Source organism: Stenotrophomonas maltophilia, from assembly GCF_004920835.1.
In the GTDB taxonomy this organism is placed as follows: Bacteria; Pseudomonadota; Gammaproteobacteria; order Xanthomonadales; family Xanthomonadaceae; genus Stenotrophomonas; species Stenotrophomonas maltophilia_AQ.
In genome coordinates this window covers 1-56009 of the sequence record NZ_QFHO01000015.1, presented here as the reverse complement: position 1 = coordinate 56009, position 56009 = coordinate 1, and the positions used below count along the sequence as shown (strand labels likewise).

The following is a 56009-nucleotide window of genomic DNA, read 5'->3' as shown; positions in this document are numbered from 1 at the left end:
ACCGATTCGCCGGCGGTGCTGGCCATCGGCGAACAGGACCTGGGCCTGCAGATGCGCCAGATCCTGGAAGCCAGCGGGCAGAAGGTGCCGGACAGCAAGCCGGTACTGGAGATCAATCCAGGTCATCCGCTGATCGCCAAGCTGGATGCGGAAGCCGATGGCGCACGCTTCGACGACCTGGGCCGGGTGCTGTTCGACCAGGCTGCGCTGGCCGCCGGCGACAGCCTGAAGGACCCGGGCGCCTACGTGGCACGCCTGAACAAGCTGCTGCTGGAGTTGTCGGCCTGATCGAGGCGGTGGTCGCCGGGCATGGCCCGGCGCTGCTCTGGTAGATGCCAACCTTGGTTGACGCTCGAAAAGCGTGCCAACCAAGGTTGGCACCTACCGGGGCGAGTCGAGCGTGCCAACCAAGGTTGGCACCTACCGGGGCGGGTCGAGCGTGCCAACCAAGGTTGGCACCTACCAAGGGCGGCGGTTGGCGCCGACCGAGGGGGTTCAGGCTTCGCGATCCAGCAGCGAGCCCAGCATCTGGTCCTGGCGGCGGATCACCGTGGCATTGGCGGCGAAGGCCACCACTTCGGCTTTCGCTGCCAGCAGATCTCCCAGCGGTGCGGCGGCATCGACGCCGGCAGGGGTCACCGAGGCCTGCACCCCGCCCTGCTCCACCGCACTACGCTTCAGCTGCAGGCGCTGGGCATCGGGAGTCGCCAGGTTGGCCACGTTGTGCGCGGCCACCTGCACGCCCTGCTGGGCCACGCGCATTCCGCTGAGGGCGATTCCCATCACATTGTTCATGGCGGCCTCCGGGCCGCCCTGCGCAGCCCTCCGGACCGGTTAACGGCCGATGGGCCGCGACCTTGAGTCCACATCGGCCCGACAGGCCCGAGTGGTAGCATATCCCTCTGATTTCAGCGCCTTTTGCCAATGCTCAGTTTTTTCCGCCGCAAGAAGCCCCAGGACGCCCCCGCAACGGAGGCACCCAAGACCCAGCACTACTCGGCTGAAGAGCTGGCCGCGGCGTTCCCGTCGACCGCGCCCGTCGAGGACAAGGAACCGGCGCCGGCAGCTGCGCCAGTTGCACCTGCCCCCGTCGAGCCGCCCCCGGCAGCGGTTGCACCGGCAACCGTCGAGCCCTCCCCGGTGGCTCCAGCGCCGGTGGTCCCGGCAGTCCCGGCTCCCACCGCTCCGAGCCCGACTGCGCAGATCGACGTCGCCCCTGTTGCGACCCCGGCCATCGAGCCGGTGCCTGCGCCGCTGCCGGAGCCCACGCCTGCGCCGACCCCGGCACCGATCGCCGACGATCTGCCTGCCGCAGCCTCTGTCGACGCCGTGCCGGCCACGGCCGGCAAGCCCGGCTGGCGCGAACGCCTGCGCAACAGTGTCATCGCGCGCAGCTTCGGCGGCCTGTTCTCGCGCAATCCCAAGCTCGACGACGACCTGCTGGACGAGCTGGAAACCGCACTGATCACTGCCGACGTCGGCGTCGGCGCCACCACCGATCTGGTGGAGGGCCTGCGCAAGCGCATGAAGGCGCGTGAATTCGTCGATGCCAACGCTTTGCTGGCCGCGCTGCGTGCCGAACTGATCGCGATCCTGCAGCCGGTGGCCAAGCCGCTGGTGATCGACCGCACTGCCAAGCCCTTCGTGGTGCTGACCGTCGGCGTCAACGGCGTCGGCAAGACCACCACCATTGGCAAGCTGGCCAAGCGCTTCAAGGACGAAGGCCACAGCCTGATGCTTGCTGCCGGTGACACCTTCCGCGCGGCTGCAGTGGCCCAGCTGCAGGCCTGGGGCGAGCGCAACGGCGTGGCCGTGGTCGCGCAGGGTCAGAACGCCGACGCCGCTTCGGTGGCATTCGACGCGCTGCAGGCCGGCAAGGCCCGCGGCACTTCGGTGCTGATCGCCGACACCGCCGGCCGCCTGCATACCCAGTCCGGCCTGATGAATGAGCTGGGCAAGATCCGCCGCGTGCTCGGCAAGATTGATCCCACTGCACCGCACGAAGTGCTGATGGTGATCGACGGTACCACCGGCCAGAACGCGCTGTCGCAGCTGCGCCAGTTCAACGCCGCCGTGAACGTTACCGGCCTGGTGGTGACCAAGCTGGACGGCACCGCCAAGGGCGGTGTGGTGTTCGCGCTGGCCCGCGAGTTCGGCATTCCGATCCGTTTTGCCGGCATCGGCGAGCGCCCGGAAGACCTGCGCGTGTTCGATCCGGAAGCCTTCGTCGACGCCCTGCTGCCTGAGGCGCTGGGCGCCTGATACACCGTGCAGCCACGCATCGCGTGGCTCTACTGAAACCGGTAGAGCCACCCCATGCGTGGCTGCCCACCTCCGGAACGCCGATGCCACGCCAGCCGCACGCCAGCGCCGAGATGGTCAAAAGAGACAGCTTCGTTGCCCGCCTGCTGCACTGGTTCGACGACCACGGCCGCCACGACCTTCCCTGGCAGCACCCGCGCAGCCCCTATCGGGTCTGGCTGTCGGAAATCATGCTGCAGCAGACCCAGGTGACCACGGTCATCCCGTACTTCCACCGGTTCCTGCAACACTTCCCGACCCTGCCTGACCTCGCCGCGGCCAGCAACGATGCGGTCATGGCGCAGTGGGCTGGGCTGGGTTACTACGCCCGCGCGCGCAACCTGCATGCCGCGGCCAAGCGCTGCGTGGAACTACACGACGGTGATCTGCCGCGTGATTTCGACGCGCTGCACGCGCTGCCCGGCATAGGCCGCAGTACCGCCGGCGCGATCCTCAGCCAGGCCTGGAACGATCCGTTCGCGATCCTCGACGGCAACGTCAAGCGCGTGCTCTGCCGCTACCACGGCATCGACGGCTTCCCGGGCCTGCCTGCGATCGAGAAGCAGCTGTGGGCCATTGCCGAGGCGCATGTGGCACAGGTGCCGGATGGGCGCATGGCCGACTACACACAGGCGCAGATGGACCTGGGTGCAACGGTCTGCAGCCGCGCCAAGCCGGCCTGCGTGATCTGCCCGCTGCAGGATGACTGCGTGGCACGCCGCGAAGGCCGCACCGCTGAACTACCCACGCCCAAGCCCAGCAAGACCCTGCCCGAGCGCGAGGCCGTTGCGCTGCTGCTGCGCGACGCCCAGCAGCGCGTGCTGCTGCAGAAGCGGCCGGATACCGGCATCTGGGCGCAGCTGTGGACGCTGCCACAGGCCGAAGCCGGCAGCGTGCTGCAGGACTGGTTCGACCTGCACGTCGACGGCTCGCTGGAAGAGGCCGAAGAGCTGCCAGTGCTGCAGCACACCTTCAGTCACTACAAGCTGCATCTGCAGGTACTGTCGCGGCAGGTGCACGGCCTGCGCGTGGAAGAACCGACGCTGCGCTGGGTGGCCGCCGACGAGCTGCCCGCGCTGGGCCTGCCGGCACCGATCCGCAAACTACTCGACGGTGCCACGACCAAGGCACCGAAACGAAAATCCACGAAACCCCGCAACCACGAGTGAGTGCCATGCCCCGAACCGTCTTCTGCCAGTACGAACAACGCGATGCCGAGGGCCTGGACTTCGTGCCCTACCCCGGTGAGCTGGGCCAGCGCATCTTCAACAACATCGGCAAGCAGGCCTGGGCCGCATGGCTGGCGCACCAGACCATGCTGATCAACGAAAACCGCCTGTCGCCGCGGACGCCGGAGCATCGCGCTTTCCTCGAAGGCGAACTGGTCAAGTTCCTGTTCGAGAAAGACGCGGAAAAGCCGGCAGGCTTCACCCCGGAAGCCTGACACACAGGTAGTGCCGGCCGCTGGCCGGCAACCTGGCATCTTCGCGATGCCGGCCAGCGGCCGGCACTACCACGCTATTTCGTGCTTTCCTCGCGCTCCTGCACCTGCGCCTGGCGCAGCTCCTGCTCGGAGGCACGCAGCGCCTTTACGTCCAGCTTGCGGATGCTGTCGATGAAGCACGGCATGCGCGGGCCGCCGGTAGGGTCGCGCACCAGCACTTTGTCGAAACGCGCCGAAACACGGTTCATCTGGCTGGTCAGGCCGATGGCGGTGGCATACGGCAGGTCCTGGCAGGGACCTCTCAGTTCCAGCAGGTAGGCTTCGCTGGGACGCGTCCACACCGCCAGCGCGCTGTCACCCAGTTCGGTCCAGCCATTGAGGCTGCCGAAGAACTGCATGTCGTTCTGCGGCGCGCCGGCATGGGCACGGTACAGGTCGAGCTTTTCGGCAGTGCTGAGCCGGCCGGTGGTCGCGCAGGCGGCCAGCGCCAGGCAGAGGCCGGCCAGCAGAAGCGGGGTCTTCATGGCGATCTCCTCGGGGAACTGTCGCCATCATGCGCCTGCGCAGACAACGCCGGCGCGAAAGCCAGTACCCCATTCAGCAGCCGGTCGGCGGTCGACCAAAGCAGGCCCAAGGCTCCGGATTCTGGCAGTCGCCAACCTTGGTTGGCGCTTGCCCTGCAGGAGCAGCCGACCAAGGTCGGCTTCTACCAAAGCGGGCCCAACGCCTCAGACGTCGGCGTGGGCCAGCGCGTGCAGGCGCCCTTCGCGCAGCTCCAGCACCCGGTCCAGGCGGCGCGCCAGGCTGCGGTCGTGGGTCACCAGCACCAGGCTGGTATGCCGCGCCCGGTTGAGCTCCAGCATCAGCTCGAACACGGTGGCGGCGGTACGGTCATCGAGATTGCCAGTCGGCTCGTCGCCGAGCACGCAGGCCGGGTGGTTGACCAGCGCTCGCGCCACCGCCGCGCGCTGGCGCTCACCGCCGGACAGTTCGCCCGGCTTGTGGTCCAGACGATGGCCAAGGCCGACCGCCTCCAGCAGGGTCGTTGCACGGCTGCTCGCTTCGGCCACCGCGGTGCCGGCCAGCAGCACCGGCATCATCACGTTTTCCAACGCGGTGAATTCCGGCAGCAGGTGGTGGAACTGGTAGACGAAGCCCAGTGCCTGGTTGCGCAGCAGGCCACGCGCGGTATCAGACAGCGCCGACATGCGCTGGCCGGTCACGTACACCTCACCGGCGGTCGGAGTATCCAGCCCGCCAAGCAGGTGCAGCAGCGTGCTCTTGCCGGCGCCGGAGGCACCGATGATCGCCACCGTCTCGCCAGCGGTCACGGTCAGGCCCAGGCCATCGAACACCGGGGTCTGCATGCGTCCCTCGGCATAGGTTTTGCCCAATGCCTCGGCGCGGATCACTTCATCGCCGCGGTTGAAGACCTTATTCATAACGCAGGGCCTCCGCCGGCTGGGTGCGTGCTGCCCGCCAGGCGGGATACAGGGTGGCCAGGAAGCTCATCAGCAGCGCGACCACGGTGATCGCCACCACGTCGCCGGTCTGCATGTCGGTCGGCAGGCCGGTGATGTAGTAGACATCCTCCGGCATCAGCTTGACGTTGAACACGCTCTCGATGGCGCCGAGGATGCGTTCCAGATTGAGGGTCAGGGTGATGCCGCCGATCAGGCCGGCCAGGGTGCCGAAGATGCCGATCAGCGAACCCTGAACCATGAACACCTGCATCACCCCGCCCGGGGTCAGGCCGAGCGTGCGCAGGATGGCGATGTCGGCCTGCTTGTCGGTGACCAGCATCACCTGCGAGGACACCAGGTTGAACGCGCCCATGGCGATGATCAACGACAGCAGGATGCCCATCACCACCTTCTCCATGCGCAGCGAGTGGTAGAGGTTGGCGTTCTGCTGGGTCCAGTCGCTCACGCGGTAGGCGCCGCCAAGGTTCTGTGCCAGGTCCACGCCCACTTCCAGCGAGCGGTCCATGTCGTGCAGTTTCAGCCGCACGCCGGTAGCACCATCGGAACGCAGCACGCGCTCCAGGTCCTTCATGTTGGCGAAGCCGACGCCGCGGTCGACCTCGTTGTAGCCGGCCTCGAAAATGCCGCTCACGGTAAAGCGTTTCATCCGTGGCACAGCACCGGCAGGCGTGCCCTGCACTTCGGCGAAGGTCACCAGTACCTGGTCGCCGACGTCCACGCCCAGCCAGATCGCCAGTTCCTTGCCCAGCAGCAGGTTGAAGCTACCTGGCTTGAGGCTGTCGTAGCTGCCCTTGGTGACCTTCTTGTCGATCACCGACACCTTCGGCTCCAGCGCCGGGTCGATGCCCTGGATGATCGCGCCCTGCACGCGCGGGCCGCTGATCATCGACTGGATCTCGATGTAAGGCGCGGCACCGGCCACGCGCGGGTCCTTGCGGGCCACGTCGACCACACGCATCCAGTCCGGCATCGGCTCGCCGTCGCGGCTGATGGTGGTGTGCGCGGTCATCTGCAGCAGGCGGCTGCGGATTTCCTTCTGGAAACCGCTCATCACCGCCAGGGTGGTGATCAGCACGGTGACGCCGAGCGCAATGCCCAGGATCGATGCCATCGAGATGAAGGAGATGAAGCCGTTGCGGCGCTTGGCGCGCAGGTAGCGCAGGCCGATCGCCACGGGAATGGGTTTGAACATGCAGGCACGCCAGTCAATTCAGCTTATGGTGCCATCGTACGGGGCCTACGGGAAACGGCACGTGCGGCCACGGCCAGTCGCAGTTCACGTCGCTGCCCGGGATCGAGCACATCGGGCCAGAACAACAGGCGCCGGCGGCGCCGATCCTCACGCCACAGCAACAGCAGCCAAGGCCCACGCACGACCAGCCGTGGTGCATCGACGCCCTGCCCTGCCACCTGCAGCGGGTCGGGCGGTACTGGCAGAAGCACCTGCACGCGTGGCCTGCGCTGGCGCCAGGCCAGCTCCGCCAGCCCCATCAGCCAAGCCAGCAGCACGGCCGGCATCAGCAGGCGCGGCGGCAACTCCGTCGCGCGCAGGAGCCAGGGCGCGGCCAGCAGCACCGCCAACTGGGCAGCGGCCTGCAGCCGCGATGGCCGCCACTCAAGGCTTGAGGGCGAGGATCTTCTGCATGAGGGGGATCGCGTGCGCATGCGGGCAGGCCTCATATCCCATGAACCAGCGCCACAACTTATCGTCCTCGCAGTCGAGCAGGAACAGGAAAACCTCGCGCTCTTCGGTCGGCGCAGTGCTCCACTCGTGGTCCAGGTAACGGCCGAACAGCTGGTCCAGCTCACGCATGCCGCGGCGGCAGCGCCAGCGCAGCTTCTTCAGCAGAACATCTTCTTCCATCGTGTTTCTCCAGATACAGCAAAGCCACGCATGGCGTGGCTCTACTGGGGTGGCACAGCCACGCGTGGCGTGGCTCTACCGGGTACGGCCAGGCCCGATCAGGCGCGGCGTTCCATCATCAGCTTCTTGATCTCGGCGATCGCCAGCGCCGGGTTCAGGCCCTTCGGACAGGTGCGGGCGCAGTTCATGATGGTGTGGCAGCGGTACAGCTTGAACGGATCTTCCAGATCGTCCAGGCGGGCACCGGTGTCCTCATCGCGCGAGTCGATGATCCAGCGGTAGGCCTGCAGCAGGATCGCCGGGCCCAGGTAACGCTCGCCGTTCCACCAGTAACTCGGGCAGCTGGTCGAGCAGCAGGCGCACAGGATGCATTCGTACAGACCATCGAGCTTCTTGCGGTCTTCCGGCGACTGCAGGCGCTCACGGTCCGGCGGTGCCGGGGTCTGGGTGCGGATCCACGGCTTGATCGACGCGTACTGCGCGTAGAAGTGGGTCAGGTCCGGAACCAGATCCTTGACCACGTTCATGTGCGGCAGCGGGTAGATCGGCACTTCCTTCTTGCCGCAGTCCGAGATGGCTCGGGTGCAGGCCAGGGTGTTGGTGCCGTCGATGTTCATCGCGCACGAACCACAGATACCTTCGCGGCAGGAGCGGCGGAAGGTCAGGGTCGGGTCGATCTCGTTCTTGATCTTGATCAGGGCGTCCAGGACCATCGGGCCACAGGCGTCCAGATCGACTTCATAGGTATCGGTGCGCGGGTTGCTGTCGTCGTCCGGACTCCAGCGGTAGATCTTGAAGGTGCGCACGTTCTTGCCGCCGTTCTTGACGGGGAAGTGCTTGCCCTTCGTGATCTTGGAATTCTTGGGGAGTGAAAACTCGGCCATGGCTGCTCTCGTTGGCTCAGGCGGCCCGCGCCCTTGGGCGCGGATTGCATGGTAGGCGGGGTCGGATCAGTACACGCGCGGCTTCGGCGGCACTACGGACACGTCGTCGGTCAACGTGTACATGTGCACCGGACGGTAGTCGAAGCTGCACTTGCCCTTCTCGTCGACGCTGACCAGGGTGTGCTTCTGCCAGTTGACGTCGTCGCGGTCCGGGAAGTCCTCGTGCGCATGCGCGCCGCGGCTTTCCTTGCGCTGTTCGGCCGAGTTGATCGTCGCCACCGCGTTGAGCAGCAGGTTGTTCAGCTCGTAGGTCTCGATCAGGTCCGAGTTCCATACCAGCGAACGGTCGGAGACCTTCACGTCCTGGAACGAGTCGAAGATCTTGTCCATCTTCTCGCAGCCTTCCTTCAGCGTCTGGCTGGTGCGGAAGACGGCCGCGTCGGCCTGCATGGTGCGCTGCATGCGATCGCGGATGACCGAGGTCGGGGTATCGCCGTTGGCGTGGCGCAGCTTGTCCAGCAGGCCCAGTGCCTTGTCGCAGGCATCAGACGCCAGCGGCTTGTGCGACGCGCCCGGCTTGATGGTCTCGGCGCAGCGGTTGGCCACCGCACGACCGAACACCACCAGATCCAGCAGCGAGTTCGAGCCCAGGCGGTTGGCACCATGCACCGACACGCAGGCGGCTTCGCCGATCGCGTACAGGCCAGGGATCACCGCATCGGGGTTGTCGCCATCCTTGCGCACCACTTCGCCGTGGTAGTTGGTCGGAATACCGCCCATGTTGTAGTGCACGGTCGGGATCACCGGGATCGGCTGCTTGTGCACGTCGACGCCGGCGAAGATGCGGGCGCTCTCGGCGATGCCCGGCAGCTTCTCGTCGATCACGCCCGGGCCGAGGTGGGTCAGGTCGAGCAGGATGTGGTCCTTGTGCTCGCCAACGCCGCGGCCTTCGCGGATCTCGATGGTCATCGAACGACTGACCACGTCGCGCGAGGCCAGATCCTTGTAGTGCGGTGCGTAACGCTCCATGAAGCGCTCGCCACTGCTGTTGCGCAGGATGCCACCTTCACCGCGGACACCCTCGGTGATCAGGCAGCCGGCGCCATAGATGCCGGTCGGGTGGAACTGCACGAACTCCATGTCCTGCATGGCGATGCCGGCACGCATGGCCAGGCCGCCACCGTCGCCGGTGCAGGTGTGCGCCGAGGTGGCGCTGAAGTAGGCACGGCCGTAACCGCCGGTGGCCAGCACCACGCCCTGGGCGCGGAACAGGTGCAGGGTGCCGTCGGACATGTCCAGGGCCAGCACGCCGCGGCAGGCACCTTCGTCATCGAAGATCAGGTCGAGCGCGAAGTACTCGATCATGAAGCGCGCGTCGTGCTTCAGCGACTGCTGGTACAGGGTGTGCAGCATCGCGTGGCCGGTACGGTCGGCCGCCGCGCAGGTACGCTGCGCCGCCGGGCCTTCGCCGTACTTGGTGGTCATGCCACCGAACGGACGCTGGTAGATCTTGCCCTCGGCGGTACGCGAGAACGGCACGCCGTAGTGTTCGAGCTCGATGATGGCCGGGATGGCCTCACGGCACATGTACTCGATGGCGTCCTGGTCGCCCAGCCAGTCCGAGCCCTTGATGGTGTCGAAGAAGTGGTAACGCCAGTCGTCCTCGCCCATGTTGGCGAGTGCGGCCGAGATACCGCCCTGGGCGGCAACGGTGTGCGAGCGGGTCGGGAAGACCTTGGTCAGGCACACGGTCTGCAGGCCCTTGGCGGCCAGGCCGAACGTGGCGCGCAGGCCGGCGCCGCCGGCGCCCACCACGACCATGTCGTACTTGTGTTCGGTGATCTTGTAAGCGGACATCTAATCTGGATTCCTGTGTAGGTGCCTGGGCTCAGGCAACGCCGAGGGCGATGCGGCCCACCGCAAACACACTGACGATCATGCCGAGCACGGCGACGAACTTCACCGCGGTCTGCAGCACCAGGGCCAGCAGCGATTCGTGGATGTAGTCTTCCAGCACGACCTGCATGCCGAGCTGCGCGTGCCAGAACATGGCGATCAGCAGGCCGATCAGCGGCACTGCGTTCCACGGCTTGGCCACGGCGGCGGCGGCGGTCGCGTAGTCCGAGCCAAGCAGGCCCAGCACGAAGACCAGGAACCAGATGCCCAGCGCCACCAGGGCGGCGGCGGTCAGGCGCTGGTGCACGAAGTGCTCGGTGCCGGTCTTGGCCGAACCAAGGCCGCGCACACCCTTCAGCGGAGTACGGAACTTGCTCACGCGGCACCTCCGAACATCACATAGGCCCACACCAGCAGGGTGATCACCAGGCTGCCGGTGACCGACAGCCAGCTGCTGCGGATGAAGGCGGGGATGCTGAAGCCGATGGCGAAGTCCTGCACCACATGGCGGATGCCATTGCACAGGTGATAGGCGAACGACCATGTCCACGCGAACAGGAACACGCGGCCATACCAGGCCCCGGCATGGCCGGTGAAGCAGTTCCAGGAATCGGGCCCCATCATCAGGGCCAGCAGGCCGGCGGCGATGATGAGGGCACCAACAGACAGAAAGACGCCAGTGGCTCGATGCAGGATCGAGGTGGCCATCTGAATCTGCCAGCGATACACCTGAAGGTGCGGGGAAAGTGGGCGTTGTCTGGTCGCCATTCGCTGGGCTCGTTGTCTCGGCTGGGCGGCACACGGCCGCGTTGGCTCAATGCTGATCAGAAATCGATGCAGCGTCCGTTTTTCTCCCAATCGCCATACCGCACCGGATCAAGTCCGCCGCGGCCGCCGAATTCCTCTGCTTTTTCCTGTTCCACGGGCACGGGTGCCGCGGGGACCAGCGGGGCTTCAGATTCGTCGTCGGGAGTGGGGGTTGTTTGGCCTATCATTGTTGGTCTCGCAACGCACAAATTTTAGACCTCGTTCACGTGCCTGACAACCTGCCCCCTGCTTTCGTCGGATATCCGCGCCTGCCCGGCCACCAGTTGCTGAGCCTGCAGGGCCCGGATGCGGCCGTATTCGCCCATGCCCAGTTCAGTGGTGATGTCACTGCCCTGCCCCTGCTGCACTGGCAGTGGAGCGCCTGGCTGAGCGCCAAGGGCCGCACCCTGGCGGTGTTCCAGCTGCTTAGGCTGACCGAAGACCATGTGTTGCTGGTGTTGGCCGACGGCGACGCCGATGCGATTGCGTCGCAACTGCAGCGCTTCGTGTTCCGCCGCAAGGTGAAGGTGCTGGTGCGCAGCGATCTGGCCGTGGCCGGTGCGTTCACTGCTCCCGAGGCCGCCAGCGGCGCCGCCATTGCGCAGATCACAGGTGACGGCTGGGAGCTGGACCTCGGCAGCGACGCGCTGCCGCGCACCCTGCGCATTGGCGCGACCGAGGCCTTCGACGCCGGCAGCGAGGCCGATGAGGCCGCTTTCGCTCTTGCCTGGCGCCAGGCCGACCTGCGCTATGGCCTGCCGCGGCTGGAAGAAAGCCAGCGCGAGGTGTGGACGCCGCAGCAGCTGGGGCTGGACCGCCTGAATGGTTACAGCGTGAAGAAAGGCTGCTATCCGGGCCAGGAGATCGTTGCCCGCACCCACTTCCTCGGCAAGGCCAAGCGCGCGGTGCAGCTGCTGCATACCGCAGCACCGGCCCAGGCCGGTGATGGCGTGCAGCAGGACGGCGCGGTGCTGGGCACCATTGCCAGCGTGGCCGGCGAACTGGCGCTGGCGGTACTGCCACTGGAAACCAGTGACGCTGAGCTGCAGGCGGGGGATGCCATCGCGCAGCGCGTGCCTTTGCTGGACGGATTGGCGCGCTGAACCCGGTGGATGAAGGAAGGTAGTGCCGGCCGCTGGCCGGCAACCACGCATGGTTGAGGTTGCCGGCCAGCGGCCGGCACTACCCCTTACAGGCGTTCGCCGCTTTCCGGGTTGAAGAAATGCAGGCCCTGCGGGTGGATCGCCACGCGAATGTCCTCACCCACGCGCGGCAGCGACTGCGGCGCCACGCGCATGGTCAGCGCATGCTGGCCGCTGCTCATGTTGACGAAGATCTCGTTGCCGACCGGTTCGATGCCCTCGATACGCGCGGTGAATGCATGCGCATCATCAGCACTGGCCGGCTGCAGGTGCTCCGGACGCACACCCACTGCGATCGGCTTCTGCAGCCAGGCCGGATCAATCGTGGCCTGGCCCAGCGGAGCACGCCATTCGCCATCGACCACGGTCACGCCACCAGCATCTCCCTCAAGGGTGCCACGCAGCACGTTCATCGCCGGGCTGCCGAGGAAACCGGCCACGAACAGGTTGGCCGGGCGGTCATACAGCGCCATCGGTGTATCGATCTGCTGGATGATGCCGTCCTTCAGCACCACGATGCGCTGGCCCAGGGTCATCGCTTCGACCTGGTCGTGCGTCACGTAGATCATGGTGGTGCCCAGCTTGCGGTGCAGCTGGGCGATCTCGGTGCGCACGCTGTGACGCAGCTTGGCATCGAGATTGGACAGCGGCTCGTCGAGCAGGAACACCGCCGGTTCGCGCACCAGCGCACGGCCCAGCGCGACACGCTGGCGCTGGCCACCGGACATCGCCTTGGGCAGCTTGTCCATCATCTCGGTCAGGCCCAGCGTCTGCGCCGCCTCGCTGATGCGCTTGTCGATCGTGGCTTTGTCATGGCCACGCAGCTTCAGGCCGAAGGCCAGGTTCTCGGCCACGGTCATGTGCGGATACAGCGCGTAGCTCTGGAACACCATCGCGATGTCGCGATCCTTCGGCGCCACGTCGTTGACCACGCGATCGCCGATGGTCAGCGTGCCGCCGCTGATCTCCTCCAGGCCAGCCACCATCCGCAGCAGGGTCGACTTGCCACAGCCGGACGGACCGACCAGCACCATCAGCTCGCCATCGGCGACCTCGAAGGTGGCGTCCTTCACCGCGACCTGGCCGTTGTCGTAGACCTTGCGCACACCCTGCAACTGCACTTTTGCCATATCACCTATCCGGTCCGCCCGAAGCCGGGCTGTCTTTTGGGACTGCCTCGGCCCTCCCGATGGCAGTGATGATTGCGCGCCTGCCGCATGACGGCGAGCACTGCAATCGAATACAGTTGCCCATTCTGCCATGTAAACGTTTTCACGTGGCACTATCCGATGATCGGTGCGCACCGATCTGCGTCGGCGGTTGAACGAAGGTTCTGCCGAAGCAGTGGTTTCGAATGGAACGGTCTTCCGGAGCCCCGGAGAACGCTCCGGACGAACCTCGGACAGGCAGTTGCGCGGATGTCCCCCGAACCCAGCCATGAAGCGATTGACAACGATGTCACCCGGATCTGAAACTCGAGCGATGCACGACACCCTCTTCCTGTTCGGTGCCACAGGTGATCTGGCCCAGCGCTATCTGTTCCCTTCGCTGCTTCGCCTGCTTGGCGACGGCCTGCTGCCGGAGGACTTCCGCATCCGCGCACTGGCGTTGTCCGGGCATGACACCGAAGCCTTCCATGACATCCTGCGGCCACGCCTGCAGCAGGCCATGCCGATGGCCAGCCAGGACGACATCGCCGCGCTGCTGCGCCGCATCGACTACCGTTCGGTCGACCTGCGCGACGTCGACTCGGTTGCCGCTGCGGTCTCCGATCTGGTGCATCGCAAGTGCGTGAGCTACCTGGCCATTCCGCCGGGCCTGTACATCTCCACCTGCGAAGGCCTGGCCAAGGGCGGCGCCCTCGCCGCGCCGGCACGCCTGATGCTGGAGAAGCCGATCGGCAGCGACAGCGAAAGCGCCGAGGAAATCATCAGCACCATCGGCCAGTGGATCGACGAGGACCGTGTGTTCCGCCTCGACCACTACCTGGGCAAGGCGGCGGTGCAGAACCTGATCGCGCTGCGCTTCGGCAACACGCTGCTGGAAGCGGTGTGGAACCGCAACTACATCGAGTCGGTGCACATCCTGGTGGCCGAGAGCGAAGGCGTGGACGGCCGCGATGCCTACTACGCCCGCTCCGGCGCGCTGCGCGACATGGTGCAGAGCCACATCCTGCAGCTGCTGTGCATGGTGGCGATGGAACCGCCGGCCTCGTTGGAAGCCGACCGCATCCGCGACGAGAAGGTCAAGGTGCTGCGCGCCCTGCGCCCGCTTGACGCGAAGCACGCCGCACGTGACAGCATTCGCGGCCGCTACACCGCCGGCACCATCAACGGCCAGCCGGCACAGGCCTACCAGCCGCCGGAAGGCAGCGACGTGGAGACCTTCGCCGGTGTCACCGCACATATCGACAACTGGCGCTGGAGCGGCGTGCCGTTCCACCTGGTCACCGGCAAGCGCTTGCCCGAGCGCACCACCCGCGTGGTGGTCACGCTGAAGCCGGTCACCCACTGGCTGTTCGAGCGCCCGCAGCGCGCGCAGGCCGCACCGAACCGGCTGGTGTTCCAGCTGCAGCCGCAGGAGAACATCGAGCTGGGCCTGATGAGCAGCCTGGCCGGCCCGGAATGGGGTGCGCTGGAACTGCACCCGCTGGAACTGGAACTGTCGGTGCCGACCGGCCTGCATCGCCGCATCGCCTACGAGCGCCTGTTCCTGGATGCCTTCAACGGCAACCACACGCTGTTCGTGCGCGACGACGAAGTGCGTGCGGCCTGGGCCTGGATCGACAGCGTGGCCGATGCCTGGAAGGAAGCGAAGCTGCCGCTGGAACCCTACCCCGCCGGCCAGTGGGGCCCGGACAACGCGACCGGCTTCCTGCCGCAGGGCGTGGATGCGCCGGACAGCGAGGCGTCGGCATGAGCGCCAGCTCACAGCCGGTGCTGGTCGCCGACATCGGTGGCACCAACGCCCGCTTCGCCCTGGCCGACACCTCGCTGGATGCGCCGCTGCAGAAAGACAGCATCCGTGAGTACGCCGTGGCGGAATTCCCATCGCTGGGTGATGCCGCCCGCCACCATCTCGAACAGATCGGCGCTACCGCCAGCCGGGGCGTGTTCGCGGTGGCCGGTCGGGTTGATGGTGATGAAGCACGGATCACCAACCATCCGTGGGTGATCTCGCGCAGCCGTACCGCGGCCATGCTCGGTTTCGACGAACTGCACCTGATCAACGACTTCGCCGCACAGGCGATGGCGATTTCACTGCTGCAGCCCGATGACGTGGTCCAGGTCGGTGGTGCCGCCTGGATCCCCGGCAAGCCCGGCCAGCCGCGCAACTACGCGGTGATCGGTCCGGGTACCGGCCTGGGTGTCGGTGGCCTGATCCTGCGCCACGGCCGCTGCTACCCGCTGGAAACCGAAGGCGGCCATGTCAGCTTCCCGCCGGGAACTCCGGAGGAGATCCGCATCCTGGAGATCCTGTCCGAACAGTTCGGCCGCGTCTCCAACGAGCGCCTGATCTGTGGCCCCGGGCTGGTCAACATCCACCGCGCCGTGTGCGAGATGGCCGGCATCGACCCGGGCCAGCTGCAGCCGGTGGACGTGACCGCCCGTGCCCTGCATGGTGATCCGCAGGCGATGCGCACCGTGGACGTGTTCTGCGCCGTGTTCGGCGCCATCGCCGGTGACCTGGTGCTGACCCAGGGCGCCTGGGACGGCGTGTTCCTGACCGGCGGCCTGACCCCGAAGATGCTCGATTCGCTGCAGCACTCCGGCTTCCGCCAGCGCTTCGAGCACAAGGGCCGCTTCTCCTCGATCATGGCGCGGGTTCCCTCGTTGGCCGTGATGCACCCCCACGCCGGATTGCTGGGCGCCGCCGCCTATGCCGCCGACGCCGAACGTGACGCACCTGGAGTTGCCGCATGAGCCCCACTTTCCACGACGACCGCATCGAGTTCATCAACCACGGCGATGCCGATGGCTGGATCGAGGCGGTAGCCGCCGAGATGGCGCAGACCCTCAACCGTGACATCAACGAAGTGGGCCGCGCGCGCATCCTGTTGTCTGGTGGCACCACACCGGCCCCGGTGTACCAGGCACTGGCCGAGCTGGACGTGCACTGGGACCGGGTGGAAGTGAGCCTGGCCGATGAGCGCTGGTTGTCGCCGCAGGATCGCGACAGCAATGCCTGGCTGGTGCGCGAGAATCTGCTCAAGCGCGCCGAGGGTGCGCATTTCGATCCGCTGGTGCGGATCGGCAAGCCGCTTCCGGAATGCGTGTACACCGCCAACCTGCAGGCGCAGCACAGCCAGCCGCCGAGCCTGGTGGCGCTGGGCATGGGCAACGACGGCCACACCGCCTCACTGTTCCCCGGCTCGAAGGACCTGGCCCGTGCACTGGAAAGCACCCTGCCCTATGCCGCGCTGGACGCCACCGGCTGTCCGGGTGCCAACCAGTGGCCGCTGCGCATCACCCTGACCCCGCATGGCCTGCGCCAGTGCCGCCAGCGCCTCTTGCTGCTGCGCGGCAAGCAGAAGCTGCAGGTGCTGCGCCAGGCGCTGGACAGCAACGATGCCCAGCAGTACCCGATCCTCAATGCGATCAACCTGGAAGGCGCGCGCCTGCGCGTCCACTGGGCTGATTGATGTTGGCGGCGGCGCTCTGCCGCCGCTTGCCTCTCGCCACCACGAACGCCGGTAGCCAATGAGCCTCCATCCGCAACTGCAAGCCATCACCGAACGTGTCATCCGCCGCAGCGCCGCCTCGCGCGCCGCCTATCTGGCCGCGATCGACGCCGCACTGCGCGATGGCCCGTTCCGCAGCCGCCTGAGCTGCGGCAACCTCGCCCACGGTTTCGCCGCCTGCGGTGGCACTGACAAGAGCCGCCTGCGCGGTGGCGTGACGCCGAACCTCGGCATCATCACCGCCTACAACGACATGCTGTCGGCGCACCAGCCATTCGAGACCTATCCCGATCAGATCCGCGCGATGTCCCGTGAGCTGGGCGCAACGGCACAGGTGGCCGGCGCGGTACCGGCGATGTGTGACGGCGTCACCCAGGGCCGCGGCGGCATGGAGCTGTCGCTGTTCTCGCGCGATGTAATCGCCCAGGCGACCGCGATCGGGCTCAGCCACGACATGTTCGACACCACCATCCATCTCGGCGTGTGCGACAAGATCGTGCCCGGCCTGCTGATCGGTGCGCTGGCCTTCGGCCACCTGCCGGCGGTGTTCGTGCCGGCCGGCCCGATGACGCCGGGCATCCCGAACAAGCAGAAGGCCGAAGTGCGCGAGCGCTACGCCGCCGGCGAGGCCACCCGCGAGGAACTGCTGGAAGCCGAATCGGCGTCCTACCACGGTGCGGGCACCTGCACCTTCTACGGCACCGCCAACTCCAACCAGGTGCTGCTGGAAGCGATGGGCGTGCAGCTGCCGGGCGCATCGTTCGTCAATCCGGACACGGCGCTGCGCGATGCTTTGACCCGCGAAGCCACCGAACGTGCGCTGGACATCACCGCACTGGGCGATGATTTCCGTCCGCTCGGCCGGATCATCGATGAGCGCGCGATCATCAATGCGGTCATTGCGTTGATGGCAACCGGTGGTTCGACCAACCACACCATCCACTGGATCGCGGTGGCACGCGCAGCTGGCATCGTGCTGACCTGGGACGACTTCGACGAGCTGTCGCAGCTGATTCCGCTTCTGGCCCGCGTTTACCCGAACGGCGAAGCCGATGTAAACCGCTTCGCCGCAGCAGGCGGCCCGGCCTTCGTGTTCGGCGAGCTGATCAAGGCCGGCTTGATGCACGGCGACCTGGTCAGCGTGGCGCGCGGCGGCATGGCCGACTATGCGCGCGAACCGCAGTTGCGCGACGGCAAGCTGGTCTACCTGCCGGGGCTGGAACGCAGCGCCGACGAAGAGGTGGTGCGTGGTGTCGACAATCCGTTCGAACATCAGGGAGGCCTGCGCCTGTTGCGCGGCAACCTCGGCAAGTCACTGATCAAGCTGTCGGCAGTGAAGCCGCAGTACCGCACGATTGAAGCACCGGCGGTAGTGGTCGATGCGCCGCAGGTGCTGAACAAGCTGCACGCCGCGGGCATGCTGCCGGAGCATTTCGTGGCGGTGGTGCGCTACCAGGGCCCGCGCGCCAACGGCATGCCGGAACTGCATTCGCTGGCGCCGCTGCTGGGCCTGCTGCAGAACCAGGGCCGGCGCGTGGCGCTGGTCACCGACGGCCGCCTGTCCGGTGCCTCGGGCAAGATTCCGGCGGCGATCCATGTGACGCCGGAAGCCGCACGTGGTGGTCCGCTGGGCAAGGTACGCGAAGGCGACATGATCCGCCTTGATGGCGAGGCCGGCACGCTGGAAGTGCTGGTGGATGCGGCCGAATGGGCCGCACGTCCGCTGGCGCCGAACACGGCACCGGCAGCGCACGACCTGGGTCGCAACCTGTTCGCGATCAACCGTCGCGTGGTGGGGCCGGCCGACCAGGGTGCGATTTCAATTTCGTGCGGGCCGGCGGCGGCCGATGGTGGGCCGTGGGACTACGATGCGGAGTACGAGCTGGGGCACGATGCGGCGGCGGCGGCGGCACCGCATGAGGCGAAAGACGCCTGAAGCGAAAAGCCGCGGCAGGCTTCCCGGCTTGGGCAGTAGAGCGCCCTGGCCGGGACACGCCGTAAACCCATCCATGGGGGCTCGATCGCGGCATCCATGCCGCTCACGGTCCCGGCCAGGGCGCTCTACTGCCCTTGGACAACTCCCGGCGCGTCATTTGCGCTGCGGCCACTGAATCAAGAAGAGCAAAGGCAAGGGCAAAAGCATGGGTATCGAACAACATCAGGTGAAGGCGGCGGAGTTGCTGCATGCGGCGGGCATCCTGCCGGTGGTGACGATTCATACGCTGGACCAGGCGCGTGCGGTCAGTGCGGCGTTGCTGGAAGGTGGCCTGCCGGCGATCGAGTTGACGCTGCGTACGCCGGTGGCGATGGAAGCGCTGGCGATGCTCAAGCGTGAGCTGCCGGACGTGGTGGTGGGTGCCGGTACGGTGCTGACCGTGGAGCAGATGCAGCAGTCGATCGATGCGGGTGCGGACTTCCTGGTGACGCCGGGTACGCCACCGGCACTGGCCGATGCACTGGCGGCGGCACCGCTGCCGGTAGTGCCGGGTGCGGCGACGCCCACCGAGCTGCTGTCCCTGTACGCGCGCGGCTTCCGCGTGTGCAAGCTGTTCCCGGCCACTGCCGTGGGTGGGCTGGCGATGATCAAGGGCCTGGCCGGCCCGGTCGCCGACCTCAAGCTGTGCCCGACCGGTGGCATCACCGAAAACACCGCCGCCGAATACCTTGAGCAGAAGAACGTGGTCTGCATCGGCGGTTCGTGGATGGTGCCGGGCAACTGGATCGCCGACGGCGAATGGGACAAGGTGCGCGCCAGCGCCGCCGACGCCGCGAAGATCATCCAGCGCGTGCGCGGCCACTGAGCCCGGCGCAGCTGTAGAGCCGAGCCCACGCTCGGCTCCGCGCCAGCGGAACGGAAAGCAGCCGAGCATCGGCTCGGCTCTACAGCACCAGCATCCAGAGCGCGCGCAGCGCGCGACCCGCTCCTGCTCTTCCTTCTTCATTCCGCGGTGGCGGCGCACGGAAATTGTCCGTGGCCGGGCGGATGGGCTGTGCAGGGGCGTGAGCCGCATGGATGCGGCGACCGAGCTTACAGGGACGTACTTGCAGCGCCCCCTGCACAGCCCATCCGCCCGGCCATCCCCCAGAATCCAACCGCACTCCATCGCGAGGGGCTCAGCCGTTGGCCGAAAACCCTTACAGCGGCCGCGCCGGATCCACCAGCCCATACTGGCTGGCCATCCGCGCCAACGCGATGTTGTCGCTGATCCCCATCTTCTCGAACAACCGCGCCTTATGCGTGTTCACCGTCTTCGCACTCAGGCTCAAGCGCCGCGCGATGTCTTCCTGGCGCAGGCCCTGGGTCAGCAGCAGCGCCACTTCCAGCTCGCGCGGTGACAGGCTGTCGAACGGCGAACCGTTGCCCTCCACCGTCGACAACGCCAGGTTCTGCGCGATGCTGGTGCCCAGGTAGCGGCGGCCACCGGCCACGTCGCGCACCGCACGCAGCAGCTCCTGCGCATCGCAGCCCTTGCCGATGTACCCGGCAGCGCCGGCTTCCAGCAGGCGCTTCGGCAGCGGGCCGTCCTCCAGCACCGATACGATCACCACGCGGGTGTTGCGGTGGCTGCGGACGATGCGCTCGGTCACTTCCATGCCGCTTACGCCCGGCAGGTGCAGATCGCACAACACCACGTCCGGCAGCAGCTGGCGGACTTCACGCAGCGCGTCTTCACCGGTCTCGGCTTCGCCCACCACCTCGATGTCGGTTTCCCCCGACAGAATCATCTTCATCCCGGTGCGGACCAGCGCGTGGTCATCCACCAGGTAGACTCGAATCGTCATTCACGTACCTCTTCGAATGCGGCCATTGCAGGTCAAGCTAGGCAGGGTGCCGATACCCTGCAAGCGCGTCCGGAATGCGGCGCCGGCGATCTGCCTTGCGCATCACATTACCGCGCGTTGTGCTTGCCCCCTGTCTTGCAGAACCTGCTGCAACGAAACAACTGATCTATTACGTAGACGCCCCGGAGGAGCCATCCACGTCAATCCCCCTGTGATGATGCTTCGCTGGCCTTCGCTGGCGGCGAGCCGTGACGTCGCCATGGGTGCCGGCGACTGAACATGACCAGATAGCACCCTACCACCCAAACCAGCGCGGCACACCATCCGGCCAGGATGTCGGAGGGGTAATGCACCCCCAGGTAGACCCGCGACACGCTGACCAGCAGGCTGAACGCCGGTGCCAGCAGCAGCACCGGCCAGCGCCAGCGGGTGTTCCAGGCCAGCAGCACCAGGGTTACCGCGAGGGTCATCGAGCCCATCGCATGGCCGCTGGGGAAGCTGAACGTCGATTCCGGCGCGATCGATTCCCACAGGCTGGGCCGCTGGCGCTGGAAGAAGTGCTTGCTGCCCATGTTCAGCAGTGCCGAGCCAACGAAGCTGACCGCCACGAAGGTGGCCTCGCGCCAGCGCCGGTAACCCAGCAGCACGCCGATGATCAGCACGTCGGCCGGAATCAGGAACCACTCGTAGCCCAGCTTGGAGATGAGCACGAAGAAGCGGTCCAGCAGCGGCGAATGCAGGCCATGCATCTGCCACAGCAGGGGCGCGTCGAAATGGAACGATTCAAACTCGTGCACCTCGTCGGCCAGGGCGACAAAGCCTGCCAACGGCAGCAGCACGCCACCGAACAGCAGGAGCAGGCGCCAGGCATTGCTCGCCATCCAGTGGCGGAAACCGGAGGCAGACTCCGGTGCAGCGAGGATCGCAGGCTTATCCGGCGTTTCGGACATAGGTGCGTTCGACGTAGTCGTCGATCAGGGCGACGAAGTCCTGGGCGATGTTCTCGCCGCGCAGGGTCACCTTCTTTTCGCCATCGACGAATACGGGCGCAGCCGGGGTTTCACCGGTGCCCGGCAACGAAATACCGATGTTGGCGTGCCGCGACTCGCCCGGCCCGTTGACGATGCAGCCCATCACCGCCAGGGTCATGTTCTCCGCACCCGGGTGCTGGATCTTCCACATCGGCATCTTTTCGCGCACATGGCTCTGCACCACCTTGGCCAGCTCCTGGAAGAACTCGGAGGTGGTACGGCCACAGCCCGGGCAGGCCGTGACCAATGGCGTGAAGGCGCGCTGGCCGGTGGTCTGCAGCAGTTCCTGGGCGACGATCACTTCCTGCGTACGCGACTGGCCCGGCTCCGGGGTCAGCGAAATGCGGATGGTGTCGCCGATGCCTTCCTGCAGCAGCACGCTCAGCGCGGCCGACGAGGCGACGATGCCCTTGCTGCCGATGCCGGCCTCGGTCAGGCCCAGATGCAGGGCGAAATCCGAACGCTGGGCCAGGTCGCGGTACACCGCAATCAGTTCCTGCACGCCACTGACCTTGGCCGACAGCACGATGCGGTCGCGCGGCAGGCCGATCTCCACGGCCTGCTCTGCCGAATCCAGCGCCGAACGGATCAGCGCCTCGCGCAGCACGCGGCCGGCGTCCCAGGGCTGTTCGCGGTGGTTGTTCTCGTCCATCAACTTCGCCGCCAGGGCCTGGTCCAGCGAGCCCCAGTTGGCACCGATGCGCACCGGCTTTTTGTAGCGGATGGCGAACTCGATCAGCTGCGCGAACTGCAGGTCCTTCTTCTTGCCGAAGCCCACGTTGCCCGGGTTGATGCGGTACTTGGCCAGTGCTTCGGCGCAGGCCGGCTCGGCCGTCAGCAGCTGGTGGCCGTTGTAGTGGAAGTCGCCGATCAGCGGCACGTCGATGCCCATCATCGCCAGCTTGTCGACGATGCGCGGGATCGCCGCGGCCGCTTCAACCGTGTTGACGGTCAGACGCACCATTTCCGAGCCAGCCCGCCACAGCTCGGCCACCTGCTTCACGCTGGAGGCCACATCGCTGGTGTCGGTATTGGTCATCGACTGCACCACCACCGGCTTGCCACCGCCTACGGTAACCCCGCCGATCTGGACGGCATGGGTCTGGCGGCGCGGCCAGGAGGTGGCATCGGAGGGCGGAGTCGGGCGGGTGACGGCGTCGTGCATGGGCGCATTCTACCGCTCGCCCCCGCATTCGGGGTGACTCGCATTCAGCCGCCGGCACGGCTGCGGCCGATTGTCGCAGGCACGTCCACGCGTGAACGCATACGATGAGCGTGAATGACCGGTCCCGACGCCCCGTTTCTCCGAACCCTGTGCAGCCTGCGCTGGCTTGCCGTAGGTGGCCAGGCCGCCACGATCCTGGTCGCCACCTGGGTGCTGGGCCTGCCGTTGCCGCAGCTGCCGCTGTGGGCCGGCGTGGCCGTACTGACCCTGTTCAATATCTATACCCAGCTGCGCCCGGAAGCGGCCGACACAGCGCCGCTGACCGCATTCGGTCACATCCTGGTGGACGTGATCATCCTGACCTGGATGGTGGGCTGGAGCGGCGGCATGGCCAACCCGTTCAGCTCGCTGTTCCTGATCCTGATCGCGCTGGCCGCGTTCGCCCTGCCCCTGCGCTGGGCGCTGGCGGTGGCACTGGCCTGCCTGCTCGGCTATGCCGCCAGCGGCATTTTCGGGCAGCCGTTGCCGGACGGTTATTTCCGCGGGCAGGACCTCAACCGCTGGGGCGTGGTCGCCAATTTCCTGATTTCCGCTGCGGTCGTGCTGACCTTCTCCACCCGCCTGGCGTTGGCGCTGCGCCAGCGTGAGCTTGAACTGTCGGCACTGCGCGAGCGCTTCGCCCGCAACGAGGGCATCGTCGCCCTGGCCACCCATGCAGCCTCGGTGGCGCATGAACTGAACACGCCGCTGGCGACCATGACCCTGCTCGCCGATGACGTCGCCGAGCGCAGCGAAGAGCCGGAAGTACGCGAAGACATGGAAACCCTGCGCGAGCTGCTGGTGCAGTGCCGTGAACGGGTGCTGGCGCTGGCCGCGCCGGCCTCGGCCGATGCACCGGGACGCAGCCATTCCAGCGCCCAGCAGGTGCTGGAGCAGTGGCGTTTGGTGCGCCCGACCATCGACCTGCATCGCAACGACGATGCGCCGTTGCGGCTGCCGCTGGATCCGGGCGTGGGCCATCTGCTGATGGTCCTGCTCAACAATGCCGCCGATGCCGGCGAACAGGCCGGCCGGCCGCGCGTGGACCTGGACCTGCGCATCGAAGGCGACGACCTGATCGGCGAAGTCCGCGACTACGGCCATGGCTTCGACGCCCGTGCCGCCGTCCTGCCGGGCAGGCTGTTCGGCAGCAGCAAGAGTGAGGGCATGGGCGTTGGCCTGGCCCTGTCCCATGCCACCATCGAACGCCTCGACGGCGAGATGTGGATGCGCCCGGCCCAGGGGGCCGGCAGCCGCGTCGGCTTCCGCCTGCCGCTGGCCCCACGCGAGGACACCCCATGAGCATTCACCATTCCACCCTGGGCCTGCTGGTCGACGACGACGAGCTGTACCTTCGTACGCTGCAGCGCAGCCTGGCCCGCAAGGGGCTGGAAACGCAGACCGCGCAGGACGCCGCCAGTGCACTGGCGCTGGCCCGCCAGCATCCGCCGGCGTTCGCGCTGATCGACCTGAAACTGGGCAGCGATTCCGGCCTGGCCCTGATCCAGCCATTGCGCGCCCTGCGCGCGGACATGCGGATCCTGCTGGTGACCGGCTACGCCAGCATCGCCACCGCGGTGGAGGCGATCAAGCTCGGTGCCGACGACTACCTGCCGAAGCCGGCCACGGTGCCAATGATCCTGCGCGCACTCGGCGAGGAAGACGATGGTCCGGCCGACGATGGCGAAATGGAAGTGCCCGATGCGATGACGCCGATCAGCCGCCTGCAGTGGGAACACATCCAGCAGGCGATGCACGAGACCGGCGGCAATGTGTCGGCGGCCGCGCGCCTGCTGGGCATGCACCGGCGTTCGTTGCAGCGCAAGCTGGCCAAGCGGCCGAGCCCGGAACGCGACCCGAGCCGGTGATGCGTCCTCGTATTCGCCGGGCATGGCCCGGCGCTACCGGCATAACGAAGGGTAGCGCCGGGCCATGCCCGGCGGCATTCCCCGCCCGCGTCAGCCCTTCAGCTGCGCCAGGATCTCGCGGGTCATTGGATCGGCAACCGTCACGTCCTCGCCCTGCAGCGCCGGCAGCAGGCCACTGGCCAGCTGTTTGCCCAGCTCGACACCGAACTGGTCGAAGGCATTGATGTTCCAGATCACCGACTGCACGTACACCGCGTGTTCGTACATCGCGATCAGCGCACCCAGCGCCTGCGGGGTCAGCGCGTCGAGCAGGATCAGCGTGCTTGGGCGGCCGCCCGGGTAATCGCGATGCGGATCGTCGCTGCCCTGGCCATTGGCCAGCGCCTCGGTCTGCGCCAGCAGGTTGGCCAGCAGTGCCTGGTGATTGATCGTGTACGGATCATCGTTGTGCACGCAGCCGATGAAGTCGGCCGGAACGATGCTGGTGCCCTGGTGCAGCGCCTGGAAGAAGCTGTGCTGCACGTCGGTGCCTGCCCCGCCCCACCACACCGGCACGGTATCGGTGGTGACCGGCTGGCCGTCACGCTGCACGCGCTTGCCCAGGCTTTCCATCACCAGCTGCTGCAGGTAGGCCGGCAGCAGCGCCAGGCGCTGGTCGTAGGTCATCACCGCATGCGTGGCATGGCCCAGCAGGTTGCGGTTCCAGATGTCGGTCAGGGCGTGCAGCACCGGCAGGTTGCGCTCCAGCGGTGCATCCAGTGCGTGCGCATCCATCTGCGCCGCGCCTTCCAGCAGCTGTTCGAATCGCTCGAAACCGATCGCCAGCGCGATCGGGAAACCAACCGCCGACCACAGCGAATAGCGGCCACCGACCCAGTCCCACATCGGCAGCACGCGATCGGCGGCGATGGCAAAGGCTTTGGCCGCACGTTCCGGATTGGCGCTGACTGCGTACAGGCGCTCGCTGCCACCCAGCCAGTCGTGCAGGATCTGGCCGTTGAGCAGGGTTTCCTGCGTGCCGAAGGTCTTTGAGATGAGGATGCCGGCGGTCTTCGCCGGATCCAGCGTGGCCAGTGTGCGCTGCATGGCGGCGCCGTCCACGTTCGACACGAAATGCACGCGCAGGCGCGCACCGGTGACCGGACGCAGCGCATCAGCGACCAGCCGCGGACCGAGATCGGAACCGCCGATACCAACGCTGACCACATCGGTGACGCCGCTGTCTTCCAGCGCACGTACCAGCACGCCCATGCGCTGGCGGATGTCGCGCGCGGTGGCATAGGCCTCTGCCGCCACCGGCGCATCGACCACATCGCCACGCAGCGCGGTATGCAGTGCGGCGCGGCCTTCGGTCAGGTTGACCTGTTCGCCACGGAACAGGCGGGTGATGGCAGCGCCGACATCACGCTCGGCAGCCAGCGCCAGCAACGCCTGCAACGCCGCGGCATCGTACTTCTGCCGGGCGAAATTGACATACAACGGACCAACCCGCAGCGCCAGCTCCTGTACACGGCCGGGTTCGGCGGCGAGCAGGCCGGGAATGCTTGCGCCCTTCAGGCGCTGGGCGTGGGAATGCAGCGAGTCGAATCCGTTGTTCGTTGTCATGCGGCCTGTGTCGGGATCGTGTCGTTGGTGTGGGAGATCTGGTTGTTGCCATCAACGTACACCAGCTTCGGCTTGAAGCTGTCAGCTTCCTGCTCGGTCATGCTGGCAAACGCGGCGATGATGATGATGTCACCGACCTGCACGTGGCGCGCGGCACCACCGTTGAGCGAGACAACGCCACTGCCGGCTTCGGCGCGGATGGCATAGGTCGAGAAGCGCGCACCGTTGGTCACGTCCCAGATGTGCACCTGCTCGAACTCGCGGATGCCGGTGGCAGCCAGCAGGTTGTCATCGATGGCGATCGAGCCTTCGTAGTTCAGCTCGGAATGGGTGACGGTGGCGCGGTGGATCTTGGTCTTGAGCAGGGACAGGTGCATGGGGGCGCTGCAACGGCAAAGGAAAGAGCGGATTCTAGCACCCGCTTGGCTGTCGTCAGGGGCCTGCGGCAGGACGCAGAAGGCCGTTCAGGCGCGCTCGCCTGGCGGGACTGCCGGGACAGCGCCGGAAGTGCCGTGCAGCGACAGGCGGAACACCGTGTGGAAGGCCAGCCCGGCGACCACGCCGAAGCCCCCTGCTGCCAACACCGTCAGGCCGTAGCTGATCACGTCGAAGGTGTCGACATAGCGCAGGCGCTGCAGCAGCGGGCCGCTATCCGCGCCCGGCCAGGCGCACGTGGCCATGGCCAACGCCCCCAGCCCAAACCCGACCAGGACGAACCCGATCCGGCGCAGGCGCTGCTGAGACTGCAGGATCAGCGCCATCGGCAGCAGCACTGCGATGGCGTTGCAGGCGGCCAGCACGAACATCAACCCACCGCCGGTGAGCGCGGGCACCGGTGTGCGCCGGAATTCGAGCGCAAACAACAGGCCGCCAAACAGCTGGGCCGGCAGCATGCCGGCCGCCAGCACCGCCAGGATCGAGGCCTGGGCAAGGCGGCCGGTATCAGTGGTTGGGGTGTTCATTTCCGATCTCCCGTCCGTGGGAAGGTGAAAGGCGCCCATTGCGGGCGCCCTTCCATGCTGCGCTTAGCGGCTCAGAATTCCAGGTTGTCGATCAACCGGGTCGTACCCAGGCGCGCGGCGATCAGCGCGACACGGCCGCCGCCATCGAAGGTCGGCTCGGCCAGTTCCGGCGTGCGCAACACGGCGTAGTCGACCTGGAAACCATCCGCCTGCAGCGCGGCGGCTGCCTCGGCCTCGATCTGCGCGCGCGACTGGCCAGCCACGTAGCCCTCGCGCATGCCCAGCAGGGTGCGATGGATGCGGGTCGCGACCGGGCGCTGTTCGGCGCTCAGATACTGGTTGCGCGAACTCTTGGCCAGGCCATCGTCGTCACGCACGATGTCCGCGCCGACGATCTGGATCGGGAACGACAGCTCGGCCACCATCTGCTTGATGACGGCCAGCTGCTGGTAGTCCTTGCGACCAAACACGGCCACGTCCGGCTGCACCTGCAGGAACAGGCGCGCGACCACCGTACAGACGCCATCGAAGTGACCCGGGCGGCTGGCGCCCTCCAGCACTTCACTGACACCCGGCGCGTGCATGCGCGTGGTCTTGTCCACGCCCAGCGGGTACATCGCCTCGACACTGGGCAGCCACACCGCATCGCAGCCAGCCTGCTCCAGCCCGGCCGCGTCAGCCTCGGGCGTGCGCGGGTAACGGCTGAAATCTTCGTTGGGGCCGAACTGGGTCGGGTTGACGAAGATGCTTGCCACCACCTTGTCGGCGTACTGGCGGGCCAGGGTCACCAGCGAGTGGTGGCCCCCATGCAGGTTGCCCATGGTCGGCACCAGCGCAACGCGCAGGCCTTCGCGCTTCCACTCGGCGATCTGCCCGCGCAGTGCGCCGAGCTCGTTGAAGGTCTGGATCATTGGGCGTAGGCGTGCTGTTCGTCGGGGAAGCTGCCGTCGCGCACGGCGTCGGCATAAGCGCGGGTGGCACCGGCCACCGAACCGCCTTCGGCGAGGAAGTCCTTGACGAACTTCGGACGGCGATGGCCGCTGTCCAGGCCGAGGAAATCGTGCAGCACCAGCACCTGGCCATCGCACTGCGGGCCGGCACCGATGCCGATGGTCGGCACGTCCACCGCAGCGGTGACTTCAGCAGCGACCGGAGTCGGCACGCATTCGAGCACCATGATGCTGGCGCCTGCAGCGGCCACGGCCCTGGCATCTTCCACCAGTTGGCGCGCGGCATCGCCACGGCCCTGGATCTTGAAGCCGCCCAGGCGCAGCACCGACTGCGGGGTCAGGCCCAGATGCGCGCAGACCGGAATCTCGCGTTCGACCAGGTAGCGGATGATGTCGACCTTGAAGCCGGCACCTTCGATCTTGACCATCTCCGCGCCGGCCTGCAGCAGCTGCAGCGAGGCATCCAGCGCGCGCTCCGGGGTGGCATCGGCGCCGAACGGCAGGTCGGCCACCAGCAGCGCACGCTGCAGCACGCGGGCCACGGCGCGGGTGTGGTAGACCATGTCGGCCACGGTCACCGGCAAGGTGGAGTCATGACCCTGCACGACCATGCCCAGCGAATCGCCGATCAGGATCAGGTCGACGCCGTTGGCATCGAAGGTGCGGGCGAAGCCGGCGTCGTAGGCGGTCAACATGACCAGCTTCTGGCCATTGCGCTTGGCCTCGGCCAGGGCGGGAACGGTCCAGGGCTTGCTGTCTGCGTGGGTGCTCATGTGCTGATAACCGGGGGAGATAACCCGGCCATTATCACCCTATCGGCGCGATCCCGCAGGCATCCACCCGCATCACTGCATCCTGCACGCGGCCGTGGCCGGGGATGGCCAGATCCGGCGCGATTTCGGCCAGCGGTACCAATACGAAGGCGCGCTCGTGCATGTAGGGATGCGGCACCTGCAGGCCAGGCTGATCGATCACCTGCGCGCCATGCAGCAGCAGGTCCAGATCCAGCGCACGCGGCCCCCAGTGCACCTGCGGATCGCGCACGCGGCCGAAATGCCGCTCCAGCGACAGCATCGCCTGCAGCAGTTCGTTGGCCGGCAGATCGGTTTCGACCGCAGCCACCGCATTGACGAACGGCGGCTGATCTTCATTGCCCCAGGCGGGCGTGGCGTACAGGCGCGACGCCCTGTCCACGCGGGTGCCAGGCAGGCCGTCCAGCGCAGCAATCGCTGCGCGGACGGTGGCAGCCGCGTCGCCAAGGTTGGCGCCGAGGCCGATCCAGGCAAGGGTCATCGCTTACTCGCCCGCAGCACCGGCCGGGGCGCCCGGACGGCGACGGCGACGGCGGCGCTTGCGCGGTGCCCCACCCTCTTCGTCAACGCCCTCGTGGTGCAGCGAATCCAGCGACGATTCCAGCTCATGCCCGGATTGCGCCTGCGCTTCACGCCAGAACGCCACATCAGCCTCGTGCTCGGCGGAGGCCACTTGGCGCAGGGCCAGGAAGTCGAACGCGGCGCGGAAGCGCGGGTGGGTCAGGGTACGGAACACGCGCTTGCGCTGGCGCGAACCGAAGCGCGACTGCAGCAGCCAGATCTCCTGCATCGGCAGCGAGAAGCGGCGAGGCAATGCGATGGTGCTCAGCTGCTGCACGGTGACGCGGTCGGCGGCACGGCGCTGCGCTTCTTCTGGCGCCACGCCCTGCTTGAGCAGGGTCGCCTGTGCACGGCAATACGCCGGCCACAGCAGCAGCGCGAACAGGAACGCCGGCGAGACTGGCTCGTCATTGGCCACGCGCGCATCGGTATTGGCCAGGCCTTCCACCAGCATGCGGCGCAGCGCGCCGGTGCGGTTGGACTTGAGGGCCTTGGCACTTTCCGGGAACAGCACGTCCAGCAGGCCGTAACGCTCCAGGCCTTCGAAGCTGGCCACACCGTGCCCGGACAGGAACAGCTTGAGCACTTCCTCGAACAGGCGCGCCGGCGCAGCCTCGTTGAGCAGGCTGGCCAGCTGCGGGATCGGCGTGGCGGTGCCCTCTTCGATCTGGAAGCCGAGCTTGGCCGCCAGGCGCACCGCACGCAGCATGCGCACCGGATCTTCCTGGTAGCGCTGCACCGGATCGCCGATGAGCTTCATCAGGCGCGCCTGCACGTCTTCGAAGCCGCCGGTGTAGTCACGCACCGAGAAGTCCTCGATGGCGTAATACAGGGCGTTGCAGGTGAAGTCGCGGCGGATGGCGTCGTCTTCGATGGTGCCGTACACGTTGTCGCGCACGAGCATGCCGTTTTCCATCTCGCGGTCGCCGCTGCCGTCATCGCTGTTGGCACGGAACGTGGCCACTTCGATGATCTCGCGGCCGAACACAACATGGGCCAGGCGGAATCGGCGGCCGATCAGGCGGCAGTTGCGGAACAACTGCTTGACCTGCTCGGGCGTGGCATCGGTGGCCACGTCGAAATCCTTGGGTTGGCCATTGACCAGCAGGTCGCGCACCGCACCACCCACAAGGTAGGCGCCGAAGCCGGCATCGCGCAGGCGATAAAGCACGCGCAGGGCGTTCGGGCTGATGTCCTTGCGGGAGATCGTGTGCTGGTCGCGCGGGATGACGCGCAGGCTGAACGGTGATGGAGCAGAGGAAATGATGTTGGCGCTTCCGGTTGAAGTTTCGGGATTGCCCAATGGCATCGAGGTGCATATACTAGCGCTCCTGCATCGGCAGCGACACACTGCTCCCTTCGTCTAGTGGTTAGGACGTGGCCCTCTCAAGGCTAAAACAGGGGTTCGAGTCCCCTAGGGAGCACCAGTCGCCGCAGCAGGAACCGAAAAAGCCCGCCTTGTGCGGGCTTTTCTGTTTTCCTGGGTTTGTGGCGTCGGGTGCTTGGTCGCTGTGGCGCCTGCCTGCTTCTGCGTTTGAGGGGGCGGGCCACCCTGGCCTGGACACGCAAAAGCCCATCCATGGCGCCAACGGTCCAGGCCAGGGTGGCCCGCCCCCTCCTTACAGTTTTCCGCGACGGCGGCACGAACAGCCTCGCTCCTCCGCAGCCAACTCAATCCCGACCCGCAGACCTGCGTCCGCCACACGAAATGTGTCGAGAGGCGGCAGGCCAGCCGTCAGCCTTCCATCTGCTCCAGTTCCTTGCCCTTGGTCTCACGCACGTAGCGGACGACGAAGAAGATCGAAAGGATCGCCACGACCATATAGATGCCGTAGGCACCGGCCAGGCCAATGCCAGCCAGCAGCATCGGGAAGGTCACGGTGATGGCGAAGTTCGAGGTCCATTGCGCCGCACCCGCCACCGCCAGCGCCGGGCCGCGGATCTGGTTGGGGAACATTTCGCCCAGCATCACCCACATCACCGGGCCCCAGGACATGTTGAAGAACACCACGTAGGCATTGGCCGCAACCAGGGCCAGCCTGCCCATGCCATCGGACAGCTGCAGGCGACCGTCGACCAGGCTGCCGCTGGCGAAGGCGACCACCATCAACACCAGCGCCCCCGACATGCCGACCGAGCCGATCCACAGCAGCGGCTTGCGTCCGATGCGGTCGATCAGCAGCACGGTCAGCAGGCAGGCACCGATGCTCAGTCCACCGGACAGCACATTGATCAGCAACGCGTCGCTTTCCGAGAAGCCCACCGCCTGCCACAGCACTGCGCCGTAGTAGAACACCACGTTGATGCCGACCAGCTGCTGGAACATCGCCAGGCCGATGCCCACCCAGAGGATCGGGCGCAGTTTGCCGGTGGCCTTGTCGAGCAGATCGCCGAAGCGCGGCTTGTGCTGGTCCTGGGCCAGGCTGGCTTCGATCTCGGCCTGCTTGGCCGCCGCCGCACCATCGCCATACAACCGTGCCAGCACCACCCCTGCCTGCGCCTGCCGGCCCTTCAGCACCAGGAAACGCGGGCTCTCCGGGATCACCAGCAACAGCAGCAGGAACAGACCCGACGGCAGCGCCTGCATCCAGAACATCCAGCGCCAGGCCTCATGCCCCAGCCACAATGGCTCGGTGGAGGCCCCGGCGGCACGGGCCAGCAGGTAATTGCTGAGGAAGGCGGCAAACAGGCCGCAGATGATCGCCATCTGCTGCACCGTGGCCAGGCGACCGCGATAGCGTGCCGACGCCACCTCGGCGATGTAGGCCGGCGACATCACACTGGCCGCGCCCACTGCGAACCCGCCGAGTACGCGAGCGGCGATGAACAGCCAGGAGGCATGGGCAGCACCGGCACCCAGCGCCGATATCAGGAACAACAGCGCGGACACGATCAGTACGCCGCGACGGCCCAGGCGGTCGCCCAGCCAACCGGCCAGGAATGCACCGATCGCGCAGCCCAGCAGCATCGAGGCGACTTCGAAGCCCAGCGCCGCCTCACTGGAATTGAAGGCCTGGCGCAGGCCGTCGACCGTGCCGTTGATGACACCACTGTCGAAGCCGAACAGGAATCCACCGAGGGTGGCCACGCAGCTGATCAGGACGATGAACGCGGTGTTCTCACCACGGTGCAAGGCGGATCCGGTCTGGATCTGGGACATGGACGTACCTGCTGGGAAGGGGTACCGGCCATCACGGATGACCGGCTACGCCACAGCGTCGCATGGGCGTTGCCCTGCCGCCAACCGGCCACGGCCGGGCCTGCCAGACGCCCGTTTTCCGCCCTGCGCCGACACCGGGGGCCAACCTGTTCTAGAATTGTCGGGTTCAGGAATCGATCCACCCCCAGCCCATGCCCTTTGTCGTCACCGAAAACTGCATCAAGTGCAAACACACCGATTGCGTGGAAGTGTGCCCCGTGGATTGTTTCCACGAAGGCCCGAACTTCCTGGTGATCGACCCGGATGAGTGCATCGACTGCACCCTCTGCGAACCGGAGTGCCCGGTCAATGCGATCTTCCCGGAGGATGATGTCCCCGCCGGCCAGGAAGGCTTCGTCGCCCTCAATGCCGAGCTGGCCAAAGAATGGCCGGTGCTGACCGTGCGCAAGGACCCGCCTGCCGACGCCGGCGAATGGGACGGCAAGCCGGACAAGCTGAAGCTGCTGGAGCGCTGAGAAGCGCTTGTTGCAGCAAGGAAAAGGGCGCCCATGGCGCCCTTTCTCGTTGCTCGGCAGATACCAACCGCGCGATCCGGTAGGTGCCAACCGCAAGATCCGGTAGGTGCCAACCTTGGTTGGCACAGAAGCGCCGACCAAGGTCGGCCTCTACCCGGGCAGGTGCGGACCTGGGCCCGCCCCCACCCGACCCGCGCTTACTGCGCCAGCTTCGCCTTCAGCGCGGCGATCAGCTTCACCGGGGCCTCGGCGGTGGCCGGCAGGCCACGCGGGTCGACCGCGGAAATGTACGCGCCGGCGTCGACGGCAACCACACGCACCAGGAAGTTGCTGCCTTCATAGGCTACATCGTACGAGCCCAGCAGCTGCGCGCGGCTGGCGATGGTCACGCCTTCCACGCCTTCCAGCGCGGTACCGACCTTGGCGAAGGCTTCATCCTTGCCACCGGCAATGGTGAAACCGGTGTTGCCCACAGCCGGAGCCGCCGCAACCGGCGCAGCCGGCTTGGTCGCCGACGCCAGCGTCGGCACCTTGTTATCACCGGTGGTCGCCGGCAGGTTCAGGTCCGGCGGCACTTCCAGCGGACGCATTTCCGGGGCCAGGGCATAGTCGCCCTTGACGCCACGCTTGAAGCAACCAGTGGTGCCGGCGGCGACGGCCACAGCAAGCAGGGCGTAGGACAGCACGCGGACAGTGGAAACGGATTGACGCATGTGAATCTCCTGGGTCAGACCAAGACGGAAGGTCAGTGGCTGGAAAGGGCTTCGAGGGCGGCGATGTCGCCGGCAAGGTGATCGGCAGCCCGATGATGCGCTGCCGACAACGGCAGCAGCGGCAGGCGCAGGTCGTGGCCGATGCCGATGCGGCGCAGCAGCGCCTTGACCGGGATCGGATTCGGCTCGACGCCACAGAACTCATGGAACGGCTGCAGGCGCGCATCCCATGATTCGGTAGCTTCGTGGTCGTGGGCGGCCGCCAGCTCGCACATCCGGCGGTAGGCGCCCGGCAGCACATTGGAACCGACCGAGATCAGGCCATCGATGCCAGCCCGGATCGAACGCGCGGCAGTACCGTCATCGCCACTGAGCACGGCGAACTGCGCGCTGCGCAGCGCCAGCAGCGCCTGCACCCGGCCAGTGTCACCCACGGCCTCCTTGATGCCGACGATGTTGGGATGGCTGGCCAGCTCGGCCACGGTCTCCGGCTGCATGTCGCAACCGGTACGGCCAGGCACGTTGTACAGCACGACCGGCAACCCGCCCTGGTCGGCAACGGCACGGTAGTGCGCGATCAATCCGGCCTGGGTCGGCCGCACGTACGGCGGGGTGACCACCAGCGCGTGGCTGGCACCGAGCGCGGCGGCGCGGCGGGTCTGTTCGATGGTTTTGCCGGTGCCCGACAGGCCGGTACCGGCCATGACCGGAATGCGGCCGCCGATACGCTCGACCGCGCTGGCCAGCAGCTGGTCGTACTCGGCATCGGTGAGGGTTGCCGCTTCGCCGGTCGAGCCAGCTACGACAACGCCATGGACGCCACCTTCCAGTTGCAGGTGCAGCAGGCGCTGCCAACCGTCGGGATCGAGGGCGCCGTCGGCCCGGAACGGGGTCGCCAGCGCGGTGATGAGGCCGGAAAGGGACAAGGACGTGCTGCTCTTGGCTGGAAAGGGAAAACGCCCGCCACGAAAGGCCGGGGGCGACCTGAATGTTACTTGCGGCGCGAAACCACGGGCAAGTATGCTGGACACCGGTGGATCCCCGCCTCTGGCGGGCATTCAGACTAACGCATGCATTACCCGGAATCGCCTTGACCGACACCACCCCGCGCCCCGCGCCGAGCGAAAACCACCTCCTGATCAACGCCTATACGACGCATCCGGAGTCCCCCCTGCTGTCCGTCACCCGCCGCATTGCCGACAGCGGCTGCAATCTGGTGGACGCGCGCCTGGCCACGGTCGGTCGCGATGTGTCCGTCACCGCCCTGGCCACCGGCTCCTGGGATTCGGTGGCCAAGCTGGAAGCGATGCTGACCCGGCTGGAGCGCGAAGAAGGCCTGAAGCTGGTCTGGTACCGCACCGCTGCCAAGCAGGCGCAGTCCAACCTGCTGCCGTACATCGTGGAGGTGATCGCCGCCGACAAGCCGGGCATCCTGTTCCAGCTGGCCGACTTCTTCGACCGCCAGGGCATCACCATCGAGAGCCTGCAGAGCACGCGTTACCGCGCCATGCAGACCGGTGCGGAAATGTTCAGCGCGCAGGTCACCATCGGCGTGCCGGCCAACATGCACATCGCCGCGCTGCGCGACGATTTCCTCGAGTTCTGCGACCACTTGAACCTGGACGCGATCATGGACCCGATGAAGTTCTGAATTTCGCGCGCCTCTCACAGGCGCGTGGCGTTTCATGCAATTGTCTTGGAAAGAACCCAGGCTCGACAGAAGGACCTCATGAACAACGGCGACACCCTGGACAGCACCACTCTTTCCCTGCCGCTGGCACTGTCCGGCGGCGAACAGGCCACCCTCGGCGACTACGCCGGCCAATGGCTGGTGCTGTACTTCTACCCGAAAGACAGCACCCCCGGCTGCACCACCGAAGGCATCGACTTCAACGCGCTGCTGCCGAAGTTCAGGAAGGCAGGCGCAGTCGTGCTCGGCGTCTCGCGCGATTCGGTGAAGTCGCACGACAATTTCTGTGCCAAGCAGGGCTTTGCGTTCCCGCTGGTCAGCGATGGCGACGAAGCGCTGTGCAGCGCCTTCGACGTGATCAAGATGAAGAACATGTACGGCAAGCAGGTACGTGGCATCGAGCGCAGCACCTTCCTGATTTCCCCCGACAGCCGCATCGTGCAGTCCTGGCGCAAGGTCAAGGTCGCCGGCCATGCCGATGCCGTTCTCGCCGAACTGAAGGCCTCCCAGTCCAAGTGAGTCCCACTGCCTACTGTGTCTGCCATCACCCTGCCCCGCAGCAGGCCGTGATGGTTTTCCCCTGTCCGTAACCAGGAATCGACGATGACCCGAGGCAAGCGCATCTACGTGCTGGATACCAACGTGCTGATGCACGATCCCACCGCGCTGTTCAAATTCGAGGAGCACGACGTCTACCTGCCCATGCAGGTGATCGAGGAGTTGGACAACGGCAAGAAGGGCACCACCGAGGCGAGCCGCAATGCGCGCCAGGTCAGCCGCTTCCTCAACGAGCTGGTGCAGGCCTCGGGCCTGGACAACCTGGCCGACGGCATTCCGCTGCAGCGGCCGCAGGGCCTGCAGCTGCGCGGCAAGCAGAGCGTGGGCCTGCTGCGCTTCCAGACCAGCCATTTCGACGCCGGCAAGAGCTTCGGCAAGGTGATCCCGGACAACGCCATCCTCGGCGCGATCCTGGCCCTGAAGGAAGAGACACCTGAGATCCCGGTGGTGTTCGTTTCCAAGGACATCAACCTGCGGATCAAGGCAGCGATCGCCGGCATCGTGTCCGAGGACTACGAGAACGACCGCGCTCTGGATGATTTCAGCCTGCTCTACACCGGCGCCACCGAGCTGCCGGAAGACTTCTGGAAGCGCCACGGCGATGACCTGCGCAGCTGGAGCGACAAGGGCCGTACCCATTACGAAATCCAGGCGCAGGACGGCGAAGAGTGGTACCCGAACCAGTACGTCTACCTGCCCGGCGAAGACGAAGTCGAGCTGCGCGTCAGCCGCGTGGTCGGCGATGGCAAGGTGGTGCTGTCGCTGGTCGATGATTTCCGCCACGGCAGTCACGCCGTATGGGGCATCAGCGCGCGCAACCGCGAACAGAACTTCGCGCTCAATGCGCTGATGGACCCGGAAATCGACTTCGTCACCCTGCTCGGCACCGCCGGTACCGGCAAGACCCTGCTGGCCCTCGCCGCCGGCCTGGCACAGACGATGGACCAGCAGCGCTATCGCGAGATCATCATGACCCGCGCCACCGTCAGCGTCGGCGAAGACATCGGCTTCCTGCCCGGCACCGAGGAAGAGAAAATGACGCCATGGATGGGCGCGTTGACCGACAACCTGGAAGTGCTCACGCACAACCAGGAAGGCGGCACCTGGGGCCGCCAGGCCACCAACGACCTGCTCGCCAGCCGCATCAAGATCCGCTCGATGAACTTCATGCGCGGCCGCACCTTCCTGTCGCGCTACCTGATCCTGGACGAGGCGCAGAACCTCACCCCGAAGCAGATGAAGACGCTGATCACCCGTGCCGGCCCCGGCACCAAGATCGTCTGCCTGGGCAACGTCGAGCAGATCGACACCCCGTACCTGACCGAGACCACCTCGGGCCTGACCTACGCGGTCGACCGTTTCAAGAACTGGCCGCACAGCGCGCACATCACACTACGTCGTGGCGAGCGCTCGCGCCTGGCCGACTACGCCTCGGAGGTGTTGTGAACCGCTGCACCCGCCTGCTGCTGCCCACGGCTGCGATCACCCTCGCAGCCGTGCTCGGCGCCTGCACCACCACGCGCGGCCCGGCCAGCGTGCCGACCGCAGAGCGTACCGGCCAGTCCTGGGTGGTCACCCGCCCGATCATCGCCGCGCAGGTGCTCGACACCTGCTCGCGCGCCAGCCCCGGCCGCGAGGCCGGGCGGGTCAGCGGCTACTGGGCACCCAGCCGGCAGCAGATCGACCAGCTGGAAGCGAAGCTGCCTTCGCTGGAAGCACAGGTTCCGAAGGTGCTGGACTTCGATCGCCAGTACGTCGGCATAGAAAGCGCAGGCAAGCGGCTGATCTACATCAACGCCTTCCACCTGCCTGACGATGGCAGCATCAATCCGGCCCGTAAGGCGATCCGCGTCTGCGATGGCGGCACGCAGTTCTGGGGCGCCGTGTTCGATCCCGCCAGCAACACCTTCAGCGAGCTGCAGTTCAACGGCGGCTTCGGCGGGCCCTGAGGGGGCCCCGCCGATGGGAATACGCCTGCCCACCTGGGTCTGGATCGGCGCGGTCGCGCTTTCATGCGTGGCCGGCATGGTCAATGTGGTTGGCTTCCTGGGGTTCGAACACCAGGCCGTCAGCCACATGACCGGCAGCACCAGCCAGTTGGGCATGGCGCTGGCACAGGGCGACTGGCGTGCGGTCGGCCACCTGTGGGGGCTGCTGATCGCGTTCGCGCTGGGCGCGATGCTCAGCGGCCTGCTGATCCAGGACAGTGCCCTGCAGCTTGGCCGCCGCTATGGCGTGGCGCTGGCACTGGAATCGGCACTGCTGCTGGTCGCCATCCCGCTGTTCGAACAGCATCAGATCTGGGGTGCGCTGGCCGCCGCCATGGCCTGCGGCCTGCAGAACGCGATGGCTACCACCTTCAGTGGCGCGGTGGTGCGCACCACCCACCTCAGCGGCATGTTCACCGACCTCGGCATCGGCCTCGGCCACCTGCTGCGCGGGTTGCCGTTGCAGGTGCGCCGACTGACCCTCAGCGGCCTGATCATCAGCGGCTTCCTCGCCGGCGGCGTCATCGGCGCCTGGCTGTTCATGCGCTGGCAGTACGACGCCCTTCTCGCCCCCGCCCTGCTGACCGGGCTGACAGGGCTGGGCTATGTGGTGTACCAGCAGTGGGCGCGCTGGCGGCATTGAATCAAAGGCATCCACGCATGGCGTGGATCTACCTTCCCCTGCTGGACCACGGCACAATCACCTGATGAGCCCGACCACTCCCGTTTCCGCCCTGACCATCGCCGGCTCCGATTCCGGCGGCGGCGCCGGCATCCAGGCTGACCTCAAAGCCTTCGCCGCGCACCGCGTGCACGGCCTCTCGGCGATCGCTGCGCTGACAGCGCAGAACACCCGCGGCGTCATTGCCGTGCACGTGCCACCGATCGACTTCCTGCGTGCACAGCTGGACGCCTGCTTCGACGACTTCGACATCCACGCCGTGAAACTCGGCATGCTGGCCAATGCCGAAGTGATCAACGCCGTCGCCGACGCACTGGAGCGCCACCGGCCGCCGCATGTGGTGCTGGACCCGGTGATGGTCGCCACCAGCGGTGCTCGCCTGCTTGAAGACAGCGCGCTGCAGGCGATGCGTGAGCGCCTGATTCCGCTAGCCACGCTGATCACCCCGAATACCCCCGAAGCAGAACTGCTGGTAGGCCGGAAGATCAGCAACGGCGATGACGCCGAACAGGCCGCTGCCGCACTGCTTGGCCTCGGCGCCGGCGCAGTACTGCTCAAGGGCGGGCACCTGCATGAAGGCAACCGGGTGATCGACCGTTACTTCGACGGCGTCAGCAGCGAAGAATTCATCCACGCTCGCCTGCCGCTGGACGCACACGGCACCGGCTGCACGCTGGCCTCAGCCATCGCCGCGCAGCTGTGCAACGGCCTGAGCCTGGCCAACGCCTGCGAAGCCGGCATCGACTACGTCGCACGCGGGCTGCAGCAGGGCTACGCGCCTGGCCGCAGCGAGGTGCTGGTGCTCGACCACTTCGGCGCGGCGCCTCACGCATGAGCCTCGCACCGGACGTCCTTGCCGTGCAGTGCACTGATGGCCATCGCTACGAAGTGATCGCCTGCGTGCCCGCACAGCCCATCGCGCGCCTGCTGTGGCTGCCAGCACTGGGTGTGGCCGCACGCCATTACCTGCCGCTGGCACAGGCGCTGGCGGCGAAGGGCGTGGCGGTGTACCTGCACGAGTGGCGCGGCAACGGCAGCAGCTCGCTACGTCCGTCACGCACGCAGGACTGGGGCTATCGCGAAGTACTCGATCAGGATCTGCCGAGCAGCCAGGGCGTACTGGCCGCAGCGGATGACGAAGCAGGCGCCCTGCCCTGGATCATCGGTGGCCACAGCCTGGGTGGGCAGCTGGCCTGCGTGCACGCCGGTCGCCATCCGCAGCACTTCAATCGGCTGTGGCTGGCCGCCAGTGGCTCACCGTTCTGGCGCAGCTTCCCGCCGCCACGCGGCTGGCTGCTGCCGCTGGTCTATCGCTTCCTGCCGTGGATCGCACAGCGCCAAGGCGTGCTGCATGGCCGTCGCCTGGGCTTTGGTGGAACCGAAGCACGTGGGCTGATCGCCGACTGGGCGCGCGTGGGCCTGAACAATCACTACGCCGCCGCGGGCATGGCCGAAGATCTCGACGCACAGATGGCACGCGTGCATGGCAGCGCACAGGCGGTGCTGATGGAACACGACTGGTTGGCACCGACCGGATCGATGCAGACGTTGCTGGCCAAGCTGCCGAATGTGGCCGCGCAGCTGCACGTGCTTTCCGCGCAGGAGCTGGGCACGCGTGCCGATCACTTCGCCTGGCTGAAGGCACCGGACGCCGTGGCTGACAGCTTTTTCATTCAGTTGGGTGAAAATTTTCACAAAACTGTTGACGGTCCGCGCCGGGATCCGCATAATTCCGCTCCTGTCGCAGGGCGCCCGTAGCTCAGTTGGATAGAGTACCTGGCTACGAACCAGGCGGTCGGGAGTTCGAATCTCTCCGGGCGCACCACTCGACAGGTTTTCAGCATCCGCCGCTGAAAATGCAGTAAAATTAAGCAGTAAATTGATTGTGTACCGCGCGCCCGTAGCTCAGTTGGATAGAGTACCTGGCTACGAACCAGGCGGTCGGGAGTTCGAATCTCTCCGGGCGCACCATACACCGTCAGCACAACAAGTTTATGTAATTGGCGCCCGTAGCTCAGTTGGATAGAGTACCTGGCTACGAACCAGGCGGTCGGGAGTTCGAATCTCTCCGGGCGCACCATTACACCGAAACAGCAGGCCTCGGCCTGCTGTTTTTTTATGTGTGTTTTTCGGCAGGGCTGCGCCCTGCACCCGCCGAAGCAACGGCCGGAGCAACAGCAACAGCACACATTCCGTGGGGTGGCGCGGCGGTGTCGGAGTGCGGGGACGCCGTGAACCCGTCCATGGGGGCTTGGCCGCGGCATCCATGCCGCGGACACCCCGCACTCCGACACCGCCCCACCTCTGACAGATTTCCGCGATCTGATGGATCCACGCCATGCGTGGATGAATCTTCATCGAGTTCGAATATTTCGACAATTGATGGAAGAGCATCCACGCATGGCGTGGATCTACCGTGTCGACCAAGGTCGACACCTACCAACAGCACCGGGACTCTGTCGAAGGCGGGGTGGGTCCGGTTGCGGGAGTGTTCGCGGCATGGATGCCGCGGCCAAGCCCCCAAGGGTGAGGGTGCTTTGCTTGCGAAGCACTGCTTCGCAAGCGCCCGAACGCACAGCCGCCAGCGGCTGGGCCGGACCGCGGAGCGGGGTTTACGGCGTCTCCCGCAACCGGACCCACCCCGCCTCCCCACGGGAACCAGCTTCTGCTGTTGCTGTTGCTCCAGCTCGTAGCGGGTGCAGGGCGCAGCCCTGCCGTACCCCTAACCCCGTGCCATTGACTGCCACCACTGCGACAGCAGCTCCGGCCTGCGCAGGCGCTCTCGCCACCAGCGCAGTGCGGCGCCATCCTCGCCGGTGCGCCAGGCCAGCCAGAACGTCTCTTCCGGCTTGTGCTCCTCCACTTCGCGGATCACCAGCTGGCCGCGCGCTACTGCCGCGCGCGCGCACGGCTCGGGCAGGAATCCGAAGCCCACACCCTCGCATTGCAGCTTCAGCTTGCTGGCCATGTCCGGCACCGTCAGCATTTCCTGCCCCATCAACAGGCCGACCGTGCGTGGCAACAGCCGCCGCGCCGAATCGGAGACGGCGATCGCGCAATGCTCGACCAGCTGCTCGCGACCGAGCACGCCCGGCACCGCCGCCAAGGGATGATCGGGCGCGACCGCGAACACGAACTCCACCGTGCCCAGCGGCTCGACCACGTAACCACCGCCACTGGGGCCCTCGCCCGGCGCACCGACCAGCAGGTCGGCACGGCGGTCCAGCAGGGCTTCCCAGGTGCCGGACAGGGCCTCGCCAATCAGCCGCAGCCGGGTCGGCGCCTCGGCCTCACGGAATGCGGCGATATCCGGCCCCAACAGCCAGGTCGGAAACACCGAGTCGACCGCCAGGGTCAGCTCGGTCTCCCAGCCCGAGGCCACCCGCCGCACCCGCAGCTCCAGCTCACGCGCGGCGCGCAGCAGGTGCCTGCCCTCTTCCAGCAGCGCGCGGCCGGCCTCGGTCGGTTCGGCGCGCGGGCCGACCCGGTCGAACAGCTGCACGCCCAGGTCCTCCTCCAGCTTGGCCACGGTGTAGGAGATGGTCGAGGGCACTTTGTGCAGGGCCTTGCCGGCGCCGGCAAACGAACCACGGCGGTCGATGGCATCCAGGATCTGCAGGGCATCGAGGCTGAGCTTGAGCATTCGATTTTTTCGATGATGGCTGTCAAAACTATCCGTTTTTCAAAGCCGGGGCGCAAGCGGATACTTCTCTCCAACGGGAAAACACAGCGGCCAGAGGCCCATCCCGCCCCATCGAAACCATCGAACAAGGAGATTCCATCATGCTGCAGATCCGCAAGAGCGCTACCCGTGGCTTGGCCGAGCATGGCTGGCTGTCCTCGCGCCATACCTTCTCCTTCGCCAACTACTACGACCCCCGTTACGTCAGCTTCGGCCCGCTGCGGGTGATCAACGAAGACAAGGTGATCGGCGGCCAGGGCTTCGGCACCCACAGCCACAGCAACATGGAGATCGTTTCCTATGTACTGGGCGGCGCGCTGGAGCACAAGGACTCGATGGGCACCGGTTCGGTGCTGCGCTACGGCGACGTGCAGCGCATGAGTGCCGGCAGCGGTGTCAGCCACAGCGAGTTCAACCATTCGGCCGATGAGCCGGTGCACTTCCTGCAGATCTGGATCTTCCCGGACGCGGAGAACATCACCCCGTCGTACGAGGAGACCCACTTCGCGCCGGAGACCAAGCGCGGCCAGCTGCGCCTGATTGCCTCGCCTGACGGTGCCGACGGCTCGCTGCGTATCCACCAGGATGCCCGCATCTTCGCCACCATCGTCGATCGCGGCCAGAAGCTGCACCACGCGCTTGGCAACGGTCGTGGCGCCTATGTGCAGGTGGCGCGGGGCCAGCTGCAGGTCAACGGCATCACCCTGGAAGCCGGCGATGCGCTGCAGGTCAGCGACGAAGCACAGCTGACCCTGGAAAACGGCAACGACGCAGAAGTGCTGGTGTTCGACCTGCCGCTGTAACGACAACGCCCGCGATGCTCCAGTGCATCGCGGGCGCATTTCTGTAGCGCCGGGCCCACGCTCGGCTGCTGTTTGCCTGGATCAGGCCATGCACGGCCAGCCGAGAGCGGGCTCGGCGCTACAGCACCACCGGCGTCAGAACTTGTACGTCATCGCCAGGCGTACGTTGCGCGGCTCACCCCAGGTATAGGTGCTGTACCAGCTGAAGATCGTGTAGTACTGCTTGTCCAGCAGGTTGTTGACGTTGAGCGTGGCCGACAGGCGATCACTGAATTCATAACGCGCCATCGCATCCAGCAACCAATACGGTTGGGTGCGATGAACCACCTTGGCCTGCGTGGCCGGGTTGGTGATCTCACCGAAAGTGGAATCCTGCCAGCGCGCACCACCACCCAGCGTCAGCCCCTTCCAGTCGCCGCGCAGGCGGTAGCTGGTGTGCAGGCTGAACTGATTCTCCGGCTCCAGCGTCGACACCTTGGTCCCGGCCTGGCGTGCGATCTTGTGGGCGAAACCACCCTGGACCTGCCAGCCCTCGGCCAGCTGGCCGGACAGCTCCAGCTCATAGCCCTTGGTGCGCACGCCCATCAGCGCGCGGTAGGCGATGTCGCCGGTCGGCGTCTTGCCACCGGAAGGCTGGGCGAAGTTGTCCTGGTCGAGCTGGAACAGCGCCGCACTGGCGTTGAAGCGGCCATCGAAGAATTCCGCCTTCAGGCCCATCTCGTAGCTGCGTCCTTCCAGCGGATCCAGCGCCTTGCCCTGTTCGTCGCGCTCGCCCTGCGGCTTGAAAATGGTGCTGTAGCTGGCATACACCGAATAGTGTTCGCCCAGGTCATAGACCACACCGGCATACGGTACGAACACGCCGGTCTCGCGCGTCTGCGGCGAGCGGTAGCTGGCCAGGCGGCTGCCGACGATCACCTTCAACGGATCGGCAACATCGAAGCGGCCGACCACATAGACGCCGTTCTCGCGGGTCACTTCATTGTTGTCGTAGCCCCGCTGCCATTGCGGCTCGGGAATGTCCCCCTGCCACGCGCGATAGTCCGGCACCGCTGTCGGGTAGCCGGGCTGCGGTGAGTAACCGGTGTTGGTCCAGCGCTTGCGCGACGCGCTGCCGCCGACCACCAGTTCATGCTCGCGCCCAAGCAGGCCGAAGCGCCCGCTGACGTAGAAGTCGGCGGCGTTGCTGACGGTCTTGCCGACATACTTGCCCAGCCACAGCGACACGCCTTCGCCGGTAACCGGATCGGGATTGCCACCGGCCGCTCCGGCCAGGGCCGCGTCATAGCCATTGACCTGATGGTTGAGCTGCAGCTTGGCAACCCAGTCATTGTTGAACGTGTGCTCCAACGTGGCGAAGCCGGTGCGCACGTACTGGCGCCAGCCGCTCCAATGGGTGCCATTGTTGAACGAACGCGGCATGTCGTTGAAGTTGCCCTGGCTGTCCAGCAGCGGGATGCCGCCCCAGGTCGAGCCCTTCGGATCGCTCTCCAGTACGTCCCCGCCGACAGTCAGCAGGGTGCGCTCGCCCACGTCGGCCTCAAGCACTGCGTAGCCCACCTTGCTGGTGCGCTGGTAGAAATCGAGATTGGAATGCTTGTCCTGCCAGGCACCAACGGCACGGCCACGCACGCGACCATCGGCGGTCAGCGGACCACCCACATCGATCTCGGCGCGGTAGTCGTCCCAGCGGCCCACACCCAGCGTCGCACTACCTGCGAAGTCCTTGCCCGGCTTCTTGCGCACCAGGTTGATGGTCGCGCCTGGATCGCCCATGCCGGTCAGCAGGCCGGTGGCGCCCTTGAGCACTTCAATGCGGTCGTAGATGGCGGTGTCGCTGAGCGTGTTACCGGCCGAGTAGGCCGAGTCGCGCGACATCGGGATGCCGTCGTACTGGAAGTTCTGCACGGCGAATCCGCGTGCGTAGTACTCGGTGCGCTCGCTGTCGTAGGTCACGATGCTGATGCCCGGGGTCACCCGCATCACGTCATCGATGCCGTCCAGGCCGAAGTCGTCCATCTGCGCGCGGGTGATCACGCTGATGGTCTGCGGGGTCTGCCGCGGGGTCAACACCAGCCTGGTGGCGGTGGCGATGGTGCCCGGCGTGTAGGCGCCGCTGCCTTCGGTGATGGTGCCGAGCTGGTTGGCGGTGACCTGTACGGTCTGCAGGGTCTGCGAGGCGGGCGCCGGCTTGGCCTTGTCCTCGCCCTGGGAGGACTGGGCGGCCGCGGTGCCGCCGCTCAGTGCAAGCAGCAGCAGACCCTGGGCCAGCGCATGCGACAGCGGCAGGCGACGTGGAAACGGGAGCGGAAAACGGACAGGCACAGACGACACGACGGAACCTCCACGATCGAGTGGGATCCTCTGGCGGCGGCTGGAGGCGGGATGGGAATGGGGCCGGATGGCCGCAGGCGCAGGAGTTTACTCCCCTGCGCCCCGGCTGTCGTGCGGTATGCCGTCGCGCGCGTCGCGATGGCGCCGGATCAGCCGCCTACGGCGGCACAGGCCTCAAGAATCAACGCGGTCACCTCGGCCGGTTTCGAGGCCAGCGAGGCATGGCTGGCATCCAGTTCCAGCAAGCGCTTGGGTTGCATCCGACCAGCCATGACCTTCTGGTTCTCCGGCGCGATCATCCGGTCATGGCGGGACAGCTGGTACCAGCTCGGCTTGTGCTTCCACGCCGGGTCGCTGACCGCATCGCCGAAAGTGCTGGCCAGCGGCGCCTTCTGGGTCACCGCCATCACCCGGCCTTCGTCGTCACTCAGGTCCTGGCAGAAGCTTTCATGGAACTTGTCGGCACGCAGCCACAGGTAGCCATCGCTGTCCGGCGCCAGATTCGGTGCCGCATCCGGCAGATGCTGCTGGGTGATGCCACCTGGACTCTCGCCGGCATCCGGGGCGAACGCCGCGATGTAGACCAGGCCCTTCACGTTGGCCTCGTTGCCGGCCTGGCTGATCACCGCACCACCATAGGAGTGGCCGACCAGCAGCACCGGCCCGTCGATCTGCCGGATCATTTTCTGGGTGCGGCCGGCATCATCGGCCAGCGAGGTGAGCGGCAGTTCCACCGCCTGCACGCGGTCATGGCCGTTGCGATGCAGCTCCAGGATCACTTTGGCCCAGTGTGCGGCCCCGCCCCAGAAACCATGGACGAGGAGGATGGTCGGTGTCGTGCTCATGTACGGATCTCCGGCAGCGGCCGGCGGAATGCCGACCGTGTCGCCACTGTCCGCGTGGGGCGTTAATCACTGGTGACGCATTCGGGTCACTGCAATCGTATGCGTCGCTTGATCTCACGCATGGCACTTGCCCATCCGGCCTGAAAACGTTTTCATGGATACTCCTTGGAGCTTCGCACCGCGCATGACGCCCTCATCCCCACGTGCCCAGCAGCACGCCACCCGTGCCGCCTTCTTCATTCCCGGATTCGCCACCGCTGCCTGGGCGCCGATGGTGCCCTATGCCAAAGCCAAGGCCGGGTTGTCCGATGCCAGCCTCGGCGCGGTACTGCTGTGCCTCGGCCTGGGCTCGTTGCTGGCGATGCCGTTGGCCGGTGCCTTGACCGGCCGCCTCGGCTGCCGCCGGCTGCTGGTGGTGACCTGCGCGATGGTGCTGTTGGCATTGCCACTGCTGGCGCTTGCGCCCTCGCCTTTCGCACTGGGCGCTGCTCTGTTCGTATTCGGTGCCGGCGTGGGCGCGATGGACTGCACGGTGAACATGCAGGCGGTGGCGGTCGAGCGCGACGCCGGGCGCGCAATGATGTCCGGCTTCCACGCCTTCTACAGCATCGGTGGTTTTGTCGGTGCTGGCTGCATGACCGGCCTGCTGATCCTGGGTACGCCGTTGTGGCTGGCCGCGCTGGTCTCGGTAGCGGCGCTGCTGGTGGTGGCGGCGCTGTCGGCCCCGCACTGGCGCCCACAACGGATCCTGCACGAAGGGCCGCTGCTGGCACTGCCGCACGGCGTGGTGCTGTTCATCGGCGTGCTGGCCTTCGTGGTGTTCCTCGGCGAAGGTTCGATGCTGGACTGGAGTGCGGTGTTCCTGGCCGAAGTACGGCAGGTGCCACGCGACCAGGCTGGTGCGGGCTTCGCGCTGTTCACCCTGGCGATGACCGCGATGCGCCTGTTCGGCGACGGTATCGTCGAGCGCCTGGGCCGGACCCGCACGATGGTCTTCGGCGGCATCACCGCTGCGGTGGGTTTCACCCTGGCCACGCTGGTGCCGTCATTCCCGGTGGCGCTGGCCGGCTACGTGCTGGTCGGGCTGGGCTGCGCCAACATCGTGCCAGCGCTGTTTTCCATGGCGGGCCAGCAGCGGGTGATGCCGGAGAGCATCGCCATCACTGCGGTTACCACACTGGGGTACGCCGGCATCCTCGCCGGCCCGGCAGCGATCGGTGCACTGGCACACGCCACCAGCCTCGGCTTCGCCTTCCTCTGCGTGGCCGCGCTACTGCTGGGCGTAGCCGCGTCGGCGCGCTCACTGGCACGACGCCTGCCCTGACAGAAAAGGGGACGGAGGGGATTAAGTCGTTTCTAGCCCAGGTGTGCGGGAAACGACCTAATCCACTCCGCCCCCTTTTTTCAGCTGCGCGCCGGAGCCTTCACCGGCGTATCGGTTTCGTGCACCAGCCATTCGGCCTGGGCGGGCAGCTGCGGTGCCGGGCAGGTGCTTTCCGGATGGTGCTCGTCGCGTGCCATCCAGTCGTCGACCACACCGGCCAGCAGATCCAGCCTCAGCGGCAGGGTGATGTGATCTTCGCCGCGCATCTCGATGTAGTGCGCGCGCGGATTGGCCTGCGCCAGTTCGCGGCCCTGGCTGACCGGGATGTGCTGGTCGCCCTGCCCGTGCAGAAGCAGTACGCAGGCGTGGGTATCGGCCAACGCGCGCGCCACGTCCACACGGTCGAGATCGACGTCGATGCGGCGGCTTGCCGCGGCGACCACCTGGTCGATGTCCTGGCCACCGTAACGCCAGCGCGCGTAGGAGGCTACCGCCTGCGCCTTCAACCCTTCCGGCTGCAACCCCATCAGATGCGGGATCATCGTACGGATGGCCACCCCGGCATTGGCGAATGACTCCATCGCTACCACCCCGGCAACCTGATCGCCCAGCTTGTCGGCGGTGAACACTGCGGTGGCCGCACCGTATGACACACCGAACAGGTACAACGGGCCGGTCACTTCGCCGCGTGCACGCAACTCACCGATCACATCGACCACGTCATCGGATTCATAGGTGCCATAGCCGGACGGACCGGCACCGGACTGGCCGTGGTTGCGCAGGTCGAGGGTGACCACGCGGTAGCCGGACTCGGCCAACTGAAGCGACCACGGCAACATCGAATCACCGTTCATCATCCAACCGTGCAGCAGCACCACGGTGCCGCGCGGTGCCTGCGCGTGGAAGGGCTGCGGCACGGCCAGGCTCAAGCCGGTATCCAGCGGCAGGCCGTTCTCGTGGCGCTGCGGCAGGTAGTGGTAGCGGGCACCGTAGTTACCCGGATCGAACACGCGCCAGAAGATCGGCACGCCATCGCGCCCCGCTGCGAAACCATGGCGATTGGGCAACTCGGCAATGGCGGCGGCAATGCGCGGGCGATCGAGCAGGGTCGACACGCCACCCGGCGCGATCAGCCGATCAGCGAGCGAGGTGGAGGAGGCATTGATGGAGGAGGAGCATGCAGCCAGCCACAGGCCGGCGCACGCCAGCAACAACAGCAGCAGGCGCTTCATATCACGTCGTAGGGGTGAATCAGACAAGTGGTGACGTTAACGCCCCACCCGACCGGCCATCTATCGCGCGTGGATGACGGCTTGATGACAACGCGGGAACGATTCAGCTTGGTGTACAAGCTGTATCTGTTCAGTCATTGATCCGGATCAATGAACGCGCGTGCGCGATTGCCCACAGTGCCGCCATGCGCACCTCGTTCAAGCTCGCCATTGCCCTGGCCGCCACCGTGGCCGCCGCCTACGGCATCGCCCGCACCACGCCCTACTGGTTCGCACCGCGACAGGAGGCGAAGGTCAACGTCCACGACCCGGCGCTGATCGCGCAGGGGCAATACCTGTCGCGCGCGGCCGACTGCGCTGCCTGCCATACCGCGCCGGGCGGCAAGCCGTTCGCCGGTGGACTGGGCATGCAGACGCCGATGGGCACGATCTATTCGACCAACATCACGCCCGATCCGGACACCGGCATTGGCGCCTACGACTACGCCGACTTCGAGCGCGCGGTCCGTCGCGGCATCCGTCACGATGGGCAGCCGTTGTATCCGGCAATGCCGTACGCCTCATACGTGATCGCCAGCGATGCCGAGATCAAGGCGCTGTACGCCTACTTCATGGGCTCGGTGCAGCCGGTGAAGCAGGACAACGCCGACAGCACGATTCCGTGGCCAGCCAACATGCGCTGGCCACTGGCCTGGTGGCAGCTGCTGTTCGCACGCCCGCGCAGCTTCAGCCCGGATCCAGCGCTGGATGCCGGCGAGCAGCGTGGTGCAGAACTGGTGGAAGGCCTGGCTCACTGCGGCGCCTGCCACACGCCACGCGGGCTGGCCTTCCAGGAAAAGGCGATGGCCGACGATGGCAGCCGCCAGTTCCTGTCCGGTTCGGTACTGGAAGGCTGGTACGCGAAGAACCTGCGCAATGAATCGACCGGCCTGGCCAGCTGGAGCGAGGGTGAGATCGTCGACTTCCTGCGCACCGGCCGCACCGATCGTTCGGCGGCCTTCGGTGGCATGGCCGATGTGGTCGAGCAAAGCACGCAGTACCTCTCCGACGCCGATCTGCTGGCCATGGCACGCTACCTGAAACAACTGCCGGCTCGCGAGGGCCGCAGCGCACAGTGGTCACCGGGTACCGACACCACCACCGCCGCACTGCGCAGTGGCGACTATCGCGTGGCCGGCTCGCTGGCCTATGCAGAGCACTGCCAGGCCTGCCATCGCGCCGACGGCCGCGGCATGCCACGGGTCTACCCAGCACTGGCTGGCAACTCGATCGTGTTCGCCGATGATCCCAGTTCGCTGGTGCAGGTGACCCTGATCGGTGGCCGCACGCCGCATACCCCGCACGACCGCATGGCGTTCACCATGCCCGGTTTCGAGCGGCTGCCGAATGCACAACTGGCACAGATCCTGACCTTCATCCGCAGCAGCTGGGGCAACCAGGCCAGCGCGGTCAACGAGGTCGACGTGGCGAGGATGCGCCGGGTGGTGCGTGACAAGCCGGTGCATTACGTTCCGCAGGAGGCTGCACGATGAAGCGTTCGCGCAAACGTTCCCGCCTGCTGCCCGGCAGTGCGATCGCCGTTGTGCTGCTGGCCGGTGCCGGCACCCTCGCCTACCGCCATCTGTACCCGGACCTGGATGCCGCCGTGGCCAGCACGATCGATATTCTCGACGCGCAGGGCACGGTGGTCGGCCAGTACCACGCCCCCAGCGCCGAGGAAATTGCCGGGCTGGGCAATGCCGGGTCGGTGATGCTCGGCCGCCGCCTCCTCAACGAGACCGCGCGGTTGCTGCCGGACAACGTCGGCAACGATCTGAACTGCAATTCGTGCCACATGGCCGAGGGCAAGCGGCCGTTCGGCAACCACTACTTCAATACGGGTGGTGGTGCCTACCCGCGCTACATGCCACGGCCAGGCAAGGTGATCGGGCTGACCGAGCGCATCAATGGCTGCCTGCAGCGCTCGATGAACGGCAAACCGCTGGCCAAGGACGCGCCGGAAATGCGTGCCATGCTGGAATACATGACCTGGTTGAGCCGTCCCGTTCCCGAAGGTGCGCGCGTGGCGGCACCCAGCGAAGGGCCGATCGACAGCTCACTGACACCTGATCCGATCCGCGGCCAGGCGCTGTACGCCGCGCAATGCGCCGCCTGCCACGGTGACAACGGCGAAGGCCGACGCGATGCCAGCGGTGATATCGCCTTCCCGCCGCTGTGGGGTGACCGCAGTTTCAACATCGGCGCGGGCATGGCGCGGCTGTACAAGGCCGCCGGCTTCGTCAAGCACAACATGCCGCCGGCAGTGACCCGCGAGCCCCCGCTGGGGCAGCAGGTGATGCCCGACCAGGATGCGGTGGACGTCGCCAGCTACTTCATCAACCAGCCGCGTCCGGACTTCGCCAACAAGGCCAAGGACTGGCCGCGTGACCCGAAACCGAAGGACGCGCGCTACTGAGGCAGGCGGCCTCGGGTACCGGCCGTCACACAACACGGTTCCTGCATCTTCGCGTCATGCCGATGTCATTGGCGCTGCCGACACTCCGGGGCTTCCCTCCCCTCAAGGTCCGGTCTCGATGCGAACCATTGCGCGCTTTCCCCGTGTCTCCCTGCTTGCCCTGCTGATCGCCCCCGCACTGGATGCCCTGGCCGAAGCACCGCAGGGCGACGCGGCCGAACCGCGCAGCAGCGATGCCCGTACCCTGGACCAGGTGCAGGTGATAGGCCAGGCCACCAGCTACGCCAAGACCTCGGTACGTGCGGAAACGTTGAACCGGCAGACCGTGATGAGCAGCGTCAACGACGCACTCAATGAAGTACCCGGGGTGGTGGTCAGTGAAGCCGACGCCACCGGTTCGTCGGTGTGGGGCACGCAGATCAGCATGCGCGGTTTCGTCACCAACCGCGATACGCAGCAGATCGGCACCACCATCGATGGCCTGCCCAATGGCGGCTCGGGCTACGGCGGCGGCTCGCTGGCCAACCGCTACATCGACACCCTCGATCTGGAAACGGTGGAAGTCAGCCAGGGCACCGCTGACATCTCCTCGCGCTCGAACGAAGCCCTCGGGGGCACCCTGAACTTCCTCACCAGCGATCCGCTGCAGGACAGCCGCCTGCGCTTCGTGGTCGGCGCCGGTGACAACGAGGCACGCAAGTACTACGTGCGCTACGACACCGGCCTGCTCGGCGGCCACACCCGCGCCTGGGTCAGCGCTTCCTCCGCGCGCGTGCACGACTGGATCGACGGCAGCGGCCAGACCAGCAACGACCACATCGCCGGCAAGTTCATCACCGAGCTGGATCGCTGGACGCTGACCGGCTACCTGTCCTACAACGATGCCGACGAGCCGGAGTACACCAGCGTCTCGCCGAAGGGCTTCGCCACCAACCCGGATCGCGACAACCTGGTCGGCACCCTCACCGGCATTCCGTACCTGGACCAGAACTTCCGTTCCGGCTCGCGTGCGCTGCGCGAGAACACCTTCGGCTACCTGCGCGCGGCCTTCGACGGCGGCAACGGTTTCAAGGCCTCGGTGGCCGCTTATGGGCACCGAATGGAAGGCCGCGGTGACTGGCTGCCGCCCTACCTGGCACAGGTCAGCGATGACGGTGCTGGCCGCCCGGAATCGGAGTATCTCGGTGGCAGGACCGTGTACGGCGGCAGCAACCGCGGCCAGATCTTCTTCGTCAATCCCGATGGCAGCGCCGCACAGCGCCTGGCCAGCTGCACCCCACGGCTGGGCTTCACTGCCGAGTACGACCCGAACTGCTACGCCGGCAACGTGTTGGGCGCGCAGTCGTACCGCCACACCCACTACGACAACAACCGCAAGGGCGTGACCGCCGACGTCGAGTGGCGGCAGACTTTCGGTGCCGTCGACAACACGATCCGTGGCGGGCTGTGGGTGGAGAAGCTGGACCGCTCGGCACGCCGCGACTGGCATCGCCTGCTCAACGTCGGCCAGGACATCGCCTTCGACCACCAGCCGTACTGGGTGCAGTTCGAGGACAAGTACAAGGTTGATGAGCAGATGTACTACGTCGAGGATATCGCACGCTTCGGCCCGTTCAGCGCGCGCCTGGGCGTGAAGCAGTTCTTCGTCGACCAGTCGCGCCGCCGCGTGATCGGTGCCAATGAGCACGTGAAATCCGATTCCAAGTCCGATCCGCTGCTGTCCACCGGCTTCACCTGGGCGCCAGGCGTGGAAGGCATGGAGCTGTTCGCCGGTTTCTCGCAGAACTTCGCCGCCATTCCCTCCGGCGTGCTCGGCGAGACCGACCCGCAGCGCTTCCGCAACGTGGAGCCGGAAACCGCCGACAACATCGAAGTCGGCATGCGCATCAGCCGTTGGCCGCTGACCGCCTCGGTCACCCTGTACAACATCAAGTTCGACAACCGCATCGTCTACCTGCCGGCCGGCTTCGTCAGCGGCATCGACTACCTGGGCGAGACCGACGGCGTCTACGAGAACTTCGGCGGCGTCGAGAGCAACGGTCTGGAGGCCGCGTTCGGCTATGGCTGGGACAACGGCTGGCGACTCAACGCCGCCTATGCCTACAACCGCTCCAAGTACCTGGGCAGTGGCGACGCCGCACGTGATACCCAGCTCGGCATCGTCGACGGTGCCAAGGTGATCGGCCAGCCCGAACAGACCCTGGTGCTGTCGGCCGACTGGCAGGGTGAAAGCTGGAACTTCGGCCTGTCCGGCCGCTACCTGGGCACGCGTTACCTTGATGCCGCCAACGTCAACAAGCTGCCCTCGGCCACCGTGTTCAACGCCAACATCGGCTTCGACCTGCAGGGCCTGTCGCCGCGCCTGAAGGGCATGGGCGCCAACCTGGTGGTGAGCAACCTCACCGACAAGCGGTATCTTGCAGGGGTGGATGGCCGCGACAACGCCTTCATCGGCGCACCGCGTACCGTCGGCATCTCCTTCCGTGTGGACCTGTGAGTGAACCCGTGACCGATATCGGCCGACGCCGGTTGTTGCAGGCCGGCGCTGCCGCCGGCCTTTCCCCCCTGCTACCCAGCATCGCCCGGGCTGCAGCGATCGCACCCGCCGCGCAGACGCGCAGCCTGGAAGACCTGCAGCACATCGTGGTGTTCATGCAGGAGAACCGCTCGTTCGACCACTACTTCGGCACGCTGCCGGGGGTACGTGGCTTCGGCGACCGCTTCGTGGCCCCGGCCGCCGCGCTGCAGGCCGGTGGCCGCGCGCGCAGCCTGTGGCTGCAACCCGATGCCAGCGGCACGCGCGCGATCGCACCGTTCCCGCTGGATACCGCTGCACACTTCGGCTACATGCGGGTGGAAGGCACGCCGCACACCTGGCCTGATGCACAGCGTGCCTGGGACCATGGACGCATGGGTCAATGGCCGAAAGCCAAGCAGAACCATTCGATGGGCTATTTCCAGCGCAGCGACCTGCCCTTCCAGTTCGCCCTGGCCGAGGCGTTCACTATCTGCGACGCCTACCACTGTGCGATGCAGGCCGGAACCAACCCGAACCGGGTGTTCCTATGGACCGGCCACAACGATGCGACCGCGCGCGCCGGTGGCCCGGTGATCGCCAACTCGCACGACAACTTCCCGGAACATGGCGGGCATCCGGCGTCGTACCGATGGACCAGCTATGTAGAACGCCTGCAGAAGGCCGGGGTGTCCTGGCAGATCTACCAGGACATGGCCGACAACTTCACCGACAACCCGCTGGCCGGCTTCGAGTCCTTCCGCCAGGCCTACCGCGCTGCGCCGGGGCATGACCCGCAGCTGCGCGCGCGTGGGGTCAGCACGCGTGGGCTGGCACAGCTGCGCCAGGACGTGGTCGACGGGCGCCTGCCGCAGGTCAGCTTCATCATCGCCGACGCGGCCGGCAGCGAGCATCCCGGCCCTTCCAGCCCGGCCCAGGGCGCGGCGTACACCGCGCGCGTGCTGGATGCACTGACCGCCGATCCAGAAGTGTGGAGCCGCACCGCCCTGTTGCTGATGTTCGACGAGAACGACGGCTTCTTCGACCACATGCCGCCACCGGCACCACCTTCACCGGAAAACGGTGGCTGGGCGGGTGCGTCTTCGGTCAGCACCGAGGGCGAGTACCACCGCCTTCCGGCACCGGGGGATGAGAAGTACGACGCCGCCGAGCTGCGCGGACGCCCCTACGGACTGGGCCCGCGCGTGCCGCTCTACGTGATCTCGCCCTGGAGCCGGGGTGGCTGGGTCGATTCGCAGGTGTACGACCACACCTCGGTCATACGCCTGATCGAACGCCGATTCGGCGTGGCCGCACCGGACATCTCGCCGTGGCGCCGCGCGGTCTGCGGTGACCTCAGCAATGCCTTCGACTTCGCCCAGCGTGATACCCGCCCGTTCGTACGCGGCCTGCCCGACGTCAGCGCGGTTGCCGCACGCGCTGCCGCCCTGCCGGGACGCACCGTGCCGGCGTTGCCGGAGGGACTGAAGCCGGCGAAACAGGAAAGCGGCGTACGCCCGGCGCGTGCCCTGCCCTATCGGCCGCAGGCATCGATTACTGCGATCGACGCATCGGGCGTGGATCTGACGCTGTCCTGCGAAGGCGCAGCGGCGGTGCTGCATGTGTACGATCGGCTGCGGCTGGGTGCGGTGCCACGCCGCTATACGCTGGTACCGGGCACGCCGCTGCGCGAGCGCTGGGCGCTGGACGCCCAGGGACGCTATGACCTGTGGCTGCTCGGCCCGAATGGCTTCCACCGTCACTTCCAGGGCGCTGCCAAAGGGCCCGTCGTGCAGGCGTCGGTCGAGCGCGCCGAAGGCCAGCTGCGGCTGCATCTGCGCAATCTCAGCGATGCCGTACAGCAGCTGCGCGTGCATGCCGGCGCCTATGCCGGGCACATGCCGGAACAGACGCTGGCGCTGCCGGCGCATGCAGAGACCGCATTGGCGTGGGATGCAACGCCTACCGCGGGCTGGTATGACCTGCAGGTCGGCGCGGGTGAGAGCGTGCTGCGTCTGGCCGGTCGCGCAGAAGATGGTCGCCCCGGCACCAGCGACCCGGCGATGGGCAGCGAGCCATTGCGGTTCGAGCACGATTGAAGGATCTCTGTAGCAACTGTCTTGTCAGGCGGAGGCCATCTGGGCCTCCGCATCCCTTTTGCGGGCGTTGAGGATCACCAGCATCTTGCGCATCACCGCGACCAAAGCCACCTTGCCCGGCTTGCCCTGCTTGAC

The 56009-nt window shown here is 66.7% G+C and carries 55 protein-coding genes, 4 tRNA genes and 1 pseudogene (1 of these 60 running past the window's edge); 30 read left to right on the top strand and 30 right to left on the bottom strand.

Annotated features, from left to right (window positions below; translation table 11 throughout):
* Positions 1-288: the 3' portion of a molecular chaperone HtpG gene (gene htpG, locus DI041_RS12245; RefSeq protein ID WP_136638814.1), read on the top strand. It extends 1605 nt beyond the left edge of the window; only the last 288 of its 1893 coding nucleotides appear in the window; the start codon falls outside the window, past its left edge; the stop codon is at positions 286-288.
* Between the two features lie 207 nt (positions 289-495).
* Here htpG and DI041_RS12240 read toward each other — a convergent pair whose 3' ends face one another.
* Positions 496-795: a hypothetical protein gene (locus DI041_RS12240; protein WP_136638815.1), complete on the bottom strand. Its 300-nt coding sequence runs from the start codon at positions 793-795 to the stop codon at positions 496-498.
* A 129-nt stretch (positions 796-924) separates the two neighbouring features.
* On the opposite strand from DI041_RS12240, the gene ftsY reads away from it, so the two are divergent.
* From ftsY to DI041_RS12225, 3 genes are all read left to right on the top strand, one after another.
* The gene (ftsY, locus tag DI041_RS12235; RefSeq protein WP_136638816.1) at positions 925-2262 is read left to right on the top strand and encodes a signal recognition particle-docking protein FtsY; all 1338 of its coding nucleotides are present in this window, start codon (positions 925-927) and stop codon (positions 2260-2262) included.
* An 83-nt stretch (positions 2263-2345) separates the two neighbouring features.
* A complete protein-coding gene (gene mutY / locus DI041_RS12230; RefSeq protein WP_136638817.1) occupies positions 2346-3470 on the top strand; it encodes an A/G-specific adenine glycosylase in 1125 nt (374 codons plus the stop codon).
* 5 nt (positions 3471-3475) lie between these two features.
* Positions 3476-3745 carry an oxidative damage protection protein gene (locus DI041_RS12225; RefSeq protein ID WP_014036808.1) on the top strand — a complete coding sequence of 90 codons (270 nt, stop codon included), beginning with the start codon at positions 3476-3478 and terminating at the stop codon, positions 3743-3745.
* A 74-nt stretch (positions 3746-3819) separates the two neighbouring features.
* Here the strand turns inward: DI041_RS12225 and DI041_RS12220 are convergent, their stop codons facing one another.
* From DI041_RS12220 to DI041_RS12175, 10 genes are all read right to left on the bottom strand, one after another.
* Entirely contained in the window at positions 3820-4269 is a 450-nt protein-coding gene (locus tag DI041_RS12220) for a DUF6491 family protein (RefSeq protein WP_136638818.1), read from the bottom strand.
* A 204-nt stretch (positions 4270-4473) separates the two neighbouring features.
* Entirely contained in the window at positions 4474-5187 is a 714-nt protein-coding gene (gene lolD / locus DI041_RS12215) for a lipoprotein-releasing ABC transporter ATP-binding protein LolD (RefSeq protein ID WP_004153158.1), read from the bottom strand.
* Positions 5180-6421, bottom strand: coding sequence for a lipoprotein-releasing ABC transporter permease subunit (locus DI041_RS12210; protein WP_046987012.1), 1242 nt, complete (start codon positions 6419-6421; stop codon positions 5180-5182). The genes lolD and DI041_RS12210 overlap by 8 nt, the downstream gene beginning before the upstream one ends.
* A 23-nt stretch (positions 6422-6444) precedes the next feature.
* Positions 6445-6894 (bottom strand): hypothetical protein, encoded by a 450-nt coding sequence (locus tag DI041_RS12205; RefSeq protein WP_046987011.1) that lies wholly within the window; start codon positions 6892-6894, stop codon positions 6445-6447.
* On the bottom strand, positions 6845-7093 hold the full coding sequence (locus tag DI041_RS12200) for an FAD assembly factor SdhE (protein ID WP_005409080.1): 249 nt from the start codon (positions 7091-7093) through the stop codon (positions 6845-6847). Before DI041_RS12200 ends, DI041_RS12205 begins: the two co-directional genes overlap by 50 nt.
* 98 nt (positions 7094-7191) lie before the next feature.
* Complete coding sequence (locus DI041_RS12195; protein WP_005409079.1) at positions 7192-7977, bottom strand: succinate dehydrogenase iron-sulfur subunit; 786 nt, start codon at positions 7975-7977, stop codon at positions 7192-7194.
* Between the two features lie 66 nt (positions 7978-8043).
* On the bottom strand, positions 8044-9834 hold the full coding sequence (gene sdhA / locus DI041_RS12190) for a succinate dehydrogenase flavoprotein subunit (RefSeq protein WP_004153153.1): 1791 nt from the start codon (positions 9832-9834) through the stop codon (positions 8044-8046).
* 31 nt (positions 9835-9865) lie between these two features.
* On the bottom strand, positions 9866-10252 hold the full coding sequence (gene sdhD / locus DI041_RS12185) for a succinate dehydrogenase, hydrophobic membrane anchor protein (protein WP_004153152.1): 387 nt from the start codon (positions 10250-10252) through the stop codon (positions 9866-9868).
* The gene (sdhC, locus tag DI041_RS12180) at positions 10249-10641 is read right to left on the bottom strand and encodes a succinate dehydrogenase, cytochrome b556 subunit (RefSeq protein WP_136638819.1); all 393 of its coding nucleotides are present in this window, start codon (positions 10639-10641) and stop codon (positions 10249-10251) included. The genes sdhD and sdhC overlap by 4 nt, the downstream gene beginning before the upstream one ends.
* A 56-nt stretch (positions 10642-10697) precedes the next feature.
* Positions 10698-10868: a DUF1674 domain-containing protein gene (locus DI041_RS12175; protein WP_005409075.1), complete on the bottom strand. Its 171-nt coding sequence runs from the start codon at positions 10866-10868 to the stop codon at positions 10698-10700.
* Positions 10869-10907: 39 nt separating this feature from the next.
* Here DI041_RS12175 and ygfZ point away from each other — a divergent pair, with 39 nt between their 5' ends.
* Positions 10908-11783 (top strand): CAF17-like 4Fe-4S cluster assembly/insertion protein YgfZ, encoded by an 876-nt coding sequence (ygfZ, locus tag DI041_RS12170; RefSeq protein WP_136638820.1) that lies wholly within the window; start codon positions 10908-10910, stop codon positions 11781-11783.
* Between the two features lie 86 nt (positions 11784-11869).
* On the opposite strand, the gene DI041_RS12165 is transcribed toward ygfZ, so the two are convergent.
* Positions 11870-12952 carry an ABC transporter ATP-binding protein gene (locus tag DI041_RS12165; RefSeq protein ID WP_136638821.1) on the bottom strand — a complete coding sequence of 361 codons (1083 nt, stop codon included), beginning with the start codon at positions 12950-12952 and terminating at the stop codon, positions 11870-11872.
* A 352-nt stretch (positions 12953-13304) separates the two neighbouring features.
* On the opposite strand from DI041_RS12165, the gene zwf reads away from it, so the two are divergent.
* From zwf to eda, 5 genes are all read left to right on the top strand, one after another.
* Complete coding sequence (zwf, locus tag DI041_RS12160; protein WP_136638822.1) at positions 13305-14741, top strand: glucose-6-phosphate dehydrogenase; 1437 nt, start codon at positions 13305-13307, stop codon at positions 14739-14741.
* Positions 14738-15745: a glucokinase gene (gene glk, locus DI041_RS12155; protein ID WP_136638823.1), complete on the top strand. Its 1008-nt coding sequence runs from the start codon at positions 14738-14740 to the stop codon at positions 15743-15745. The genes zwf and glk overlap by 4 nt, the downstream gene beginning before the upstream one ends.
* Positions 15742-16464, top strand: a complete 723-nt coding sequence (gene pgl, locus DI041_RS12150; RefSeq protein ID WP_136638824.1) for a 6-phosphogluconolactonase — start codon at positions 15742-15744, stop codon at positions 16462-16464. The genes glk and pgl overlap by 4 nt, the downstream gene beginning before the upstream one ends.
* 58 nt (positions 16465-16522) lie before the next feature.
* Entirely contained in the window at positions 16523-18439 is a 1917-nt protein-coding gene (gene edd, locus DI041_RS12145) for a phosphogluconate dehydratase (protein WP_136638825.1), read from the top strand.
* 205 nt (positions 18440-18644) lie between these two features.
* Positions 18645-19304, top strand: a complete 660-nt coding sequence (gene eda / locus DI041_RS12140) for a bifunctional 4-hydroxy-2-oxoglutarate aldolase/2-dehydro-3-deoxy-phosphogluconate aldolase (protein WP_049434194.1) — start codon at positions 18645-18647, stop codon at positions 19302-19304.
* Positions 19305-19638: 334 nt separating this feature from the next.
* Here eda and DI041_RS12135 read toward each other — a convergent pair whose 3' ends face one another.
* The 3 genes from DI041_RS12135 to ispG all read right to left on the bottom strand — a co-directional run bounded on the left by DI041_RS12135 (position 19639) and on the right by ispG (position 22482).
* Positions 19639-20286, bottom strand: coding sequence for a response regulator (locus DI041_RS12135; RefSeq protein ID WP_136638826.1), 648 nt, complete (start codon positions 20284-20286; stop codon positions 19639-19641).
* A gap of 200 nt (positions 20287-20486) precedes the next feature.
* Positions 20487-21236, bottom strand: coding sequence for a phosphatase PAP2 family protein (locus tag DI041_RS12130; RefSeq protein ID WP_004153111.1), 750 nt, complete (start codon positions 21234-21236; stop codon positions 20487-20489).
* Complete coding sequence (ispG, locus tag DI041_RS12125) at positions 21217-22482, bottom strand: flavodoxin-dependent (E)-4-hydroxy-3-methylbut-2-enyl-diphosphate synthase (protein WP_136638827.1); 1266 nt, start codon at positions 22480-22482, stop codon at positions 21217-21219. The genes DI041_RS12130 and ispG overlap by 20 nt, the downstream gene beginning before the upstream one ends.
* Before the next feature lie 114 nt (positions 22483-22596).
* On the opposite strand from ispG, the gene DI041_RS12120 reads away from it, so the two are divergent.
* Together DI041_RS12120 and DI041_RS12115 are read left to right on the top strand one after the other, a co-directional pair.
* Entirely contained in the window at positions 22597-23823 is a 1227-nt protein-coding gene (locus DI041_RS12120; RefSeq protein ID WP_046986023.1) for an ATP-binding protein, read from the top strand.
* Complete coding sequence (locus DI041_RS12115; RefSeq protein WP_046986022.1) at positions 23820-24389, top strand: response regulator transcription factor; 570 nt, start codon at positions 23820-23822, stop codon at positions 24387-24389. The genes DI041_RS12120 and DI041_RS12115 overlap by 4 nt, the downstream gene beginning before the upstream one ends.
* 90 nt (positions 24390-24479) lie before the next feature.
* Here the strand turns inward: DI041_RS12115 and pgi are convergent, their stop codons facing one another.
* The 7 genes from pgi to pcnB all read right to left on the bottom strand — a co-directional run bounded on the left by pgi (position 24480) and on the right by pcnB (position 30582).
* Positions 24480-25994 carry a glucose-6-phosphate isomerase gene (gene pgi / locus DI041_RS12110; protein ID WP_046986021.1) on the bottom strand — a complete coding sequence of 505 codons (1515 nt, stop codon included), beginning with the start codon at positions 25992-25994 and terminating at the stop codon, positions 24480-24482.
* A complete protein-coding gene (gene panD, locus DI041_RS12105) occupies positions 25991-26371 on the bottom strand; it encodes an aspartate 1-decarboxylase (protein ID WP_004153087.1) in 381 nt (126 codons plus the stop codon). The genes pgi and panD overlap by 4 nt, the downstream gene beginning before the upstream one ends.
* 87 nt (positions 26372-26458) lie before the next feature.
* Positions 26459-26956, bottom strand: a complete 498-nt coding sequence (locus DI041_RS12100; protein ID WP_136638828.1) for a hypothetical protein — start codon at positions 26954-26956, stop codon at positions 26459-26461.
* Between the two features lie 71 nt (positions 26957-27027).
* Positions 27028-27867 carry a pantoate--beta-alanine ligase gene (panC, locus tag DI041_RS12095; RefSeq protein WP_136638829.1) on the bottom strand — a complete coding sequence of 280 codons (840 nt, stop codon included), beginning with the start codon at positions 27865-27867 and terminating at the stop codon, positions 27028-27030.
* On the bottom strand, positions 27864-28679 hold the full coding sequence (gene panB / locus DI041_RS12090; RefSeq protein ID WP_004153072.1) for a 3-methyl-2-oxobutanoate hydroxymethyltransferase: 816 nt from the start codon (positions 28677-28679) through the stop codon (positions 27864-27866). Before panB ends, panC begins: the two co-directional genes overlap by 4 nt.
* A gap of 34 nt (positions 28680-28713) precedes the next feature.
* A complete protein-coding gene (folK, locus tag DI041_RS12085) occupies positions 28714-29199 on the bottom strand; it encodes a 2-amino-4-hydroxy-6-hydroxymethyldihydropteridine diphosphokinase (protein ID WP_046986018.1) in 486 nt (161 codons plus the stop codon).
* Positions 29200-29202: 3 nt separating this feature from the next.
* Complete coding sequence (gene pcnB, locus DI041_RS12080) at positions 29203-30582, bottom strand: polynucleotide adenylyltransferase PcnB (protein ID WP_046986017.1); 1380 nt, start codon at positions 30580-30582, stop codon at positions 29203-29205.
* Positions 30583-30631: 49 nt separating this feature from the next.
* Here pcnB and DI041_RS12075 point away from each other — a divergent pair.
* Positions 30632-30706: transfer RNA gene (locus DI041_RS12075), tRNA-Glu, on the top strand.
* A 308-nt stretch (positions 30707-31014) separates the two neighbouring features.
* Here DI041_RS12075 and DI041_RS12070 read toward each other — a convergent pair.
* Entirely contained in the window at positions 31015-32439 is a 1425-nt protein-coding gene (locus DI041_RS12070) for a sugar porter family MFS transporter (protein ID WP_136638830.1), read from the bottom strand.
* Between the two features lie 191 nt (positions 32440-32630).
* On the opposite strand from DI041_RS12070, the gene fdxA reads away from it, so the two are divergent.
* Entirely contained in the window at positions 32631-32954 is a 324-nt protein-coding gene (fdxA, locus tag DI041_RS12065) for a ferredoxin FdxA (RefSeq protein ID WP_005409054.1), read from the top strand.
* A 197-nt stretch (positions 32955-33151) separates the two neighbouring features.
* On the opposite strand, the gene DI041_RS12060 is transcribed toward fdxA, so the two are convergent.
* Positions 33152-33667, bottom strand: a complete 516-nt coding sequence (locus DI041_RS12060; RefSeq protein WP_046986015.1) for a hypothetical protein — start codon at positions 33665-33667, stop codon at positions 33152-33154.
* Positions 33668-33699: 32 nt separating this feature from the next.
* Positions 33700-34593 (bottom strand): 4-hydroxy-tetrahydrodipicolinate synthase, encoded by an 894-nt coding sequence (gene dapA / locus DI041_RS12055; RefSeq protein WP_136638831.1) that lies wholly within the window; start codon positions 34591-34593, stop codon positions 33700-33702.
* Between the two features lie 164 nt (positions 34594-34757).
* Here dapA and DI041_RS12050 point away from each other — a divergent pair, with 164 nt between their 5' ends.
* The 10 genes from DI041_RS12050 (at position 34758) to DI041_RS12005 (ending at position 40665) form a co-directional block, all read left to right on the top strand.
* Positions 34758-35318 carry a glycine cleavage system transcriptional repressor gene (locus tag DI041_RS12050; RefSeq protein WP_012510695.1) on the top strand — a complete coding sequence of 187 codons (561 nt, stop codon included), beginning with the start codon at positions 34758-34760 and terminating at the stop codon, positions 35316-35318.
* Positions 35319-35396: 78 nt separating this feature from the next.
* Positions 35397-35876 (top strand): peroxiredoxin, encoded by a 480-nt coding sequence (locus DI041_RS12045; protein ID WP_046986013.1) that lies wholly within the window; start codon positions 35397-35399, stop codon positions 35874-35876.
* 84 nt (positions 35877-35960) lie between these two features.
* A complete protein-coding gene (locus DI041_RS12040; protein ID WP_012510694.1) occupies positions 35961-37361 on the top strand; it encodes a PhoH family protein in 1401 nt (466 codons plus the stop codon).
* Positions 37358-37864, top strand: a complete 507-nt coding sequence (locus DI041_RS12035; protein WP_046986012.1) for a hypothetical protein — start codon at positions 37358-37360, stop codon at positions 37862-37864. The genes DI041_RS12040 and DI041_RS12035 overlap by 4 nt, the downstream gene beginning before the upstream one ends.
* A 13-nt stretch (positions 37865-37877) precedes the next feature.
* A complete protein-coding gene (locus DI041_RS12030) occupies positions 37878-38546 on the top strand; it encodes a YoaK family protein (protein ID WP_046986011.1) in 669 nt (222 codons plus the stop codon).
* Between the two features lie 64 nt (positions 38547-38610).
* On the top strand, positions 38611-39420 hold the full coding sequence (gene thiD / locus DI041_RS12025) for a bifunctional hydroxymethylpyrimidine kinase/phosphomethylpyrimidine kinase (RefSeq protein WP_136638832.1): 810 nt from the start codon (positions 38611-38613) through the stop codon (positions 39418-39420).
* Positions 39417-40343 carry an alpha/beta hydrolase family protein gene (locus DI041_RS12020; RefSeq protein ID WP_136638833.1) on the top strand — a complete coding sequence of 309 codons (927 nt, stop codon included), beginning with the start codon at positions 39417-39419 and terminating at the stop codon, positions 40341-40343. Before thiD ends, DI041_RS12020 begins: the two co-directional genes overlap by 4 nt.
* Positions 40334-40410: transfer RNA gene (locus DI041_RS12015), tRNA-Arg, on the top strand. The genes DI041_RS12020 and DI041_RS12015 overlap by 10 nt, the downstream gene beginning before the upstream one ends.
* A gap of 69 nt (positions 40411-40479) precedes the next feature.
* A tRNA-Arg gene (locus tag DI041_RS12010) sits at positions 40480-40556 on the top strand.
* Positions 40557-40588: 32 nt separating this feature from the next.
* Positions 40589-40665, top strand: a tRNA-Arg gene (locus DI041_RS12005).
* Between the two features lie 642 nt (positions 40666-41307).
* Here DI041_RS12005 and DI041_RS12000 read toward each other — a convergent pair.
* Positions 41308-42228, bottom strand: a complete 921-nt coding sequence (locus DI041_RS12000; protein ID WP_065723159.1) for a LysR family transcriptional regulator — start codon at positions 42226-42228, stop codon at positions 41308-41310.
* Between the two features lie 140 nt (positions 42229-42368).
* On the opposite strand from DI041_RS12000, the gene DI041_RS11995 reads away from it, so the two are divergent.
* Positions 42369-43070, top strand: coding sequence for a pirin family protein (locus tag DI041_RS11995; RefSeq protein ID WP_136638834.1), 702 nt, complete (start codon positions 42369-42371; stop codon positions 43068-43070).
* Positions 43071-43205: 135 nt separating this feature from the next.
* Here DI041_RS11995 and DI041_RS11990 read toward each other — a convergent pair whose 3' ends face one another.
* Together DI041_RS11990 and DI041_RS11985 are read right to left on the bottom strand one after the other, a co-directional pair.
* Positions 43206-45404, bottom strand: coding sequence for a TonB-dependent siderophore receptor (locus DI041_RS11990; RefSeq protein WP_136638835.1), 2199 nt, complete (start codon positions 45402-45404; stop codon positions 43206-43208).
* A 149-nt stretch (positions 45405-45553) separates the two neighbouring features.
* Positions 45554-46249 carry an alpha/beta hydrolase gene (locus tag DI041_RS11985; protein WP_046985861.1) on the bottom strand — a complete coding sequence of 232 codons (696 nt, stop codon included), beginning with the start codon at positions 46247-46249 and terminating at the stop codon, positions 45554-45556.
* Positions 46250-46433: 184 nt separating this feature from the next.
* Here DI041_RS11985 and DI041_RS11980 point away from each other — a divergent pair, with 184 nt between their 5' ends.
* A complete protein-coding gene (locus DI041_RS11980; protein WP_046985860.1) occupies positions 46434-47573 on the top strand; it encodes an MFS transporter in 1140 nt (379 codons plus the stop codon).
* A gap of 80 nt (positions 47574-47653) precedes the next feature.
* Here the strand turns inward: DI041_RS11980 and DI041_RS11975 are convergent, their stop codons facing one another.
* Positions 47654-48805, bottom strand: a complete 1152-nt coding sequence (locus DI041_RS11975; protein ID WP_136638836.1) for an alpha/beta fold hydrolase — start codon at positions 48803-48805, stop codon at positions 47654-47656.
* 185 nt (positions 48806-48990) lie between these two features.
* On the opposite strand from DI041_RS11975, the gene DI041_RS11970 reads away from it, so the two are divergent.
* The 4 genes from DI041_RS11970 (at position 48991) to DI041_RS11955 (ending at position 55874) form a co-directional block, all read left to right on the top strand.
* Positions 48991-50337 (top strand): c-type cytochrome, encoded by a 1347-nt coding sequence (locus DI041_RS11970; RefSeq protein ID WP_136638837.1) that lies wholly within the window; start codon positions 48991-48993, stop codon positions 50335-50337.
* Entirely contained in the window at positions 50334-51260 is a 927-nt protein-coding gene (locus DI041_RS11965) for a c-type cytochrome (RefSeq protein WP_136638838.1), read from the top strand. The genes DI041_RS11970 and DI041_RS11965 overlap by 4 nt, the downstream gene beginning before the upstream one ends.
* Positions 51261-51378: 118 nt before the next feature.
* Positions 51379-53757: a TonB-dependent receptor gene (locus DI041_RS11960; RefSeq protein ID WP_136638839.1), complete on the top strand. Its 2379-nt coding sequence runs from the start codon at positions 51379-51381 to the stop codon at positions 53755-53757.
* An 8-nt stretch (positions 53758-53765) separates the two neighbouring features.
* Positions 53766-55874, top strand: a complete 2109-nt coding sequence (locus tag DI041_RS11955) for a phosphocholine-specific phospholipase C (RefSeq protein WP_136638843.1) — start codon at positions 53766-53768, stop codon at positions 55872-55874.
* 24 nt (positions 55875-55898) lie between these two features.
* Here the strand turns inward: DI041_RS11955 and DI041_RS11950 are convergent.
* Positions 55899-56009 (bottom strand): annotated as a pseudogene (locus tag DI041_RS11950) (IS110 family transposase); the annotation flags it as partial.

Excerpts from the sequence above, each read along its gene's own strand:
- DI041_RS12000 (WP_065723159.1), bottom strand. The coding sequence starts at position 42,228 with ATGCTCAAGCTCAGCCTCGATGCCCTGCAGATCCTGGATGCCATCGAC.
- DI041_RS12210 (WP_046987012.1), bottom strand. The coding sequence starts at position 6,421 with ATGTTCAAACCCATTCCCGTGGCGATCGGCCTGCGCTACCTGCGCGCC.
- pgi (WP_046986021.1), bottom strand. The coding sequence starts at position 25,994 with ATGACAACGAACAACGGATTCGACTCGCTGCATTCCCACGCCCAGCGC.
- DI041_RS12220 (WP_136638818.1), bottom strand. The coding sequence starts at position 4,269 with ATGAAGACCCCGCTTCTGCTGGCCGGCCTCTGCCTGGCGCTGGCCGCC.
- eda (WP_049434194.1), top strand. The coding sequence starts at position 18,645 with ATGGGTATCGAACAACATCAGGTGAAGGCGGCGGAGTTGCTGCATGCG.
- pgl (WP_136638824.1), top strand. The coding sequence starts at position 15,742 with ATGAGCCCCACTTTCCACGACGACCGCATCGAGTTCATCAACCACGGC.
- ispG (WP_136638827.1), bottom strand. The coding sequence starts at position 22,482 with ATGCACGACGCCGTCACCCGCCCGACTCCGCCCTCCGATGCCACCTCC.
- DI041_RS11975 (WP_136638836.1), bottom strand. The coding sequence starts at position 48,805 with ATGAAGCGCCTGCTGCTGTTGTTGCTGGCGTGCGCCGGCCTGTGGCTG.
- ftsY (WP_136638816.1), top strand. The coding sequence starts at position 925 with ATGCTCAGTTTTTTCCGCCGCAAGAAGCCCCAGGACGCCCCCGCAACG.
- DI041_RS12135 (WP_136638826.1), bottom strand. The coding sequence starts at position 20,286 with ATGACGATTCGAGTCTACCTGGTGGATGACCACGCGCTGGTCCGCACC.
- DI041_RS12030 (WP_046986011.1), top strand. The coding sequence starts at position 37,878 with ATGGGAATACGCCTGCCCACCTGGGTCTGGATCGGCGCGGTCGCGCTT.
- DI041_RS12225 (WP_014036808.1), top strand. The coding sequence starts at position 3,476 with ATGCCCCGAACCGTCTTCTGCCAGTACGAACAACGCGATGCCGAGGGC.
- mutY (WP_136638817.1), top strand. The coding sequence starts at position 2,346 with ATGCCACGCCAGCCGCACGCCAGCGCCGAGATGGTCAAAAGAGACAGC.
- sdhC (WP_136638819.1), bottom strand. The coding sequence starts at position 10,641 with ATGGCGACCAGACAACGCCCACTTTCCCCGCACCTTCAGGTGTATCGC.
- DI041_RS12130 (WP_004153111.1), bottom strand. The coding sequence starts at position 21,236 with ATGTCCGAAACGCCGGATAAGCCTGCGATCCTCGCTGCACCGGAGTCT.
- DI041_RS11995 (WP_136638834.1), top strand. The coding sequence starts at position 42,369 with ATGCTGCAGATCCGCAAGAGCGCTACCCGTGGCTTGGCCGAGCATGGC.
- DI041_RS12120 (WP_046986023.1), top strand. The coding sequence starts at position 22,597 with ATGACCGGTCCCGACGCCCCGTTTCTCCGAACCCTGTGCAGCCTGCGC.
- DI041_RS12045 (WP_046986013.1), top strand. The coding sequence starts at position 35,397 with ATGAACAACGGCGACACCCTGGACAGCACCACTCTTTCCCTGCCGCTG.
- DI041_RS12165 (WP_136638821.1), bottom strand. The coding sequence starts at position 12,952 with ATGGCAAAAGTGCAGTTGCAGGGTGTGCGCAAGGTCTACGACAACGGC.
- fdxA (WP_005409054.1), top strand. The coding sequence starts at position 32,631 with ATGCCCTTTGTCGTCACCGAAAACTGCATCAAGTGCAAACACACCGAT.
- sdhA (WP_004153153.1), bottom strand. The coding sequence starts at position 9,834 with ATGTCCGCTTACAAGATCACCGAACACAAGTACGACATGGTCGTGGTG.
- DI041_RS11980 (WP_046985860.1), top strand. The coding sequence starts at position 46,434 with ATGACGCCCTCATCCCCACGTGCCCAGCAGCACGCCACCCGTGCCGCC.
- DI041_RS11985 (WP_046985861.1), bottom strand. The coding sequence starts at position 46,249 with ATGAGCACGACACCGACCATCCTCCTCGTCCATGGTTTCTGGGGCGGG.
- folK (WP_046986018.1), bottom strand. The coding sequence starts at position 29,199 with ATGACCCTTGCCTGGATCGGCCTCGGCGCCAACCTTGGCGACGCGGCT.
- DI041_RS12200 (WP_005409080.1), bottom strand. The coding sequence starts at position 7,093 with ATGGAAGAAGATGTTCTGCTGAAGAAGCTGCGCTGGCGCTGCCGCCGC.
- DI041_RS12020 (WP_136638833.1), top strand. The coding sequence starts at position 39,417 with ATGAGCCTCGCACCGGACGTCCTTGCCGTGCAGTGCACTGATGGCCAT.
- DI041_RS11965 (WP_136638838.1), top strand. The coding sequence starts at position 50,334 with ATGAAGCGTTCGCGCAAACGTTCCCGCCTGCTGCCCGGCAGTGCGATC.
- panD (WP_004153087.1), bottom strand. The coding sequence starts at position 26,371 with ATGCACCTGTCCCTGCTCAAGACCAAGATCCACCGCGCCACCGTCACC.
- DI041_RS11970 (WP_136638837.1), top strand. The coding sequence starts at position 48,991 with ATGCGCACCTCGTTCAAGCTCGCCATTGCCCTGGCCGCCACCGTGGCC.
- lolD (WP_004153158.1), bottom strand. The coding sequence starts at position 5,187 with ATGAATAAGGTCTTCAACCGCGGCGATGAAGTGATCCGCGCCGAGGCA.
- DI041_RS12175 (WP_005409075.1), bottom strand. The coding sequence starts at position 10,868 with ATGATAGGCCAAACAACCCCCACTCCCGACGACGAATCTGAAGCCCCG.
- DI041_RS12040 (WP_012510694.1), top strand. The coding sequence starts at position 35,961 with ATGACCCGAGGCAAGCGCATCTACGTGCTGGATACCAACGTGCTGATG.
- DI041_RS12060 (WP_046986015.1), bottom strand. The coding sequence starts at position 33,667 with ATGCGTCAATCCGTTTCCACTGTCCGCGTGCTGTCCTACGCCCTGCTT.
- panB (WP_004153072.1), bottom strand. The coding sequence starts at position 28,679 with ATGAGCACCCACGCAGACAGCAAGCCCTGGACCGTTCCCGCCCTGGCC.
- panC (WP_136638829.1), bottom strand. The coding sequence starts at position 27,867 with ATGATCCAGACCTTCAACGAGCTCGGCGCACTGCGCGGGCAGATCGCC.
- DI041_RS11960 (WP_136638839.1), top strand. The coding sequence starts at position 51,379 with ATGCGAACCATTGCGCGCTTTCCCCGTGTCTCCCTGCTTGCCCTGCTG.
- DI041_RS12115 (WP_046986022.1), top strand. The coding sequence starts at position 23,820 with ATGAGCATTCACCATTCCACCCTGGGCCTGCTGGTCGACGACGACGAG.
- glk (WP_136638823.1), top strand. The coding sequence starts at position 14,738 with ATGAGCGCCAGCTCACAGCCGGTGCTGGTCGCCGACATCGGTGGCACC.
- thiD (WP_136638832.1), top strand. The coding sequence starts at position 38,611 with ATGAGCCCGACCACTCCCGTTTCCGCCCTGACCATCGCCGGCTCCGAT.
- zwf (WP_136638822.1), top strand. The coding sequence starts at position 13,305 with ATGCACGACACCCTCTTCCTGTTCGGTGCCACAGGTGATCTGGCCCAG.
- edd (WP_136638825.1), top strand. The coding sequence starts at position 16,523 with ATGAGCCTCCATCCGCAACTGCAAGCCATCACCGAACGTGTCATCCGC.
- DI041_RS12070 (WP_136638830.1), bottom strand. The coding sequence starts at position 32,439 with ATGTCCCAGATCCAGACCGGATCCGCCTTGCACCGTGGTGAGAACACC.
- DI041_RS12240 (WP_136638815.1), bottom strand. The coding sequence starts at position 795 with ATGAACAATGTGATGGGAATCGCCCTCAGCGGAATGCGCGTGGCCCAG.
- DI041_RS12205 (WP_046987011.1), bottom strand. The coding sequence starts at position 6,894 with ATGCGCACGCGATCCCCCTCATGCAGAAGATCCTCGCCCTCAAGCCTT.
- DI041_RS12100 (WP_136638828.1), bottom strand. The coding sequence starts at position 26,956 with ATGAACACCCCAACCACTGATACCGGCCGCCTTGCCCAGGCCTCGATC.
- DI041_RS12195 (WP_005409079.1), bottom strand. The coding sequence starts at position 7,977 with ATGGCCGAGTTTTCACTCCCCAAGAATTCCAAGATCACGAAGGGCAAG.